The 56799-nt window shown below is 71.4% G+C and carries 55 protein-coding genes (2 of these 55 running past the window's edge); 30 read left to right on the forward strand and 25 right to left on the reverse strand.

The features are described from left to right. Positions 1-2381: the 5' portion of a hypothetical protein gene (locus C2L59_RS42295; protein WP_103355212.1), read on the reverse strand. The gene continues 1501 nt to the left of window position 1, outside the view; only the first 2381 of its 3882 coding nucleotides appear in the window; its start codon is at positions 2379-2381; the stop codon falls past the left edge of the window. Positions 2382-2937: 556 nt separating this feature from the next. Between C2L59_RS42295 and C2L59_RS49980 the strand changes: the two genes are divergently transcribed. Further along, a complete protein-coding gene (locus tag C2L59_RS49980; RefSeq protein ID WP_255410356.1) occupies positions 2938-3066 on the forward strand; it encodes a hypothetical protein in 129 nt (42 codons plus the stop codon). Between the two features lie 59 nt (positions 3067-3125). Here C2L59_RS49980 and C2L59_RS42300 read toward each other — a convergent pair whose 3' ends face one another. Further along, positions 3126-5300: a transglycosylase domain-containing protein gene (locus tag C2L59_RS42300; RefSeq protein WP_199199651.1), complete on the reverse strand. Its 2175-nt coding sequence runs from the start codon at positions 5298-5300 to the stop codon at positions 3126-3128. 345 nt (positions 5301-5645) lie between these two features. On the opposite strand from C2L59_RS42300, the gene C2L59_RS42305 reads away from it, so the two are divergent. Continuing rightward, positions 5646-5942 carry a WhiB family transcriptional regulator gene (locus tag C2L59_RS42305; RefSeq protein WP_103355214.1) on the forward strand — a complete coding sequence of 99 codons (297 nt, stop codon included), beginning with the start codon at positions 5646-5648 and terminating at the stop codon, positions 5940-5942. A 120-nt stretch (positions 5943-6062) separates the two neighbouring features. On the opposite strand, the gene C2L59_RS42310 is transcribed toward C2L59_RS42305, so the two are convergent. The 3 genes from C2L59_RS42310 to C2L59_RS42320 are packed head-to-tail and all read right to left on the reverse strand — an operon-like array spanning position 6063 to position 8458. Then, positions 6063-7184 (reverse strand): ArsA family ATPase, encoded by a 1122-nt coding sequence (locus tag C2L59_RS42310; RefSeq protein ID WP_103355215.1) that lies wholly within the window; start codon positions 7182-7184, stop codon positions 6063-6065. Further along, on the reverse strand, positions 7181-8188 hold the full coding sequence (locus C2L59_RS42315; RefSeq protein ID WP_103355216.1) for an ArsA-related P-loop ATPase: 1008 nt from the start codon (positions 8186-8188) through the stop codon (positions 7181-7183). The genes C2L59_RS42310 and C2L59_RS42315 overlap by 4 nt, the downstream gene beginning before the upstream one ends. 21 nt (positions 8189-8209) lie before the next feature. Continuing rightward, positions 8210-8458, reverse strand: a complete 249-nt coding sequence (locus C2L59_RS42320) for a hypothetical protein (protein WP_103355268.1) — start codon at positions 8456-8458, stop codon at positions 8210-8212. Between the two features lie 103 nt (positions 8459-8561). Between C2L59_RS42320 and C2L59_RS42325 the strand changes: the two genes are divergently transcribed. The 8 genes from C2L59_RS42325 (at position 8562) to C2L59_RS42360 (ending at position 13994) form a co-directional block, all read left to right on the forward strand. Beyond that, complete coding sequence (locus C2L59_RS42325; RefSeq protein WP_003068074.1) at positions 8562-8723, forward strand: DUF4177 domain-containing protein; 162 nt, start codon at positions 8562-8564, stop codon at positions 8721-8723. Between the two features lie 5 nt (positions 8724-8728). After that, positions 8729-9184, forward strand: coding sequence for a RidA family protein (locus C2L59_RS42330; protein ID WP_103355217.1), 456 nt, complete (start codon positions 8729-8731; stop codon positions 9182-9184). Further along, complete coding sequence (locus C2L59_RS42335) at positions 9184-9810, forward strand: hypothetical protein (RefSeq protein ID WP_003068077.1); 627 nt, start codon at positions 9184-9186, stop codon at positions 9808-9810. The genes C2L59_RS42330 and C2L59_RS42335 overlap by 1 nt, the downstream gene beginning before the upstream one ends. A 36-nt stretch (positions 9811-9846) precedes the next feature. Beyond that, complete coding sequence (locus C2L59_RS42340; protein WP_103355218.1) at positions 9847-10980, forward strand: hypothetical protein; 1134 nt, start codon at positions 9847-9849, stop codon at positions 10978-10980. Between the two features lie 109 nt (positions 10981-11089). Continuing rightward, on the forward strand, positions 11090-11908 hold the full coding sequence (locus C2L59_RS42345) for an NUDIX domain-containing protein (RefSeq protein WP_103355219.1): 819 nt from the start codon (positions 11090-11092) through the stop codon (positions 11906-11908). Then, positions 11905-12675 (forward strand): MBL fold metallo-hydrolase, encoded by a 771-nt coding sequence (locus C2L59_RS42350; protein WP_103355220.1) that lies wholly within the window; start codon positions 11905-11907, stop codon positions 12673-12675. Before C2L59_RS42345 ends, C2L59_RS42350 begins: the two co-directional genes overlap by 4 nt. Beyond that, a complete protein-coding gene (locus C2L59_RS42355) occupies positions 12672-12923 on the forward strand; it encodes a glutaredoxin domain-containing protein (RefSeq protein ID WP_103355221.1) in 252 nt (83 codons plus the stop codon). The genes C2L59_RS42350 and C2L59_RS42355 overlap by 4 nt, the downstream gene beginning before the upstream one ends. A gap of 108 nt (positions 12924-13031) precedes the next feature. After that, a complete protein-coding gene (locus C2L59_RS42360) occupies positions 13032-13994 on the forward strand; it encodes a hypothetical protein (RefSeq protein ID WP_103355222.1) in 963 nt (320 codons plus the stop codon). Here C2L59_RS42360 and C2L59_RS42365 read toward each other — a convergent pair. The 4 genes from C2L59_RS42365 to C2L59_RS42380 all read right to left on the reverse strand — a co-directional run bounded on the left by C2L59_RS42365 (position 13984) and on the right by C2L59_RS42380 (position 17869). Next, positions 13984-15045, reverse strand: a complete 1062-nt coding sequence (locus tag C2L59_RS42365) for a DNA polymerase III subunit beta (RefSeq protein ID WP_103355223.1) — start codon at positions 15043-15045, stop codon at positions 13984-13986. The two genes, C2L59_RS42360 and C2L59_RS42365, sit on opposite strands and share 11 nt — an antisense overlap. A gap of 73 nt (positions 15046-15118) precedes the next feature. After that, positions 15119-16375, reverse strand: a complete 1257-nt coding sequence (locus tag C2L59_RS42370; protein WP_103355224.1) for an MFS transporter — start codon at positions 16373-16375, stop codon at positions 15119-15121. A 418-nt stretch (positions 16376-16793) separates the two neighbouring features. Then, the gene (locus C2L59_RS42375) at positions 16794-17468 is read right to left on the reverse strand and encodes a Crp/Fnr family transcriptional regulator (protein WP_003081747.1); all 675 of its coding nucleotides are present in this window, start codon (positions 17466-17468) and stop codon (positions 16794-16796) included. Between the two features lie 149 nt (positions 17469-17617). After that, positions 17618-17869: a hypothetical protein gene (locus tag C2L59_RS42380; protein WP_013230551.1), complete on the reverse strand. Its 252-nt coding sequence runs from the start codon at positions 17867-17869 to the stop codon at positions 17618-17620. 226 nt (positions 17870-18095) lie between these two features. Here C2L59_RS42380 and nth point away from each other — a divergent pair, with 226 nt between their 5' ends. The 4 genes from nth to C2L59_RS42400 are packed head-to-tail and all read left to right on the forward strand — an operon-like array spanning position 18096 to position 21319. Further along, positions 18096-18779, forward strand: coding sequence for an endonuclease III (gene nth, locus C2L59_RS42385; RefSeq protein WP_103355225.1), 684 nt, complete (start codon positions 18096-18098; stop codon positions 18777-18779). Beyond that, positions 18776-19375 carry a TlpA disulfide reductase family protein gene (locus C2L59_RS42390; protein WP_103355226.1) on the forward strand — a complete coding sequence of 200 codons (600 nt, stop codon included), beginning with the start codon at positions 18776-18778 and terminating at the stop codon, positions 19373-19375. The genes nth and C2L59_RS42390 overlap by 4 nt, the downstream gene beginning before the upstream one ends. After that, positions 19372-20130: a CoA pyrophosphatase gene (locus tag C2L59_RS42395; RefSeq protein WP_233224001.1), complete on the forward strand. Its 759-nt coding sequence runs from the start codon at positions 19372-19374 to the stop codon at positions 20128-20130. The genes C2L59_RS42390 and C2L59_RS42395 overlap by 4 nt, the downstream gene beginning before the upstream one ends. Before the next feature lie 4 nt (positions 20131-20134). Further along, positions 20135-21319, forward strand: coding sequence for a MarP family serine protease (locus C2L59_RS42400; RefSeq protein ID WP_103355227.1), 1185 nt, complete (start codon positions 20135-20137; stop codon positions 21317-21319). On the opposite strand, the gene C2L59_RS42405 is transcribed toward C2L59_RS42400, so the two are convergent. Next, entirely contained in the window at positions 21316-22197 is an 882-nt protein-coding gene (locus C2L59_RS42405; protein WP_103355228.1) for a TetR/AcrR family transcriptional regulator, read from the reverse strand. The genes C2L59_RS42400 and C2L59_RS42405 overlap by 4 nt on opposite strands. A gap of 110 nt (positions 22198-22307) precedes the next feature. Here C2L59_RS42405 and C2L59_RS42410 point away from each other — a divergent pair, with 110 nt between their 5' ends. After that, positions 22308-23396, forward strand: coding sequence for an FAD-dependent monooxygenase (locus C2L59_RS42410; protein ID WP_103355229.1), 1089 nt, complete (start codon positions 22308-22310; stop codon positions 23394-23396). On the opposite strand, the gene C2L59_RS42415 is transcribed toward C2L59_RS42410, so the two are convergent. From C2L59_RS42415 to nhaA, 3 genes are all read right to left on the reverse strand, one after another. After that, complete coding sequence (locus C2L59_RS42415) at positions 23383-24306, reverse strand: alpha/beta fold hydrolase (RefSeq protein WP_103355230.1); 924 nt, start codon at positions 24304-24306, stop codon at positions 23383-23385. The genes C2L59_RS42410 and C2L59_RS42415 overlap by 14 nt on opposite strands. Before the next feature lie 7 nt (positions 24307-24313). After that, entirely contained in the window at positions 24314-24808 is a 495-nt protein-coding gene (locus tag C2L59_RS42420; RefSeq protein ID WP_103355231.1) for a phage holin family protein, read from the reverse strand. A 97-nt stretch (positions 24809-24905) separates the two neighbouring features. Then, complete coding sequence (nhaA, locus tag C2L59_RS42425; RefSeq protein WP_103355232.1) at positions 24906-26105, reverse strand: Na+/H+ antiporter NhaA; 1200 nt, start codon at positions 26103-26105, stop codon at positions 24906-24908. 187 nt (positions 26106-26292) lie between these two features. On the opposite strand from nhaA, the gene C2L59_RS42430 reads away from it, so the two are divergent. Beyond that, positions 26293-27750 carry a peptide MFS transporter gene (locus C2L59_RS42430; RefSeq protein WP_103355233.1) on the forward strand — a complete coding sequence of 486 codons (1458 nt, stop codon included), beginning with the start codon at positions 26293-26295 and terminating at the stop codon, positions 27748-27750. Here the strand turns inward: C2L59_RS42430 and C2L59_RS42435 are convergent. Further along, positions 27747-28475, reverse strand: coding sequence for a VIT family protein (locus C2L59_RS42435; protein WP_103355234.1), 729 nt, complete (start codon positions 28473-28475; stop codon positions 27747-27749). The genes C2L59_RS42430 and C2L59_RS42435 overlap by 4 nt on opposite strands. Before the next feature lie 117 nt (positions 28476-28592). Between C2L59_RS42435 and C2L59_RS42440 the strand changes: the two genes are divergently transcribed. Further along, positions 28593-28946 carry a cupin domain-containing protein gene (locus C2L59_RS42440; protein ID WP_103355235.1) on the forward strand — a complete coding sequence of 118 codons (354 nt, stop codon included), beginning with the start codon at positions 28593-28595 and terminating at the stop codon, positions 28944-28946. A gap of 56 nt (positions 28947-29002) precedes the next feature. Here C2L59_RS42440 and C2L59_RS42445 read toward each other — a convergent pair whose 3' ends face one another. The 3 genes from C2L59_RS42445 to C2L59_RS42455 form a co-directional block, all read right to left on the reverse strand. Further along, entirely contained in the window at positions 29003-29512 is a 510-nt protein-coding gene (locus tag C2L59_RS42445; RefSeq protein ID WP_103355236.1) for a DUF6319 family protein, read from the reverse strand. Positions 29513-29655: 143 nt separating this feature from the next. Next, positions 29656-31638 carry an acetate--CoA ligase gene (acs, locus tag C2L59_RS42450; protein WP_103355237.1) on the reverse strand — a complete coding sequence of 661 codons (1983 nt, stop codon included), beginning with the start codon at positions 31636-31638 and terminating at the stop codon, positions 29656-29658. Between the two features lie 100 nt (positions 31639-31738). Further along, positions 31739-32341 (reverse strand): GNAT family N-acetyltransferase, encoded by a 603-nt coding sequence (locus tag C2L59_RS42455; RefSeq protein WP_103355238.1) that lies wholly within the window; start codon positions 32339-32341, stop codon positions 31739-31741. A 113-nt stretch (positions 32342-32454) separates the two neighbouring features. Here C2L59_RS42455 and C2L59_RS42460 point away from each other — a divergent pair, with 113 nt between their 5' ends. Then, on the forward strand, positions 32455-32952 hold the full coding sequence (locus C2L59_RS42460) for a phosphoribosyltransferase (protein WP_103355239.1): 498 nt from the start codon (positions 32455-32457) through the stop codon (positions 32950-32952). Further along, a complete protein-coding gene (locus C2L59_RS42465) occupies positions 32945-33667 on the forward strand; it encodes an oxidoreductase (protein WP_103355240.1) in 723 nt (240 codons plus the stop codon). Before C2L59_RS42460 ends, C2L59_RS42465 begins: the two co-directional genes overlap by 8 nt. Here C2L59_RS42465 and C2L59_RS42470 read toward each other — a convergent pair. The 7 genes from C2L59_RS42470 to C2L59_RS42500 form a co-directional block, all read right to left on the reverse strand. Then, positions 33664-34755, reverse strand: a complete 1092-nt coding sequence (locus tag C2L59_RS42470; protein ID WP_103355269.1) for a HoxN/HupN/NixA family nickel/cobalt transporter — start codon at positions 34753-34755, stop codon at positions 33664-33666. The genes C2L59_RS42465 and C2L59_RS42470 overlap by 4 nt on opposite strands. Before the next feature lie 52 nt (positions 34756-34807). After that, positions 34808-35737 carry an N-acetylmuramic acid 6-phosphate etherase gene (locus C2L59_RS42475; RefSeq protein ID WP_103355241.1) on the reverse strand — a complete coding sequence of 310 codons (930 nt, stop codon included), beginning with the start codon at positions 35735-35737 and terminating at the stop codon, positions 34808-34810. Between the two features lie 23 nt (positions 35738-35760). Next, entirely contained in the window at positions 35761-36735 is a 975-nt protein-coding gene (locus tag C2L59_RS42480) for a MurR/RpiR family transcriptional regulator (RefSeq protein WP_233224002.1), read from the reverse strand. Positions 36736-36973: 238 nt separating this feature from the next. Next, positions 36974-38731 (reverse strand): serine hydrolase domain-containing protein, encoded by a 1758-nt coding sequence (locus C2L59_RS42485; protein WP_233224003.1) that lies wholly within the window; start codon positions 38729-38731, stop codon positions 36974-36976. An 11-nt stretch (positions 38732-38742) separates the two neighbouring features. Further along, complete coding sequence (locus C2L59_RS42490) at positions 38743-40008, reverse strand: exo-beta-N-acetylmuramidase NamZ domain-containing protein (RefSeq protein WP_103355243.1); 1266 nt, start codon at positions 40006-40008, stop codon at positions 38743-38745. Next, a complete protein-coding gene (locus tag C2L59_RS42495; protein WP_103355244.1) occupies positions 40005-41750 on the reverse strand; it encodes a glycoside hydrolase family 3 protein in 1746 nt (581 codons plus the stop codon). The genes C2L59_RS42490 and C2L59_RS42495 overlap by 4 nt, the downstream gene beginning before the upstream one ends. A gap of 900 nt (positions 41751-42650) precedes the next feature. Further along, on the reverse strand, positions 42651-43481 hold the full coding sequence (locus tag C2L59_RS42500) for an HAD family phosphatase (protein WP_103355245.1): 831 nt from the start codon (positions 43479-43481) through the stop codon (positions 42651-42653). Between the two features lie 615 nt (positions 43482-44096). Here C2L59_RS42500 and ssd point away from each other — a divergent pair. The 8 genes from ssd (at position 44097) to C2L59_RS42540 (ending at position 50404) form a co-directional block, all read left to right on the forward strand. Continuing rightward, entirely contained in the window at positions 44097-45170 is a 1074-nt protein-coding gene (ssd, locus tag C2L59_RS42505) for a septum site-determining protein Ssd (RefSeq protein WP_103355246.1), read from the forward strand. Between the two features lie 292 nt (positions 45171-45462). Continuing rightward, positions 45463-46614, forward strand: a complete 1152-nt coding sequence (locus C2L59_RS42510) for a TadA family conjugal transfer-associated ATPase (RefSeq protein ID WP_103355247.1) — start codon at positions 45463-45465, stop codon at positions 46612-46614. Between the two features lie 64 nt (positions 46615-46678). After that, positions 46679-47437 (forward strand): type II secretion system F family protein, encoded by a 759-nt coding sequence (locus tag C2L59_RS42515; protein ID WP_103355248.1) that lies wholly within the window; start codon positions 46679-46681, stop codon positions 47435-47437. A gap of 267 nt (positions 47438-47704) precedes the next feature. Beyond that, positions 47705-48427: a type II secretion system F family protein gene (locus tag C2L59_RS42520; protein WP_103355249.1), complete on the forward strand. Its 723-nt coding sequence runs from the start codon at positions 47705-47707 to the stop codon at positions 48425-48427. Between the two features lie 23 nt (positions 48428-48450). Next, on the forward strand, positions 48451-48627 hold the full coding sequence (locus C2L59_RS42525) for a DUF4244 domain-containing protein (RefSeq protein WP_103355250.1): 177 nt from the start codon (positions 48451-48453) through the stop codon (positions 48625-48627). A gap of 20 nt (positions 48628-48647) precedes the next feature. Beyond that, on the forward strand, positions 48648-48983 hold the full coding sequence (locus tag C2L59_RS42530) for a TadE family type IV pilus minor pilin (protein ID WP_103355251.1): 336 nt from the start codon (positions 48648-48650) through the stop codon (positions 48981-48983). Next, positions 48970-49338, forward strand: a complete 369-nt coding sequence (locus C2L59_RS42535; protein WP_103355252.1) for an Rv3654c family TadE-like protein — start codon at positions 48970-48972, stop codon at positions 49336-49338. The genes C2L59_RS42530 and C2L59_RS42535 overlap by 14 nt, the downstream gene beginning before the upstream one ends. A 448-nt stretch (positions 49339-49786) precedes the next feature. Beyond that, a complete protein-coding gene (locus C2L59_RS42540; protein WP_103355253.1) occupies positions 49787-50404 on the forward strand; it encodes a bifunctional DNA primase/polymerase in 618 nt (205 codons plus the stop codon). 85 nt (positions 50405-50489) lie between these two features. Here C2L59_RS42540 and C2L59_RS42545 read toward each other — a convergent pair whose 3' ends face one another. Beyond that, a complete protein-coding gene (locus tag C2L59_RS42545) occupies positions 50490-53228 on the reverse strand; it encodes a DEAD/DEAH box helicase (protein WP_370444830.1) in 2739 nt (912 codons plus the stop codon). Between the two features lie 276 nt (positions 53229-53504). On the opposite strand from C2L59_RS42545, the gene C2L59_RS42550 reads away from it, so the two are divergent. From C2L59_RS42550 to C2L59_RS42560, 3 genes are all read left to right on the forward strand, one after another. Further along, on the forward strand, positions 53505-55772 hold the full coding sequence (locus C2L59_RS42550) for a sodium-translocating pyrophosphatase (RefSeq protein WP_103355255.1): 2268 nt from the start codon (positions 53505-53507) through the stop codon (positions 55770-55772). Positions 55773-55919: 147 nt separating this feature from the next. Continuing rightward, a complete protein-coding gene (locus tag C2L59_RS42555; RefSeq protein ID WP_103355256.1) occupies positions 55920-56510 on the forward strand; it encodes a hypothetical protein in 591 nt (196 codons plus the stop codon). Between the two features lie 51 nt (positions 56511-56561). Then, on the forward strand, positions 56562-56799 hold the start of the coding sequence (locus C2L59_RS42560) for a hypothetical protein (RefSeq protein ID WP_103355257.1). It continues 413 nt past the right edge of the window; 238 of the gene's 651 nt are visible here — the first part of the coding sequence; the start codon lies at positions 56562-56564; its stop codon lies off the right edge, out of view.

The following is a 56799-nucleotide window of genomic DNA, read 5'->3' on the forward strand; positions in this document are numbered from 1 at the left end:
GCCTTGTAGAACTGCCCCGGCTGGGGCTCGGCTTCGCCCGGCGAGTGGATCACGGCTTCGGTGCCGAGCAGGGCCGCGCTGCGCTGCCACGCCGACGACGAGTGCCAGAAGCAGGCGAGGTCGTCACGGAGGCAGTGGCTGGCCACCGTGCCCGGGAAGTTGCCGGGCACGTGGGTCTGGGCCGGGTCGCACCCGTTCTGCGCGGGCGCGCAGAACGTCAGGAGGGCCGGCACGCTGGGCTTCCCGTTCGGGAACGCGGCCTTCACGAAGGTGGCGCCGTACTGGCCCGTCGACCAGTTGTAGCGGACCAGCGAGTTCTTCGCGAAGCCGATGACCCGCTCCGGGTAGGTCCAGTCCGCCGGGTGCTTGGCGTCGTTACAGTTGCCGTTCGCGTCCTGCTGTTCCTTCTTGCAGCTGGTCAGGTTGTCCAGGAAGCCTTTGCGGTCCTGGATCAGGTCCTGGTTGGCCGTGTTGTTGGACCAGCCGAGCCCGTAGACGTCCGGGTGGCTGTTGGGGTCGGTCGGGTCGTTCAGCTTGTGCCAGCCGCTGTTGTAGGCCCAGAGCGCGAACCACCAGTTTTCGATGTACCGCGGGTCGGCGTTGTTCGCGACCACCCCGAGGTCCTTCATCTGGTTCCACTTGTCGATCAGGATGTTCAGCCCGGCGGCGATGTTGGCCGCGTAGTCCACGGTGAGCGCCACCTGCTGGTCGTGGCTGTACACCGTGGTGCCGTCGCCGACGGTCATGCCGGTGGTGACCTGGGTCGCGCCGTAGCCGCAGTCGGCCCTGGCGAAGTTCACCGAGTCCACGCCGACGTTGCGGCCGTAGAAGCCGCCCTGCTCGAAGTTCCCGCTCTCGCCGTCGACGGCGTGCGGGCTCGCCTGCCACATGTTGGATTCCTGGGCCATGATGCCCAGCAGGACCTGGGCCGGCACCAGGCCGCCGCCGCGGAGGGCGTGCATCGGGAAGAGCCCCTGCGGCGAGTACGCGGGCAGGGTGGAACCGTTGTACCCGGCGGGCCGGGCCGCCGTGAGCGCCCCCTTGACGGCGAGGTCCGCGGCCCACTCGGCCATCTGCGGGGTTTCCTGCAGCGACTGGATGCGCGGGTCGTTGCGCGGGATCGCGCACTTGCGGTTCGGGTCGGTGGTGTCGTCGCCGGTACCGGACGGCTGGGCGCCGCCGGGGCCCGCGGTCTTCGCCACGGCGGGCGAGTCGGCGTTGCCCTGGTCCGGGTGCAGCGCGGCGGGCGTCACCTCGAACTCCGGCTCGGCGCCGGTCGCCGGCACCCGCGCGGCGATCCGCACCGGCGTGCCGCCGGCGGGCCGTGGCGCGGAGCCCGGCGCGGCCGGGTTGCCGGGCAGCGCGGAGTCGACGCCGAAGGCGCCGGTGGTGGAGAGTTCCGCGTCGGCGGGCACCTTCGCCGCCTGCCAGCCGGCGGGCGGCGACGGCAGCGTGGCGTCCGGCCCCTGCAGGAACACCCGGCCGGCCGAGCCGTGCACCTGCACCGAGCCCTGCGGTGCCTTGGTGACGAGTTCGTCGACGCCGCCGGCGTACCGGTGGACAGCCGTCTCGGTGGCCGTCTGCGTCTGGTAGCCGACCCCGCCCGAGGCGTCCACGGTCAGCCGGAACGCGCCGCCGGGCGTGTACGCCACCGGTTTCAGCGCGCCGTCCGCGCCGACGGACACGAGGTTGTCGCCCTTGGCCGCGACGACGCTCTGGCCGGCGGGGACGGCGGACGTCACCTGGCCGATGGTGTCCACAGTGGACGCTATGCGGCCGGCGGCGGCGTCCACGGTGAACAGCCGGGAGACGTACTGGCCCTTGCGGAAGAAGTTCTGGGTGAGCACCGCCCGCTCCCCGGTGCCGCACCCCGGGTTGTAGTAGGCGATGGACACGGGCTCCGGCAGTTTCGTGACCGCACCGGTGTCCAGGTCGACGACCGCGGCGAGGGCACCGCGGTGCGAGCGGTCCTCGTCGTTCACGAGCTGCCGCGGCGCGTAGACGACGACGGCCCGCTTCCCCGACGAGGTGACGCAGGTCCGGCCGATCCACCGGTCCGTTTCGGTGCCCGTTTCGGTGAGGGTGGCGGCGGTGCGCCAGGCGTAGCCGTCCTTGGCGTCGGCGACCAGGACGTGGAAGCCCGAGGCGTCCCCGTTGCTGGTCACGGCCCGGTCCGGGGAGCCGGCCCAGCCGGTGCCGAGCATGCGGGCGCGCTGGTCGGGCGGAACCGACGAGGCGGCCGGCTGCGCACCGGGTCGTGGCGCGGGTGGAGCGGGCGCGGCGGACGCGGGGCTCTGCCCGGCCGCGAGGGCGGAGAGCAGGGTGACGGCCGCCGCGAGGGGCTGCCACCGCGGGAAGCGGTTTCTTCGGACCTTGCGCATGGGCGCGTGCCTTCCGGGAATCGTGACGGCAGCGGCCATCACGGGAATGGGTCGTCGAACGCGGCCGCCGGAAAACGCGGCGGAAAATCGGAGGAAAATCGACGGAAATGTCCGAATTACTGTTCGACGGAAACAGGTGGGCGCGATGCGGAACCGAACGTGTGTGCGGCTCGCGGCCGAAGACGCGGCAGAGCCGTTCACCCCCTCCCCAGGGCTGGTGACCGCGGCGGCCTGATTGGCATCGCTGCAGCGTGTGACGCTAACAGGTCGCGTTCCCCATGATCAAGGGCTGACCGGGTGACTGGTCAACCACCCCGGCCGGGTCTTCGTGGACGTCTGACGTCACTCGAACGGCTGATTGAGGTCGTCTCGATGGCCGCGGTTGTCCTCCGTTCGGGAGGAGGGGCCGGCAGCCCGGAATAGGTGCCGGTCATCGAGCCGTCGGCTCATTCTCGATTCTCGTTCGCGGTTTCACTGGTTAATCGAGGTTTGATGCGCATAATTTCCGGAAAGGTGTCGGCCCTGGCCGCCGCTCCTGCGGCAGGACGGGACCCGGGTGAACCTGTTCTTCGGCACCTTCGGCGGCCGGACGCGCGGGTACGCCGAGCTGTGGAACGGCACCTGGAACGTGTTCCGGGCGGGCGGCTACCACAACGGCCGGCAGATCCTCACCGGCTGGTACTGAGCCGGAAAAGCCGGAAGGGGCCCGCGGAAACCGCGGGCCCCTTCCGGCTTTCGTGACGGCTACCGGGCGCCGCCGCCCATGTACTTCGGGTCCGGGCCCGGCAGTGGCAGCACCGGCTGGCTGGCGTCCATGATGTTCTTCATCGCGCCGAACCACGTCCGGGCCGGGGCCTTGCCACCGAAGATGTTCCCGCTCGGGCACACGCGGACGTTGCCCGGGCCGACGTCGCAGATGCCGCCCTGGCCGCCGCCGAACTTGAACGTCATCGCCGCGCCCGCCAGCTGGGGCGTGCCGCCGACGAACGCCGCCGAGACGTTGCCCTGCGTCGTCCCCGTCTTGCCGATGATCGGCCGGTCCCAGCCGACCTCACCGGCCGCCTTGGCGGAGGTGCCGCCCGGCTGGTCGTCCTTGCTCATCCCGACCGCCAGGGTGTTCGCCAGGCCTTCGGGCACCGCCTGCTCGCACGGCGCTTCCTTGATCGGCACCGGCTTCCCGTTGCGGTCGGTCACCCCGGCGATCGGCGTCGGCGGGCACCAGACGCCACCGGAGAGGATCGTCGCGGCGACGTTGCCCATCTCCAGGCCGCTCACCGGGCTGAACCCGAGGGTGAACGCGCCGAAGCCGGGGCTGTTGCCGACGGGACCGTAGGCCTCCGCCTGGCTCTTGCTCTTCTCCTTGACGTTCGGGTCGACCGGGCCACCGCCGGTGTTGCTGGCCATCGTCTCGCGCAGGCCGAGCCGCTTGGCCATGTCGATGGCCGGGCCGGTGCTGCCGAGCCGGTCCTCGAGTTCCACGAACGTCGTGTTCGGCGACGTCGCGAGGGCCGTCTGGAGCGTCGCGTTCGCGGCGGCCTTGCTGTAGTCAGCCGCGTTGCCGACGCAGTACCAGTAGGTGCGGGGCTTGCCCGTCGGTGTGGTGCTGCACCCGCCCTTTTCGGTCGTGAACACGTGCGAGGTGTAGGTCTCCGGCATGTCCACCGACGAATAGATCCCCGTGACCCCCTTGTCGAGGGCGGCCGCACTGGTGAAGATCTTGAACGTCGACCCCGCGCCACCGGTGTTGTAGACACCCGCGGGCAGCGCGTACGTCGTTTGGCCCGCGTCCTGGTTCTGCCCGTAGTCGCGGTTCGCCGCCAGGGCGACCACCTCGTGGCGTTCCTTCCCCGGCTTGATCAGCGACAACGTGTTGGCGATGTACGGCTGGGTCTTCTTGACCTGGTTCTCGGCCGAGACCTTCGCCTCGTGGTTGGCGCGCTCGTCCAGCGTGCTCTTGATCGTGTAGCCGCCGGAGTAGAGCTGGTCCTTCGTCATCCCGCTGCTCTTGAGCAGGTAGTCCTCGACGTACTGGCAGAAGAACCCGGCCTCCGGGCCGGCGCCGATGCAGTTGGCCGGCGGCTTCTTCGGGCCGTCCGGGACCACGCCCAGCGGTTCGGCCTTGAACCGGTCCGCGTCGGCCTTCGCCAGCTTCTTGTTGTCCACCATCCGGTCGAGCACCAGGTTGCGGCGCGCGGTGGCCTTGTCCGGGTGGTTCCACGGGTCGTTGTTGATCGGGTTGTTCACCAGGCCGGCCAGCAGCGCGGCCTGCGGCACGGTGAGCTTCTCCGGCGTCGTGTCGAAGTAGGCGTGCGCGGCCGCGCCGACGCCGAAGATCTGCCGGGAGAACTCGACGATGTTGAGGTAGTTGGCCAGGATCTGCTGCTTGCTCAGCTTCGTCTCGAGCTGGATCGCGATCCGCGCTTCCTTCAGCTTGCGGGAGATCGACTGCTCCTGGGCCTTCTTCTGGCCGATCGCGTCGTTCCGGTAGACGACGTTGATCAGGTAGTTCTTGGTGAGCTGCTGGGTCAGCGTCGAGGCGCCCTGGGTGTCGGCGCCGGTGCTGTTGCTGACGGCCGCGCGCAGCGTGCCCTGCCAGTCCACACCGTGGTGCTCGTAGAACCGCTTGTCCTCGACCGAGACGAGGGCCCACTTCATGGCCTCGTTGATCTGGTTCTCGGTGATCGGCAGCCGGTACTGGCTGTAGAGGGTCGCGATCGGCTTGCCGGTGCTGTCGGTGACCGTCGTCACCAGCGGCGGCGGGATGTCGGCGAGGTCGGAGGACGTCTTCTCCACCGTCTCGCTGGCCTGGTTCGACATGACACCGGCGGCCCCCACGACCGGGAAGAGCATGCCGGCGACGAGCACCCCCGCGAGCAGACAGAGGCCGATGAGCTTGAACAAACCATCCGCTTTTCGCACGAGGGCCAGGCTACCCGGACCGCGCCGGGCGCCGGTGACGCCGTGTCTCCGAGGGTGTGAAATCCGTGACAAAACAGACCCCCTTCGGTGACAACTGGTAACGGAAGGCATTCTGGGTCTCGACGGGGGGAACCGAGGGCCCCTACAGTCCGTCAACGTCTCACGAAGAAAAGCCGACGGATGGGTCAACGCGGGTGGGAGCTCGCCTGGTCCGAACGGCGGCACCGGCACCGGGGAGGTGCCCGGGTAACCGACGTGAGCTGAGGGAGACACGCTCGCGGGGGCAGGGCGGCGCAGGGCCTTTCCCCGCTGGTGCGTCGATCACCAGGGTAGGGAGCTGGGGGTATGGAAACCAACCAGTCGAGCTGGCGAATCAACGCGTCCTGCCGGGACGCCGATCCGGACGGCCTGTTCGTCCGGGGTGCGGAGCAGAACCGGGCCAAAGCGGTCTGCATGGGCTGCCCGGTCCGCACCGAATGCCTCGCCGAAGCACTCGACGGCCGGATCAACTTCGGTGTCTGGGGTGGCATGACCGAACGCGAGCGGCGGGCCCTGCTGCGCCGCCGCCCCGACGTGGAGAGCTGGGCCGACCTGCTGGAAGCGGCCAAGCGCACCGCGCTGGAGCGGGTCAAGGTCGGCTGAACGGCCGCGGGCGGCGCGGACCTGCTGCCGCGCCGCCCGCGCCGCTCAGCCACCACCACCGCGGCACTTTCACGTGAAAGTGCCGCTCCCAGGTGGTCACTTTCACGTGGAAGTGCCGCCTCAGCCGGCCAAGCGGGTGCCGATGTCGCGCAGGCCCGCCAGGTCGTGCACGTCGCCGGCCAGCGCGGGCACCCTCGCCAGCGCCACCTCGGGGTGCGCCCGGGTGAACCGCGCCAGCAGGCGCTCCTCGCGGGCCGCGAGCTCGACGCGGTCCGCGTGCAGCCGCAGCACCGCCTCGGCCAGCGGTGCGTTCGTGTCGCCCTCCTGCAGCGACTCCGCCGCCGCCAGCGCTTCGGACCTCGACAGCTTGGCGAGCACCGGGTGCGTCCGGTTCGCGATCAGCCCGGCCAGCGGCATCGACTCCGACGACAGCCGCTCGACGAAGTAGGACGCCTCACGCAGCGCGTCCGGCTCCGGCGCGGCCACCACCAGGAACGACGTCCCCGACGAGCGCAGCAGCTCCGCCGTCTTGCGGGCGCGCTCGCGGAAGCCGCCGAACATGCTGTCGAACGCCTGCATGAACGCCGACGCGTCGGTCAGCAGCTGGCCGCCGATGATCGTCGACACCGCCTTGGCGAACATCGAGAACCCGGCGTTGACCACCTTGCGCAGGCCCCAGCCGCCGGCCTTCGCCGGGGCCGTCAGCAGCCGGATCATCCGGCCGTCCAATGCGGACGACAGCCGCGTCGGCGCGTCGAGGAAGTCCAGCGCGGAGCGGCTCGGCGGGGTGTCGACAATGATCAGGTCCCAGTCGGCGGTCGCGGCGAGCTGGCCCAGCTTCTCCATCGCCATGTACTCCTGCGTGCCGGAGAACGACGTGGAAATGGTCTGGTAGAAGGGGTTCTGGAGCAGCTGCTCGGCGCGTTCCGGCCCGGCGTGCACGCGCACCATGTCGTCGAACGTGCGGCGCATGTCCAGCATCATCGCCCACAGCTCGCCCTTGGGCTCGAAGCCTTCGACCTGCACCTGCCGCGGGTGGTTGCCCAGCTCACGCAGGCCGAGCGCCTGCGCCAGCCGGCGGGCGGGGTCGATCGTCAGCACGACGGTCTGCCGCCCGCGCTCGGCCGCGCGCAGGGCCAGCGCCGCGGCGGTCGTCGTCTTGCCGACGCCGCCGGAGCCGCAGCAGACGATCACGCGGCTTTCCGGGTCGTCGAGCAGCGCGTCGATGTCGATGGTGGTCACAACCGCACCCCCTGGTCGGTCAGGGCTTCGGCCAGGTCGTAGAGGGCGGCGACGTCGACGCCTTCGGTGAGGTCCGGCAGCTCCAGGGTCGGCAGGTCGGCCTCGGCGAGCTGCTCCCGCGCCCGCTGCTCGGCCGCCACCCGCACGGCGTGCTCGACGGTCTCGTCGACCAGCGCGTCCAGGGTGTCCTGCGGCAGCTTCAGCCCGGCCGCCGCGAGCCCGGTCCGCACGCGCGAGGCGTCGACGCGCCCGTCCGCGGCCGCGGTGATCGAGCGGGCGGGCAGCCGCTCCGGCCGGACCCGGTTGACCAGCACCGCGCCCGGGCGCAGGTCGGCACCGTCCAGCTCGGCCACGGCCTCGACGGTCTCGCGCACCGGCATCTCCTCCAGCAGCGTCGCCAGGTGGATCACCGTCTCGCCGGAGTGCAGCAGCCGCACGACCCCTTCGGCCTGGCCGCGGATCGGGCCGGTCTTCGCGAGGTCGGTCAGGGCCTTGGTGACGTCGAGGAACTTGACGACCCGGCCGGTCGGCGGCGAGTCGACGACGACGGCGTCGTAGGTGTGCCGCCCGTCGGACTCGGTGCGGCCGACGCACTCCTTGATCTTCCCGGTGAGCAGGACGTCCCGCAGCCCCGGCGCGAGCGTGGTGGCGAACTCGATGGCCCCCATCCGCCGCAGCGTCCGCCCGGCGAAGCCCAGGTTGTAGAACATCTCGAAGTACTCGAGCAGCGCGGCTTCGACGTCGATGTGCAGCGCCCGCAGCTCGCCCCCGCCGGGGACGGACGCGATGCGCTGCTCGGCGTAGGGCAGCGGCTCGGTGTCGAAGAGCTGGGCGATGCCCTGGCGGCCTTCGACCTCGATGAGCAGCACGCGGCGGCCTTCGCGGGCGAGCGCGAGGCCGAGCGCGGCGGCGAGCGTCGTCTTGCCGGTCCCGCCCTTGCCGGTGACGAAGTGCAGCCGGGCGCGGGCAAGCTCGTCGGTCCAGCCGGCATGGGGAGTGGTCACTTCTTCACCCTAAATCAGCGCTCAGCTGGCCAGCAGCATGACGCTGACCGCAGCGGCGACCGCCGCGACCAGCACCCAGGCCGCGAGCCCGGGCAGCACGGTGAGGGTGAGCACACCGAGCACGACCATCAGCGTGAAGGTGATCACGCCGCCGACCGCGACCTGCCCGGAGCTCTGCGTCCGGTCCCGCACTTTCGCCATCACGACGAGCACCAGGGGCAGCCCGGCCGCCGCGAGCAGCGCCGTCGCGAGCACACGCCACGTTTCCACGCGGCCCACGCTAGCGTGAGATGAACCACACTCCGGCGCGTCGCGACGCGTTTCCCGGCGGCGGCCCCCGGTCCGCTTGCCCGCTTGGCTACGCTCGCGGGCTATGAGCGCCACCAAGTGGGAGTACGCCACCGTCCCTCTGCTGATCCACGCCACCAAGCAGATCCTCGACCAGTGGGGCGAGGACGGCTGGGAGCTGGTCACCGTGCTGCCGAACCCGAGCGGCGAGCAGCACGTCGCCTACCTCAAGCGTCCGAAGGGCTGATCCGGGTGAGCTGGAGCGAACGGCTGAAGGAACTCGGCATCGAGCTGCCGGGTGTGGCGGCTCCGCTGGCCGCGTACGTCCCCGCCGTGCAGAGCGGCAAGCACGTCTACACCTCCGGCCAGCTGCCTTTCGTCGACGGCGTGCTCGCCGCGACCGGCAAGGTCGGCGCGGAGATCAGCCCGGAAGAGGCGAAGGGCCACGCCCGCACGTCGGCGCTCAACGCGCTCGCGGCCGTGCACGGGCTGGTGGGCATTGACAACGTCACGCGGATCGTCAAGGTTGTCGGCTTCGTGGCTTCCGCGGAAGGCTTCACCGGCCAGCCCGCGGTCGTCAACGGCGCGTCCGAGCTGCTCGGCGAGGTCTTCGGCGACGCGGGCATCCACGCCCGCTCGGCCGTCGGCGTCGCGGAGCTGCCGATCGGCTCGCCGGTGGAGGTCGAACTGATCGTGGAGGTGCAGTGATGGACCCGGACATCGAGCAGTCCACGCACGAGCTGCTGCTCCGGCTGGCCGGGCGGCTGCCCGACCAGCTGCTGTGGCGGTTCCGCGACTGGCTCGGCGAGGGCGCCATGGGCACCCTCGCCCGGACCCTGCCGAGGTCTTTGCTTAAGCACAGGATTGACCTCGACCAGACGGAGTACCGCCTGCTCGTGGCCGGGCTGATCCCGCACGGCGCCGACTGGCACCAGGTCAGTTCGACCCTGGGGGTAGACGACGTCTCCGAGAACCGGTACACATTCACGTCGAGTGCGCCCGAATGGGTTAACTCGGTCGACTCCGTGTCCGTTCTGATCCACGCAACGTTGCGGGGTCGCCCGGACGTGGGGGAAGTGCGGCAGAGCTGGCGACACGTCGGTGTGGTCGGGCAGGGGACCGCCAAGCGCGTCCTGCTCATCACCGCGCAGGCCGGCTTGCCGAGGTTGACGGGCGAACTGCAGCGCGTGTTGCGGGTCCTGGGCGACGAAGAGCCCAGCGTCGAGGTCATCCCGCCGCGCTTCGACCTGCCGGGGTACCACCGGGCCGCGCTGGCCGACTCAGAGCTGGTCTGCGTGGGCGCGGTGACGGGGAACCGGCTAGTAGCCGCATAGCGCTCGCCCGCCAGCGAGCTGGGAGGGAGCAAGGCAATGGTGGAGGTCCACGACGGCCCGCCCATGGACGGGTTCTCGGTGCCCCTGCGCCTGCACAACCTGTTGCTGGCCCTGGCGGGCCGGATCGACGACAGCGCGCTCACCGAAGCGCGTGAGCTGATCGCCCGGGCCCACATCGACGAGGCGGTCGAGCTGACCACCGGCACGCTCATCGCGGGCCGGATCGCGGTCAGCTCCGCCGAGCAGCGCGAGCTCGCGCTCGTCCTCGAGATGAGCCGGTCGGACGCGACGCTGGCGAACGACCTGCTGGTCGACGAGGCCGAGCCGGTCAACACGCACCGGTTCACCGGCGAGAACGCGCCGGAGTTCGGCATCGCCGAGGCGCTCGACCGGACGCTGCAGGTGCTGCCGGACGTCCGGTCGGTGCACGCGGTGTGGCGCAACACGCCGGCCGGCAGCGTGCCGGGCGCGCTGCCGCAGCGCGTGGTGCTGGTCGAGCTGGGGCCGGAGGGCAACCCGCCCGCCGTTGCCTTCCGCGTCGACACGGCGCTGCGCCGGGCCGGCATCCACTCGGTCGTCGAGGTCAGCGGCCCGGGTGTCGCGCACTCCGAGTACCACCTGGCCGCTTCGGCGGCCGCGTCGCCGGCGTGGGTGACGGGGAGTACGTCGGCGCCCGCGTCGACCTACCGTCCCGAGCCGGCCAAGCCGCCGGCCCCGGTGAACCCGGAGCCGGTCGCGGAGTCGGGCAGCCGGCACAGCATGCGGTCGAGCAGCAGCACCACCACCACGGCGCCGGCCGAGCCGGTCGCCCCGGTGGTGCCGATCGTGTCGCCGCCGCCCGCCCCCGAGCCGCCCCGCAAGGCGCGGTCGGAGACGCGGGCGGAGCGCACCGCGGACCTCACCCCGGCCGAGGTGGCGCAGCTGCGGCAGGCGCTGGCCGAGGACCCGGAGAAGGGCCGCGAGATCGCCGCGGGCAAGCCGTCGATGCACGAGGTCGTCGAGCTGCCGGCGCTGGACCTGGACGACCCGAGCCTGAGCGAGCGCGACCGGGCCCTGCTGCGGGAGCTGCACGCCGAGCTGGCCGAGCGCGAGCGGGCCGAGGCGGCGAAGATGCGGCTCAACGGCGCGTCCCGCTCCGGCGGCGACCAGCGCGGCTGGACCGCTCCGTAGTCCTGGCTTACCCAAGGGCGGCACTTTCACGTGAAGGTGCCGCCCTTGTGCTGTCCGGCGTGCCACAACTGGGCGACGGGACGTCGGGTACCGGAGGTATGTTTCCCGGGTGGAGCAGCCAAAGGAGTTCGTCTTCGACATCCCGGTCGGCGCGGGGGTGGCCACCCGCGCGAACGCCGGCGGCCCGCCGGCGACGCCGAAGGACGCGGCCACCGTCATCCTGGTCCGGGACGGCGCCGACGGCGTCGAGGTCTTCCTCCAGCACCGGGTCAAGGGCATGCCGTTCGCAGGCGGGATGACCGTGTTCCCCGGCGGCGGGGTCGACCGGCGTGACGCCGACACCTCGGTGGCGTGGGCCGGGCCGGAGCCGTCGTGGTGGGCCTCGCGGTTCGGCTGCGACGAAGCGCTGGCGCGGGCGCTGACCTGCGCGGCGGTGCGCGAGACGTTCGAGGAGTCCGGCGTGCTGCTCGCGGGCAGCGCGGACGCGGTCGTCACCGGCGTCACGCCGTACGCGGCCGCCCGCCAGGCCCTGGAGACGCGCGAGGTGTCGCTGGCCGGCTTCCTCGCCGACGCCGGGCTCACCCTGCGGGCGGACCTGCTGCGCCCGTGGGCGCACTGGATCACGCCCGAGCAGGAGCCGCGCCGCTACGACACCCGCTTCTACGTCGCGAAGCTGCCCGAAGGCCAGGAGGCCGACGGGGCCACGTCGGAGGCGTCGAGCTCCGGCTGGCAGCGTCCCGAAGACGCCATCGCCGACGCGCGCGAAGGCCGCCGGATGCTGATGCCGCCGACCTGGCTGACGCTGAGCGAGCTGGCCGGGTTCGCCACCGCCGACGACGTGCTGGCCGCGCCGCGCGAGATCGTCCGGATCGCGCCGACGCTGGTCCGCGAGAACGACCAGGTCCGCGTCGTGCTGGAGAAGCGATGACCGCCCCCGCGTACGGCGTGCTGCGCCAGGTCTCCGGGACGGCGTCGGTGCTGCTGGAGAACAACCCGTCGTCGATGACGCTCGAAGGCACCAACAGCTGGGTGCTGCGGGCGGCGCCGGACGTGCCGGCCGTCGTCGTCGATCCGGGCTACCGCGACCTCGAGCACCTGGAGCTGCTGGCCGGGGCGGGCGCGGTGGAGCTGGTCCTGCTGACCCACTTCCACCCCGACCACGCCGAGGGCGCGCCCTGGTTCGCCGAGCGCGTCGGCGCGCCGGTGCGGGCGTTCGACCCCGCGCTGTGCGTCGGTGCCTCGTCCTTCGTGGACGGTGAAGTGATCTCGGCGGGCGGCCTGTCGATCCGGGTGCTGCACACCCCGGGGCACACCGGCGACTCGGTGTCGCTGGTGCTCGACGGCCAGGTGCTGACCGGCGACACCATCCTCGGCCGCGGCACCACGGTGCTGCACGACCTCGGCGACTACCTGCGGTCCCTGCGCAAGCTCATCGAGCTCCCGCCGGGCACGGTGGGGCTGCCCGGCCACGGTCCGGAGCTCCTCGACCTGCCCGCGACCGCCCGCGAGTACCTTGCCCACCGGGAACAGCGGCTCGACCAGGTGCGTTCGGCTTTGCAGACGCTCGGGGCGGACGCGACACCCCGCCAGGTCGTCGAGGTCGTGTACGCCGACGTCGACCGGGCGTTGTGGGCGCCTGCCGAGCTGAGCGTGCAGGCGCAGCTGGACTACCTGCGGTCTGAGGAGAACGGATGAGCAACGTCGAGGTCGAGTTCTACTGGCGCCCGGGCTGCGGCTTCTGCGCCGCCCTGGAGCGCCCGTTGTCGAAGAGCGGCTTCACCGTCCGCGCGATCAACATCTGGGAGGACCCGGCGGCGGCCGCACGGGTCCGCGAGGTGGCGAACGGCAACGAGACGGTGCCGACGGTGATCGTGGGCTCGAAGGCCATGGTGAACCCGTCGTTCGCCGAGGTCGAGGCGGCGGTCAAGGCCGCGTCGGCCTGATCGCGGGCCGGGTCCGGCCGGAGGCGGTGCGGGTCATCCGGGCGTTGCCGCGCTTCGGCTCGTGGGAGCAGGTGTAGCAGGAGCGGGCGGGCGGGCGACTCACAGCCTGTGGACGACGACCGCGCGATCGACTTCGTACTCAACGGCGAGCAGCACCGCCTGACCCGGGCCCAGGTGCTGCGCGCGGCCGGCCTGGGCGGCCCCGAGCCGATCCGTACGCACTGGGTCGCGATCGGCGAGCTGCGGTGGCCGCCGCGGCAGATCTTCGAGCGTGCTCTCGGCGTGCCGCGGACCGACTTCATCTCGCACTACGCGATCCGCCAGCTCCGGCGGCTCGGCTTCGCGACGAGCCCGCTGCCCCACGAGCCCGCCGTGCCGCCCGCCGCCGAACCGGCCGCCGAGCCGCCGCCGCTGGGGAACGACCTCGGGTCGGCGATCAAGTCGTTCATCGACCTGCACGACTTCTTCGGGCAGGAGGACCTCTCCAGCCGAGTGAGCCGGCTGGAGGACCGCCTGGAGGGCGCCGACCGCGAGACCGTCGAGGAGCGGGTGGCGCCCGAGGGCCTCACCGACGCCCTGCTCAAGGGCGCGCTGCTGGTGCGGACGCACGCCGGCCGCGTCAACGACCTCATCCACGCGGCGATGATCGTCCGGGCGCTGCCGAAGATCCTCGAACCAGGCGAACGCATCGTCCGGCGCCCGTCGCTGGCCTCGGGCAACGACGGCGGCCGCAAGTTCGACCTCGAGACCGACCGCCGCGTCGCCGAGTTCAAGGCCGCCCAGTGGAAGGGCCGCGACACGATGCGCAAGCGCCTGCTCGTCGCCGACCTGGTCGCCCTGGTCCTCGAACGCGGTGACCGCCGCGCCGAGCTGTACGTGCTCGGCACCCCGCCCATCGACTACCTGCGCACGAGCACGTCGACGGTCGACTGGGCCCTCGGCCGCTCGTCCCCGCACCTCCGGCAGGCCTACGAACAGCGCTTCGGGAGCGCCGCACTGACGGTCGGCCAGTTCACCGGCGGCCCGGCGGCCGACGTCGTCCTCCGCGACCTGCGGGAGATCATCGGCTGAGCATGGGCATCAGGTAATACGTCAGTTCCACCTCCCCGGCCTCGGCCGCCCGCAGGACGCACGCCCGCATCCCCGGCTGGATCGACAGCACCACCCGCTCGCCCGCGAACGCGCCCAAGGCGTCCAGCAGGTACCGGGCCTGGAACGACGGCGACGTCCGGCCGCCGCCGACCTCGGCCTTCAGCGTCTCCTCCGCCTCGCCCGTGTCCTGCCGCGCGCTGGCCAGGCGCACGTGGGCGTCGCCGACCTCCAGCGTCAGCACGCGCCTGTCCTCGGCGTACACGCCGACCCGGCGGACCGCGGCCGCCAGGGCGTCGGCGTCCAGGGTCACGGTGGTGTCGACCGAGCCCGAGGGGATCGAGTCCTCGGACAGGAAGCCGGCGTCGAGCACGGCGGTGCCGACCAGGCCACCCGGCCAGCTCACGCCGAACCGCCCCGGGCCGAGGTGCAGCCCGACGACGCCGCTCGCCTGGCGGGCCGCCTCCGCCAGGAGGGCCGCGGGCACCAGGACGTCCAGCGCGCCGGGGGCACGCAGCGGCAGCCGGGCCACGGCCATCCGGTAGCGGTCCGACGCGGTCAGCGTCAGCCGCTCGCCGTCCGTCTGCAGCCGGACGCCGGTGAACAGCGGGAGCGGATCGTCCTTCGCCGCCGTGCCCGCGACGATCCGCAGCGCCGAGGCGAACGCGGTGCCGTCCACTTCGGACACCCGGACCGGCGGCTCGGCGACGCCCCCGGCGCCGGGCAGCAACGGCAGCGCGAACCGGGCGTTGTCCAGCCGCAGCGCGAGGCGGCTGCCTTCGACGACCAGCCGCACGCGGTCGGCGTCGAGCACCTTCAACGTCTCGGCCAGCGGCGCCGCGGGCACGACGACCGAGCCGCCGGTGTGCGTGGTGGCCGGGCAGTCGAACCGGACGACGAGATCCGGATCGCTCCCGCCCACGCTCAGCCCGCCGGCATCGGCCAGCAGCCGCAGCCCGGAGCGGGCAGGCAGCAGCCGCGACGCGGCGGAGACGGCCGCGGAGAGCCGGTGGGCAGGCGCTGTGACGTCCATGCCCCCAAGCTAGCGGTGACCCCCGACAAAAACCGCTGACCTGCGAAAACGTAGGTCCGCGAGGGAGCAGCGTCTACGCGTTGACCAACGCGGGCGCGTCCGTGGTCTGCGGAGCCGGCCGGACCGTGCCGCGCAGCAGCCACACGACCAGCGCCAGCACCACCCCGGCCACGCTCGCGGTCAGGAAAGCCGCGCCCGGGCCGGCGTGCTCGACCACGTACCCGCTGACCGACTGGCCCATCGCCAGCCCCAGCGTCACCGCCGTGAGCACCCAGCCGAACGCCTCCGCCGCCGTCCCGGCCGGGGCGACCACCTCGATCGTCGTCGAGTGGGCCGTCGACTGGGGGGTGATCAGCGCCCCCGCCAGCAGCATCATCAGGGCCAGGCCCCACAGGGACGACGGCCACGCCAGCAGCGCCACCAGCGCGCCGAACCCGCCGAGCAGGACCGGCAGCCGCAGGCCCGGCTGCCTCGGCCACGGCCGCAGGCTGTACGCGACGCCGAACGCCACCGAGCTCAGCGACCACGCCGACAGCAGCAGACCGCCGACGGACGCCTGGCCCGCCTCGGTGGCCGCCGCCGGGACCGCGACCTCGACGAACCCGATCACCACGCCGAAGCCCAGTGCGGCGATCGCCAGCGTGCGCATGCCCGGGCTGGCCAGCGCGCCCAGCAGCGAGCCGGAAGCACCCGAAGCGGAACCCCACGCCCGCACCGCCGGGCTCAGCGCGAACAGCACCGCGCCGGTGAACTGCAGCGCGACGCCCAGCACCAGGCCGGTGCCCGCCCACGGCGCCATCACCAGCAGCCCGGCCAGGCCGGGGCCGAGGATGAAGAAGACCTCCATGCTGATCGCCTCGTACGAGAACGCCGCGTTGCGCGCGCCGCCCGGCGGGAGCAGCCGCGTCCACAGCGCCCGCGACGCCGACCCGACCATCGGTTCCGTCAGCCCGGTGGCCGCGCCCAGTGCGACGAGCGCCGCGGTCGCGGCGTGCGATTCGATGGCCGTCACGAGCGCGCTCATCGACAGCGCCAGCAGCAGGGAGACGATCAGCAGCGGCCGCGTCGGCCCGAACCGGTCGATCAGCCTGCCCTGCACCACCGCGCCCACCGACACCCCGACGAGCGAACCGGCCGAGACCAGCCCGGCGATGGCGAAGGAACCGGTCTCGCGCTGGACGTAGAGCAGGGCCGAAATGCCGATCATGGCGATCGGCAGGCGGGCGAGAACGGACGCGACGGCGGGCCACCGGGCCGCGCGGGTCGTCAGCGCGGTGCGGTAGTCGGCGAGGGACGTGCGGCTTTCGTGGTTCGAGACAGACTGGGACACACGAGCAGTATGCCGCAGAGTGGTACGTCAGTACCAGTTATTTACCGGTCAGGTGCGTCACCGCCGGACGGGAAGTAGATCTTGAGACCGGCGCTGGAGGTCTCGATCGGGTAACACTCCCGATATTCTCCGTGAACTCCTGCAACGAAACGGCCCAGACGGCGTCCTTGAGAGTGAATGGCCTTGAATTCGTGGGTATGGGCCGTGATGGTTGAACGACAGCACAGAAAAACCCAGCTCCCTCCGGCACACGGGTCGGGGCCTGGCCCGGAGGGCGGGGAGCGCGGATCGTCGGGGGATGGTCCGCGCAAACAACGAAGAGCCGGTGCGCCACGTCGGGGGTGGCGCCCGGCTCTTTGTTATGGGACAACAAGAAGGCCCTCTCGGCGAACCGAGAGGGCCTTCTTGTCGTGAAGACTCAGCGAGCGCGGCGGGCCAGGCGCTCCGGGTCCAGGATCAGCACGCTCTTGCCCTCGAGCCGCAGCCAGCCGCGGTGGGCGAAGTCGGCGAGCGCCTTGTTGACGGTCTCGCGCGAGGCGCCGACGTACTGGGCGATCTCTTCCTGCGTCAGGTCGTGCGTGACCCGCAGCAGGCCCGCCTCCTGGCTGCCGAACCGCTGCGCGAGCTGCAGCAGCGCGCGCGCCACGCGGCCCGGGACGTCGGTGAAGATCAGTTCCGCGACCATGTTGTTCGTCCGGCGCAGGCGGCGCGCGACCACGCGCAGCAGCTGCTCGGCGATCTCCGGGCGGGTCGAGATCCACTGGCGCAGGGCCGGGCGGTCCATGGTGACCGCGCGGACCTCGGTGACCGTGGTCGCGCTCGACGTCCGGGGGCCGGGGTCGAAGATGGACAGCTCGCCGAACATGTCGGACGGGCCGAAGATGCCCAGCAGGTTCTCGCGGCCGTCCGGGGACTTGCGGCCGATCTTCACCTTGCCGGACTGGATGATGTACAGCTTGTCGCCGGGTTCGCCCTCGTTGAAGATGACGTGGCCGCGGGGGAACTCCACGGATTCCAAGGTCTGGGCCAGCGCCTCCGCCGCTGCCGGCTCAACACCCTGGAAAATGCCCGCACGGGCCAGGGTTTCGTCCACCTCGGGTGCCTCCTCGTCGAGAAACGTGCGCGCTCCCCCGGGGCTGGCGGAGCGTGACGCCGATCACTTGCGCGTCAGTCTAGGGCGTACTCCCGAGATCGCCCGTCGGACGCGCGGTCCGCCGAAACGATCTCGTTCGAACGTGGAGCCTAACTCCGCACGCGACGCGCGCGTAGCCTGGCTGCCCGTCCGCCCAGCCTACGGAGCCGGAACAGCTCCAGCGCGCGGCCGATGCCGTGCCCGTAGAGCGCCCTGACCTCGTTGGGTTGCGCCTGCTCGAGGAACTCTTCGACCTCGTTCTCCTGCACCGCGACGTGCTTGAGCCGGCTCTCCACGCGTTCCATGAACAGCGCGAAGAACATGATCACCAGGGGGACCAGGATGACGAACCAGACGGTCATGGCCGGACCCCAAAAGACTCAGTGGGAAGCATCTACTCCAGATCCTCGCTCATGGCGGCCGGAAACTGCGCCGAGGTGGTGCTCTGGCGTGTCGGTCGTCCACCGGTGCAGTCACCGGCTCGTCCGACGGCGCCCGTAGGCTATCGGGGTGCCACCTGCCACCACGAACGCCCCCCGTGAGGGCGCTGGTGAAAGCCGATTGGCTCTGGTGAGACGCGCCAGGCGGATGAAGCGTTGCCTGGACGACGTGTATCCCGGTGCCCACTGCGAGCTCGACTTCACCACGCCGCTGGAACTGCTGGTCGCGGTCGTGCTGTCCGCACAGACCACCGACGTCCGGGTGAACCTCGTCACCCCCGCGCTGTTCAAGCGCTACCGGACCGCCGCCGACTACGCCGGCGCTGACCGCACCGAGCTGGAGGAGTACCTCCGGAGCACCGGCTTCTACCGGGCCAAGGCGAACTCCGTCATGGGCCTGGGCGCGGCCCTGGTCGAGCGCTTCGACGGCGAGGTGCCGGGCAACCTCGACGACCTCGTCACGCTGCCGGGCGTCGGCCGCAAGACGGCGAACGTCGTGCTCGGGAACGCCTTCGACGTCCCCGGCATCACCGTCGACACCCACTTCGGCCGGCTCGTCCGCCGCTGGGGCTGGACGGCGGAGGAGGACCCGGTCAAGGTCGAGCACGCGATCGGCGAGCTGATCCCCCGCAAGGAGTGGACCATGCTCTCGCACCGGGTGATCTTCCACGGCCGCCGCGTCTGCCACGCCAAGAAGCCGGCCTGCGGCGCCTGCCCGCTGGCCAAGGACTGCCCGTCGTACGGCACCGGCCCGACCGGCTTCGACGAAGCCGCGAAGCTGGTCAAAGGCGAGGAAAAGGACCACATCCTGGCGCTGGCGGCGCCCCGGTGACAAGAGTCACCAAGTGGGCGCTGGCCGCGGCGGTGCTGGCGGTGGCGCTGCTCGTCGCGCTGCTGCCCCGCGGGGGAGATGGCACCGCCGCGCAGCCGGCCGGCGACCTCGGGCCCGCGCGGTCCGCGGCGGCGCTCCAGCCGTGCCCGGAAGCGGGCGCGGCGCAGCCGGTGAAGCAGCTCGAAGGCGTCACGGCGGACTGCCTCGGCGACGGCGTGCGCGTGGACGTCGGGAAGGCCGTCGCCGGTGCTCCGGTGCTGGTCAACGTGTGGGCGTCGTGGTGCGAGCCGTGCCGGACCGAACTACCCGTGCTCCAGGAGTACGCGAAGCAGCCGGGGGCCGTGCGCGTGCTCGGCGTCCAGGTGCAGAGCCCGGCGAAGGACGGCCTGGACCTGCTGGCGAAGCTGGGCGTGCACCTGCCGTCGGTGTACGACGGCGACGGGCAGACCGGGCCGGTCCGGGCCGCGCTGAAGGTGCCTTCGTCACTCCCGGCGTCCTACGTGGTCACCGCGGCCGGCGAGGTGCGGTTCATCGCGAATCCACGCACGTTCGGGAACACTGACCAGGTGCGCGCGGCAGTCGAGGGGGCATCGTGATCGGACCACTGGTCGAACCCGAATCGGTGCCCGAATGGCTCCGGCCGCTGGTCAAGGTGAGCGGCGAGGTCGATTCGAAGACGTTCACCCGGTTCAGCCCGCCCGACAACGCCTACCCGCGGCCCGCCGCCGTCCTGATCCTCTTCGGCGAGCGTGAGGCCGACGGCGAGCCGGACATCCTGCTGCAGCGCCGCGCCGACACGCTCGGCTCGCACGCCGGCCAGGTCTCGTTCCCCGGCGGCGGCGCCGAAGAGGGCGACGGCGGCCCGATCGGCACCGCGCTGCGCGAGGCCGAGGAAGAGACCGGCGTGGTCCCCTCCGGCGTCCGGCCGATCGCGGTGCTGCCGGAACTGTTCGTCCCGGTGTCCGGCTTCGCCGTGACGCCGGTGCTGGCGCACTGGGCCGAACCGTCGCCGGTGCACGCGGTCGACCCGGCCGAGACGGCGTCCGTCGCGCGGGTGGCCGTCGCCGACCTGGTCGACCCGGCCAACCGGTTCACCGTGAAGAAGCGGGGTGCGCCCTGGAAGGGGCCGGCCTTCGAGGTCGGCGGCCTGTTCGTCTGGGGGTTCACCGCCGGGTTGCTGTCGGTCCTGCTCAACCTGGGCGGCTGGGAACGCGAGTGGGACCCGGGCGACGTCCGGGACCTCGACGAGGCGCTGGCCGCGTTCCAGGCGCGGTGTCTCACCGAGGCTCCGCCTCAGGCCGGGGGCTCCGCCACCCGGACCCCCGAAAAGCGTGTAGCGGGCGGGGAGTGACGCGGTGAACTGGGTCGATGTGCTGGTGCTGCTGCTGGCCGTGCTGGCGGCGGTGTCCGGCGCGTACCAGGGCGTGATCATCGCGCTGCCGTCGCTCGTCGGCGTCGTGCTCGGCGCGGTCGCCGGGATCAAGCTCGCGCCGGTGGTGGTCGCGTTCTTCGACGACCCCGTCTGGAAGGTCGCCTTCGCGGTGGCGACGGTGGTGTTCCTGGTCGCCTTCGGTGAGGCGATCGGCGTCTACGTCGGCCGGCGGCTGCGGCAGAAGATCAACCCGGACAAGCTCTCCGGCATCGACAAGACGCTCGGCGCGGTCGTGCAGGCCCTGGTCGTGTTCGTGGTGGCCTGGCTGATCGCGACGCCGCTGACGACCGTGTCCGGCCTGCCCGGGCTGGCCAAGGCGATCAACGGCTCGGTGGTGCTCGGCAAGGTCAACGACGCCATGCCGGAGGCCGCCCAGGGTTTCCCGAGCCAGCTGCGCAAGCTGCTCGACGCGTCCGGCTTCCCGTCGATCGTCGACCCGTTCCAGAAGGCGCCGACGGCGGACACCTCGCCGCCGGACCCCGCGCTGCAGCGCAGCGGGACCGTTCAGGCGCTGCACGGCAGCGTGGTCAAGATCCGCGGTACGGCCAGCTCGTGCTCGCGGTCGCTGGAAGGCAGCGGGTTCGTGATCGCGCCCCAGCGGGTGATGACGAACGCGCACGTCGTGGCGGGCACCGACACCGTCGGCATCGAGACGACGCAGGGCGACTACCCGGCCCGCGTCGTCTACTTCGACCCCGAGGTCGACATCGCCGTGCTCGCGGTGCCGCGGCTGCGGGCCCCGGCGCTTCCGTTCGCCCCGGAAACGGCGACGGCGGGCGACAGCGCGATCGTGCTGGGCTACCCGCTCGACGGCCCGTACCGGGCGACGCCGGCCCGCGTGCGCGGCCGGATCAACCTCCGCGGCCCGGACATCTACGAGGCCAACACCGTGCAGCGGGACGTCTTCACGGTCCGCGCGGAGATCCGCAGCGGCAACTCGGGCGGCCCGATGGTGACCCCGGACGGCAAGGTGATCGGCGTGGTGTTCGGCGCGGCGGTGGAGGACCCGGAGACGGGCTTCACCCTGACGGCCGAGCAGGTCCGCGCCGAGGTCGACGCGGCCCCGTCCCAGACGACGAACGTGTCCACCGGCTCCTGCGCGGCCTAACGCCCGAACCGCAGCGCCAGCCCGTCGAGCAGGGCGCGCATGCCCAGCTCGAAGATGTCGTCCAGCACCAGGTCGTAGCCCGTTTCCGTGAGGTCCGCGAGCATCCTGGTGAACGTCGGGTGCCCGGCCGTCATCGCCGCCACGGCCGGTCCCTGGTGGTCCATCCAGTCGTCCTCGGTCAGGCCGGACGACGCCAGCGCGCTCTGCTCGCGCTCGAGGTGGACCGCCATGCCCTGGATGTGGCCGAAGACCAGGACGTGCAGGTCGCACAGCGTCGCCGCGTCGACGCCCAGCTCGGACAGCGCGGACAGGGCCCACTCGCCGTGCACGGCCAGGTTCCGCAGCGGCAGCGGCCGCGTGATCGGTCCCAGCTGGGCCAGCCACGGGTGCCGGCGGAAGAGCGACCACAGCGTCCGGCCGCCGAGCAGCAGACGTGCGCGCCAGTCGCCGGACGGCTCGGCGGGGTAGCCGCGCTCGCCGAACGCGGCGTCGGCCATCAGCAGCACGAGCTCGTCTTTGCCCCGCACGTACCGGTACGGCGCCATCGCCGCGACGCCGAGGCGGGCCGCCACACCGCGCATCGACAACGCGCCGAGGCCCTCGGTGTCGGCGATGGCGATGGCGGTCCGCACGAGCCGATCGCGGGTCAGGCCGCGCTGGGGGCCGCGGCGGTCGCGGTCGGCGACGACCGTGCCGGACCGCGGCTCGGCGCGGACGAGCCCTTCGCGGCCCAGCTGGGCCAGCGCCTTCGCCGCGGTCGCCATCGCGACGCCGTGGTCGGCCGCGAGCCGGCGCGTCGAGGGGACGCGGGCGCCGGGCGGGAGCTCGCCGCGCGCGATCCGCTCCCGCAGGTCGTCGGCGATGGCCACGTACTTCACTGGGGGCTCCTGATCTAGTACAGACAGCCATCTGTGCTAGTACAGAAATGGCAGGTGAACTGCTGGTTCTCCACAGTGGAGCGTACAAGCGTACGACTCTGGAGGAAACCATGCGGAACGTTCTCATCTCGGGTGCCGGTGTCGCCGGCGGCGCACTGGCCCGGTTCCTGGCGCGGCAGGGCTTCGCCGTGACGGTGGTGGACCGGGCCCCCGCCCCGCGCACCGGCGGCCAGGCGATCGACGTGCGCGGGGTCGCCCTCGACGTCGTCGACGAGCTCGGCCTCGGCGAGCCGATGCGGGCGTTGCGCACCCGGATGCGCGGGATGTCCGTGGTGGACGGGACCGGCCACGAGCTCTTCCGCTCCGAGGACTTCACCTACAGCAGCGGGCGCCTCGACAGCGCCGACTTCGAGGTGCTCCGCGACGACGTCGTCGCGCTGCTGCAGGACGCACCCGGCGTCGAGTACGTCTTCGGCGACTCGATCACGGCGTTGACCGAAGAGGCACACGGGGTGCGCGTCGAGTTCGAGCGCGGCGGCTTCCGGACGTTCGACCTGGTCGTCGGCGCGGACGGCCTGCACTCGGTCGTGCGGCGGCTGGCCTTCGGGCCGGAGGAGGAGTTCACCCGCCACCTCGGGCAGTACCTGGCGATCTTCCCGACGGCCAACTTCCTGGGCCTGGAGGACTGGCAGACCTGGTTCCGCCACGAGCACACCGGCGGTGTGGTGTACCCGGTGCGGGACAACACCGAGCTGCGCGTGACCCTCGGGTTCGGTTCGGACCCGCTGCCCCGGCTGACCGTCCCGGAGCAGAAGGCGCTGATCATCGAGCGGCTCTCCGGTGTCGGCTGGGAGGTGCCGAAGCTGCTCGAAGCGATGGCCGCCGCGGACGTCTTCTACTTCGACGCGATGGCGCAGATCCACCTGGACCGCTGGTCGGCCGGCCGGGTCGTGCTGGTCGGCGACGCCGGCTACTGCGCCTCGGCGCTGTCCGGCCAGGGGACGAGCCTCGCGCTGGTCGGCGCGTACGTCCTCGCGCAGGAGCTCGGCCGCGCCGGTCACGAAGACGCCTTCGCGGCTTACGAAACGCGGATGCGGCCGTTCGTCGCGCTGAACCAGGCCCTGGCCACGGAGAACCCCGAAGGACCGGCGTCGGAGGAGTCGGTGGAGCGGGCGAAGAACGCGATCAGTCTCGCTTGAGGAAGTCCACCAGGGCCGCCGACGTGCGGTCCGGGACCTCGAGGTGGGGGAAGTGCCCGACGCCGGAGAAGATCTCCGGTTCGGCGTGCGGGCCGGCCCAGCGCGTCGACGACGCCGCCGTTTCGGGGAGGATGCAGGTGTCGTCGGCGCCGTGCAGCTGCAGCGTCGGCGCCGCGATCCGGCCGCCGACGGCGTCGGTGAAGCGGCGCCCTTCGCCGCGGAACTGGGCGCGGAACGCCCACCGGTAGTACTCGAGCGCGCTGTGCGCGACCCCGGGCACGAGCATCGCCTGCCGGAACGCTTCGACGTGGGCGTCGAAGTCCGGGGCGGACCGCCAGCGGCGGCCGGCCCAGCCGCCGAAGAGGTCCTCGACGGCTTGGGCGTCGTCTTTCACGAGCCACTTCTCCGGGGCCATCGGCACCTGGAAGCGGAAGAGGTGCCCGGCCGCGCGGCCCTGCCCGCGCCACGGGCGGACCGACGAGCGCAACGCGAGCGGGTGCGCGGCGCCGATCGCCGTCACCGAGGACACGAGCCGCGGGTGCAGGGCCGCGACCGTCCAAGCGAGCAGGCCGCCCCACGCGTGCCCGACGAGGTGCGCGCGCCGCGCCCCGAGCGACTTGATCAGGCCGCCGACGTCACCCGCGAGCGTCCAGGCGTCGTAGCCGCGGGGTGGTTTGTCCGAGTCGCCGTAGCCGCGCAGGTCGACGGCGACCGCGCGGAAACCGGCCTCGGCCAGCGCCGGCAGCTGGTGGTGCCAGGTCCACCAGAACTCGGCGAACCCGTGCAGCAGCACCACGACCGGCCCGTCGCCGAGCTCGGCGACGTGCAGGCGGATGCCGTTCGCGGACACGTCGCGGTGGACCCACGGGCCGTCGAGCCGGACGATCGACGGGTCGGGGGACGCGTGCAACGACGACTCAGTCGCGCGTGGTCGTCAAGTCGCCTTCGGGCGCGCGCTGCGGCTTGAGCGCGGCGGCCGTCTCCTTGACGCTGGCGATGGTCCGCTCCGGTGCCTTGAACTTCTTCACCTTGCGGTAACCGAGGAACCCGGCCGCGCCCGCGACGAGCAGCATCAGGACGAACACGATGCCGAACGCGATCCAGCGGTAGCGCAGCCACTGGGCCAGCCCCTCGGCCGCGAAGAAGAACAGGAAGAACGTGCTGTACAGGAAGACCGTCAGCGCGATCAGGAAGAAGATGGCGCCCTTGAGGCCCTTCTTCACCTCGCCGACCAGCTCGGACTTCGCGAGCTCCATCTCGGCCCTGACCAGGGTGGAGATGTGCTGGGTCGCGTCGCCGACCAGGCGGCCGATCGACTGGTCGCCGGGGATGTCGGAAGCGGAGGACAGCGGGAGGTAAGGCACGGCCCCCACGCCGTCGGGGCCGGTGCGCTCGTGTTTGGGGCTGCTCACCGGGTCATCGTGCCATGTGACGTGAAACCGGGCGCGGCGGCGTCACGGCGAGTCGCATTCGGGGGTCCAGGGGGCTCGCCCCGGCCGGGGTCCGGGGCTAGGCCCCGGAAGGTGGAGCGTCGGACATTTCCGCGTGAACCTTGCTACGGCGGAGTAGCAACGCCGCCGCCAGCAGGGACGCCGCCGCGGACGCGATCAGCACCGCGGCCTTCGCCAGTTCGCTCGCGTCACCCGGCAGCGCCAGCTCCGCGATCAGCAGGCTCACCGTGAACCCGACCCCGCCGAGCACCGACAACGCGGCGATGTCGCGCCAGCCCGTCCCGCGTGGCTTCTCCGCCAGCCGCAGCTTCACGGCGAGCACGCTGGCCCCGAGGATGCCGACGACCTTGCCGCCGACCAGGCCGGCGAACACCGCGAGCGGCAACGCCGTCGTGAAGACCTTGCCGAGCGCGCCGGCGTTGACCGAGATCCCGGCCGCGAACAGCGCGAACACCGGCACGGCGACGGCCGCCGACCACGGCTGGAGCCGGTGTTCGAGCCGCAGGGCGGGGGCCTCGGCCTCGCCTTCGTCGGGGCGGACGCGGGTGAGCAGGCCCAGCGCGACGCCGGCGACGGTCGCGTGGATGCCGGCCGAGTGCACCGCCACCCAGGTGATCAGCGCCAGGGGCACGTACAGCCAGGGCGTCCGGACCCGCCGGTGCTGCAGGAACGCGTACAGGGCGAGCGCCACGACGGCGACGGCCACCGCGACCAGGTCGAAGCCCGTCGTGAACAGCACGGCGATGACGACGATGGCGCCGAGGTCGTCCACCACGGCCAGGGAGAGCAGGAAGACCCGCGCGCTCGAGGGCAGGTTCGACGCGGTCAGCGCCAGCACGCCGAGGGCGAACGCGATGTCCGTGGCGACCGGGATCGCCCAGGCCCGTTCGATCCCCGGCGTCCCCCAGCCGACGGCGAGCGCGACGAGCGCGGGCACGACCATGCCGCCGAGCGCGGCCACGACCGGCAGCACGGCCTGCTTGACGCGGGACAGCTCGCCGATGACGAGCTCGCGCTTGAGCTCCAGCCCGGCGACGAAGAAGAACAGGGCGAGCAGGCCGTCCTTGGCCCAGTCGCCGACGGTCAGGTTCAGGTGGAGGAATTCCGGGCCGAGCCGGAAGCCGCGCAGCGCGTGGTAGCTGTCCCGCAGCGGCGAGTTGGCCCAGAGCAGCGCCACCGCGGTCGCGGCCAGCAGGATGAGCCCGCCGGTCGTCTCGGTGCGCAGGTAGCGGGCGAACTCGGTGAAGGGGCGGGACACAGGAGCTCCTCGGGGTCGCTGATCACTGTTGCCGACCAGGCTTCCCGGCGCACCTTGACGTGATTTTAGTCCATTTGGTCACCGACCGTTATGGCCGTTGCCACACCGGGTGTCGGTGGTGGGTCACCAGCTGGGCTCTTAACATGCCAAGGGACAACGAAGTCCCTCGACAAGGAAGACGACAGTTGTGAGCACCTCTACCGAGGTCCAGCAGGACACGAGGTTCTTCGGGCACCCACGAGGGCTGGCGAACCTTTTCGGCGTGGAGATGTGGGAGCGCTTCTCCTACTACGGGATGCTCGGCATCCTCCCGATCTACCTCTACTACCGGGTCGACCAGGGCGGTCTCGGCCTCGCGCAGGAGTCCGCGCTCGGCATCGTCGGCGCGTACGGCGGCCTGGTGTACCTGTCCGCCGTCGTCGGCGCGTGGGTGGCCGACCGGCTCCTCGGCTCCGAGCGGACGCTCTTCTACAGCGCCGTGCTGATCATGATCGGCCACCTCAGCCTGGCCCTGCTGCCCGGCCTGGCCGGCATCGGCGTCGGGCTCGTGTGCGTCGCGGTCGGCAGCGGCGGGCTGAAGTCCAACGCGACGGCGATCGTCGGCACGCTCTACGCCGAAGGCGACGAGCGGCGCGACGCCGGCTTCACGATCTTCTACATGGGCATCAACCTCGGTGGCTTCGTCGGCCCGCTGCTGACCGGGCTGGCGCAGACCGAGGTCGGCTTCCACCTCGGGTTCGGCCTGGCGGCGATCGGCATGGCGCTCGGCCTGACGCAGTACACGTTCGGCCGCAAGAACCTCGGTGACAAGGCCAAGGAGGTGCCGAACCCGCTGCCGGCGTCCCAGCGCGTGCTGGCGATCGGCGGTGCTGTCGTTCTGGTGGCCGCGGTCGTGGCCCTGGTGCTCACCGGCGTCGTCAATCCGGGCAACCTCGCCGACGTCGTCGTGTGGGTGGTCGGCGTGATCTCGGTGAGCTATTTCGTGGTCATCCTGACCAGCAGCCGGATCACCGGCGTCGAGCGCAGCCGGGTGTTCTCCTTCATCCCGATGTTCATCGCCAGCGCGGTGTTCTTCTCGCTGTACCAGCAGCAGTTCACGGTCGTCGCCGCCTACACCGACCAGCGGCTGAACCGGAGCCTGTTCGGCTGGGAGATGCCGGTGTCCTGGGTCAACTCGATCAACCCGGTGTTCATCATCGCCTTCGCGCCGGTCCTCGCGGCGTTGTGGACGAAGCTCGGCGAGCGGCAGCCGTCGACGCCGATGAAGTTCGTCCTCGGCACGGTGCTGATGGGCGCGGCGTTCCTGCTGTTCCTGCCGATGGTGGGCAGCGGTCAGAACGCGAGCCCGATCCTGGCGATGGTGGGCATCCTGTTCGTGTTCACGATCGCCGAGCTGTGCCTCTCACCGGTGGGGCTGTCGCTGTCGACGAAGCTCGCGCCCGAGGCGTTCCGGACGCAGATGGTGGCACTGAACTTCCTGTCCATCTCCTTCGGCACCGCGATGTCCGGCAAGCTCGCCGAGTACTACTCCGTCGACGACGAAGCGCCGTACTTCAGCACAGTCGGCGGGGTCGCCATCGGCGTCGGCGTGCTGCTGTTCCTGGGCATCCCGTTCATCCGCAAGCTGATGAAGGGCGTGCACTAACCCACGGTGACCCCGAAGATCACCCCGACGAAGTAGGTCACCACCATCGTGAGGGCGCCGACGCCGACGTTGCGGACGATCGCGCGCCCCACGTTCGCGTCGCCGAGCCTCGCGCTGATCAACCCGGTCAGCGTGAGGCCGACGACGACCGCCGCGGCGCACGCCCACACCCGCAGGGAGACGCCGGCCCAGGCGATGGAGAGGATCGGCAGCAGCGCCCCGACCGAGAACGCGAGCAGCGACGCCCAAGCGGCCTGCCACGGGCTGGTGAGGTTGTCCGGGTCGATGCCGAGTTCGGCTTCGGCGTGCGCCTGCAGCGCGTCCTTTTCGGTCAGTTCACGAGCGACCCGGCTCGCGAGTTCCGGCGACAGGCCCTTGTCTTCGTAGATCTGCGCGAGCTCGCGCTCCTCGGCCTCAGGCATGGTCTTGAGCTCCTGCTTTTCCAGCCTGAGCAGGGCCTGTTCGGTGTCGCGCTGGGTGCTGACGGAGACATATTCCCCACCGGCCATGGAAAAGGCCCCGGCGACGAGCCCGGCGATGCCGGCGGTCAGGATCGTGGTGTTGTCCGTGGTCGCCCCGGCCACCCCGACGACGATCCCGGCAACGGACACGATCCCGTCGTTGGCCCCGAGCACGCCGGCCCGCAGCCAGTTCAGCTTCCCGCCCAGCCCCTGGTGCGGTTCGTGGGCGTGTTCCACGGCGTCACCGTCGATCGTTTCGGTCACCGGACCAGTGAAACACGGAAGCGGAATGGTGGCGAGACCTGGGGTTTTGTCAGGCGTGCCTAAATAACGCCTGCCTTACCTAAGTGGTCCTGTGTGGACTCTCAGCCGTTCCGGGCGATGATGGGCGGCATGGAAGAGCAGGTGTGGCAGCCACTGGTCACGGTGGAGGGCTTGCCGCTACAGGGCGGCGAAGGCCGCTTCCGGCTGTTGGAGCGCGCGGCGAGCGGCCTGGCGTACTTGATCCACTACCCGGCGGGAGTCTCGTCACCCCCACACGCGCACGACCACGACTCGATCGTCTACGTGCTGTCGGGCCGCCTGCGCGGTGCGGTGGACGGCGTGGACCGGGAGCTGGAGCCGGGCGACTCGGTGGTGCACCCGCGCGGAGTGGCGCACCACGTCGAGGCGTTGACGGACGCGATGTGGGTGGAGTTCAAGTCCCCGCTACCGGGCCGCCCGCCGATCGCCTGAAAAGCGGAAACGCCCGGCCCCGCCAACGCGGGTCCGGGCGCTTCCCGGGAAAAAGCTCAGGCGTCCAGCTCGGCCAGGGCTTGCTTGGCCTTCTCGAGCTCGGCCTCCAGCGCGGCGACCTTCGCGGCCTGCGCCTCGCGGGCCTGGTTGATCACCTCGTCGATCGGGCCGGACAGGTCGCTGTGCAGCTCCTTCGCCGCGCGCGACACGGCCGCCGCCGGGATCTCGAGGCCCTTGGCGACCCACTTCGAACCGTTCTTCAGCTCGGCCTGCCACTCGCCGTCGGCGGTGCCGGTGACCGTCAGGATCAGCTCGACCGTGCGGGTCTTCTTCGCCGTCGACGCCGTCGCCGCGCCCTTCGGGCGGCCGCGCTTCGGCTTGGGGGCTTCCTCCTCGGCGGCCGGAGCCTCCGGGGAAGAGGCCGGCGACGCGGACTCGGTGACGGCCGCCTCGTCGGTGGAGACCTCGGAAGCCTCGGAAGCCTCCGAAGCCGGAGCAGCCGGAGCCGGAGCGGAAACCGGGGCCTCGGCCGTTTCCTCGTCGTGCGTCAGGACATCCACGGTCATCGTCGTGTCGTCTCCTTGCCCGGGAAGTGGGTGTGGTTCGCGGCATAGCGTAGAACATGCGTTCGACTCGTGCCACACGGGGTGTCATGACAGAGCCCTCCCGGCGCGAAGCCGGAAGGGCTCTGACTCTCGGAGACGCTAGCTCACTCCTCGGACTTGCCCGACTTCAGGCCCGACGAGATCAGGTCCATCACCGACGAGTCGGCCAGCGTGGTGACGTCGCCGACCTGCCGGTTCTCCGCCACATCCCGCAGCAGGCGGCGCATGATCTTGCCCGAACGCGTCTTCGGCAGCTCCGGCACGACCATGATCTGCCGCGGCTTCGCGATCGGCCCGATCTCCTTCGCGACGTGGTTGCGCAGCGCCTGGATGGCCTCCTCGCCGCCGTCGACGGCGTTGCCGCGCAGGATCACGAACGCCACGATGCCCTGGCCGGTCGTCGGGTCGGTCGCGCCGACGACCGCGGCCTCGGCCACCGTCGGGTGCGAAACCAGCGCCGACTCGACCTCCGTCGTCGAGATGCGGTGGCCGGACACGTTCATCACGTCGTCGACGCGGCCCAGCAGCCAGACGTCGCCGTCGCTGTCGTACTTCGCGCCGTCGCCGGCGAAGTAGAAGCCCTGCTCCTTGAAGCGCGACCAGTACGTGTCCTTGAAGCGCTCTTCGTCGCCCCAGACGCCCCGCAGCATCGACGGCCACGGCTTGTCGAGCACCAGGTACCCGCCACCGCCGGGCCCGACCTCCGCACCCTGGTCGTCGACGATCTTCGCGGAGATGCCCGGCAGCGCCTTCTGCGCCGAGCCCGGCTTCGCGGCGGTGACGCCCGGCAGCGGCGAGATCATGATCGCGCCGGTCTCGGTCTGCCACCACGTGTCGACGACCGGGGCCTGGCCCGCGCCGATGTTCTCGCGGTACCAGATCCACGCCTCGGGGTTGATCGGCTCGCCGACCGAACCCAGCACGCGCAGCGACGACAGGTCGTACTTCTCGGGGATTTCCGCGCCCCACTTCATGAACGTGCGGATCAGCGTCGGCGCGGTGTAGTAGATGGAGACCTTGTACTTCTGGACGATCTCCCAGTGCCGCCCCTCGTGCGGGGTGTTCGGCGTGCCTTCGTAGACGACCTGCGTGACGCGGTTCGCGAGCGGGCCGTAAACGATGTAGCTGTGGCCGGTGATCCAGCCGATGTCCGCGGTGCACCAGTAAACGTCTTCGCCGGCCTTGTGGTCGAAGACGTTGTGATGCGTGTACGCGGTCTGCGTCAGGTAGCCGCCCGACGTGTGGAGGATGCCCTTCGGCTTCCCGGTCGTCCCGGACGTGTACAGGATGAACAGCGGGTGCTCGCTGTCGAACGCTTCCGGAGTGTGCTCTTCGGACTGTCCGTCGACGAGCTCGTGCCACCAGACGTCCCGCGAGTCCGTCCACGGCACTTCGCCCTCGAGCTTGTCGCCCGTGCGCTTGACGACGATGACCTTCTCGACGGTTGCGGCGCCTTCGAGCGCTTCGTCGACGTTGGTTTTCATCGGCGCGGCCTTGCCGCGGCGGAACTGACCGTCGGAGGTGATGACGACCTTCGCGGCGGCGTCGTCGACGCGGGCCCGCAGCGCCGTCGGGGAGAAGCCGCCGAAGACGACGTTGTGCAGCGCGCCGATCCGCGCGCACGCGAGCATCGCGAAGATGGCCTCGGGCACCATCTGCAGCTGGATCGCCACGACGTCGCCCGCGGTGACGCCCAGCGACGCGAGTGCGTTGGCGGCCTTGGAAACCTCGGTCTTCAGCTCGGCGTAGGTGATGTCCCGGGTGTCACCCGGCTCGCCGACCCAGTGGATCGCGACCTGCTCGCCGTGCCCGGACTCGACGTGCCGGTCGACGCAGTTGTAGGCGACGTTCAGCTTGCCGCCGACGAACCACTTCGCGAAGGGCGCATTGGTCCAGTCCAGTACCGTGGTCCACTTCGTGTCCCACGTGAGCCGCTCGGCCTGCTTCGCCCAGAACGCTTCGCGATCGGCATCCGCTTCGGCGTAGAGATCGGCCTTCGCATTGGCCTGAGCAGCGAAATCATCGCCGGGCGGGAAGGTGCGGCTCTCGGTGAGCAGGTTGTCCAGGGCGGGGGACTGCTCGGTCATGGTTGCAAGGCCTCCTGTAGTGCGCCGACATGACGGCTAGCGGCACGCTAGCGACGTTAGTCCGCCTTGTAAAAGGTTGCACCCACGTTGCCCGGCCGGTTCACCGAGCCAGGCGAGTTCCGGTGACTAAGCGTTCGCTCAGCCGCGCCTTCGCCGCCGGCCACTCCGGCCGGAGCATCGAGTAGGTGGCCGTGTCGCGCGACGAGCCGTCCGGCCGGATCCGGTGCGCGCGCAGGATGCCTTCGCGAAGCGCGCCAAGCCGTTCGATGGCGCGTTGCGAGCGAAGGTTCCGGATGTCGGTCTCCCACGCGACCCGTTGCGCGCCAAGGGTTTCGAACGCGTGCGTGAGCAACAGCAGTTTCGACTCGGTGTTCAGCCCGGTGCGCTGCCAGTCCGCGCCGATCCAGGTGTGCCCGATGGACAGGATCCGGTGCTTCGCCACGACCTGGTAGTACGACGTCGTGCCGGCGACGCGGCCGGAGGCGACGTCGATCTGCGCCCACGGCCGCCGGTCGGGGTCGGCCAGTACCTGCTCGACCATCCGCTCGGCGGCGGGGAGGTCGGCGGGCTGCCGCAGGCTGAGCCACGCCCAGATGCCCGGGTCGGTGCCGGCTTCGAACAGGCCCTTGGCGTGCTCGCGGGTCAGCGGTTCCAGGCGGACGTGCTCGCCGGCCAGGATCGGGTGCGTGTTCCAGTCGCTCACGTGATCACCGTAAAGGGCATATTGGCTGCTCAGGATAGCCAGTTTCGGAGCATTTCCAGAAGCCACTCGCGCGTTGCCTATGCTCGGCGGACCACGACGGAAGGGCAGGCTCGATGGCCGAAGAGCGGGAAGAGCTGAGCTGGGAGCTGTTCGGCACGGCGAGCCGTGAACTGGCTCACACCATCGCCGGCGACGGCTTCGCGCCGGACCTCATCCTCTCCATCGCGCGCGGCGGCCTGTTCGTCGCCGGCGCCCTCGGTTACGCGCTCGACGTCAAGAACCTGCACGTGATGAACGTGGAGTTCTACACCGGCGTCGACCAGCGCCTCGACCTGCCGGTGATGCTGCCGCCGGTGCCCAACGCCGTCGACCTGACGAGCAAGAAGGTGCTGATCGCCGACGACGTCGCCGACACCGGCGCCACGCTGAAGCTGGTCCGCGACTTCTGCCTCGGGCACGTCGCCGAGGTCCGCTCGGCCGTCGTCTACGAGAAGCCGCACTCGACGGTCAAGTGCGAGTACGTCTGGCGGCACACCGACCGCTGGATCAACTTCCCGTGGTCGGTCCAGCCGCCCGTGGTCTCCCGCGAAGGCCAGGTCCTCGATGCCTGATCCGCTGAAGCCCCTCCTCGACCTCGAAGGCGTCGCGGCGGCGGCGAAATCCGCCCAGGACGCCGTGTTCGCGGTCCACCGCCTCCCGGCGAACCTGCGCGGCGGCGCGGCGACGGCGGCGGAGGCGTCGGTGCGGGCCGCCCGCGCGTCCGCCGGCATCGAGGGCGCGAACCCGGAACTGCCCGCCGACGGCGCGGTCGGCGACCCGGTCCTGGCCGGCGCCCTGCGCGTCGCGGAGACCCTGGAAACGCTGCTGCCGACGTGGCGCCGCGCGCCGCTGCAGGCGTTGGCGCGGCTGCACGTCCTCGCCGCGGCGGACCTCGTCGGCGACGCGGATGCGTTGGGCCGCCCGCATTCCGGCGGCGGCCGCCTGGAGCTGCTGGCCCAGCTGGTCACCGGCGCGACGTCGGTGCCGGGGCCGGTCCTGACGGCCGTGGTGCACGGGGAACTGCTGGCGCTCAAGCCGTTCGGCAGCGCCGACGGCGTCGTCGCGCGTGCGGCGGCCCGGCTGACGATGGTCGCGACGGGCCTCGACCCGAAGTCGCTGAGCGTGCCCGAGGTGGCGTTCTTCCGCCGTGTCCCGCAGTACCTCGAAACGGCCGAAGGCTTCGCGAGCGGGACGCCGGAAGGCGTACGCGCGTGGCTGCTCTTCTGCTGCGAAGCGTTCGAAGCCGGTGCGCGCGAGGCGAAGAGCATCTCGGACGCGGCGTCTTAACCGGACAGCTTCGCCGACCACTTCTCTTCGATCCGCCCGAACCGCCACACCGCCAGCGCGACGACCCACGTCAGCACGAATAGCCCGACGATCCCGAACCCGACGTAGTCCAGGTTCACCGAAGCGATCGCGGCCAGCGGTCCCGACGTGATGCCGAGCTTCTCGGCGAGGATCGACACGAGCTCGATGGTCCCGATGAGCAGCGCCACCGCGACCGACAGCGCGGTCACCGTGATGTTGTAGAAGATCTTGCGCACCGGCTTCGCGAACGCCCAGCCGTAGGCGAAGTTCATGAAGCAGCCGTCCACGGTGTCGAACAGGGTCATCCCGGCGGCGAACAGGACCGGCAGCACGAGGATCGCGTACCACGGCAGCGCGAACGTCGCCGCGCCCGCGGCCAGCACGAGCAGCCCGATCTCGGTCGCGGTGTCGAAGCCCAGCCCGAACAGCAGCCCGACGGGGTAGATGTGCCACGGCTTGCGCACGGCCTTCGTCGCGCCGCGCAGCAGCCGGTTCAGCACGCCGCGGTTGTCCAGCTGGCGTTCGAGCGCGGCCTCGTCGAAGTCGCCGCGGCGCATCCGCCGGAACACCCGCAGGATCCCGACCAGCACGACCAGGTTCAGGATCGCGATCACGTATAGAAACACCCCGGACACCGACGTCCCGATCACCCCGGTGGCCTGGTGCAGTGACGAGGCGTCGTCCTCGACCTGCCCGGCCAGCGCGCGGACGCCGAGCGACAGCAGCAGGCACAGGACGAAGACGATCGTCGAGTGCCCGAGCGAGAACCAGAACCCGACCGACAGCGGCCGCCGGCCGTCCGCCATCAGCTTGCGCGTGGTGTTGTCGATCGCGGCGATGTGGTCCGCGTCGAAGGCGTGCCGCATGCCCAGCGTGAACGCGGTGACGCCGAGCCCGATCCCGAACACGCCGGACGTGCCCAGCGCGTAGTGCCGGGGTGCGACGAAGGCCGCCAGCACCACCCAGCCCACGACGTTGAGCAGCAGGATGAACCCGGCCATCCCGCCGACCGACACCCACTCGCGACGCGACAGCCCACGCCGCGAGTCCTCCGTCGTGCCCGCCATCGCCACCCGCCCTTCCTCATCTGAGAGGTTAGGCAGATGAACAGGTGAGGGTCTAGCTCGCGCGCACCCTGAGAGTGTCGAGAGCCTTCCGCACGTGCCCGCCGGACGTGTGCAGGGCCTTCGACGCGCTCGTCACGTCCTCGCCGGACAGCAGGTGCACCAGCGCCACCTTGAGGTCGCCCCCGGCCTCGGTGAGCGCGTCCGAGCAGTCCGCCATCGTCATGCCGGTGGCTTCCTGCAGGATCCGGATGGTCCGGCCGCGCAGCTTCGCGTTGGTGGCCCGCATGCTGACCATCAGGTTCGAGTAGGTCCGGCCCAGCTTGATCATCGTCGCGGTGGAGAACGACGTCAGGATCATCTTCTGGGCCGTGCCCGCCTTCATCCGGGTCGAGCCGGCGATCGCCTCCGGGCCGGTGTCGACGGCGATGAGCACGTCCACCCCAGCCGGCTTCGCGGCCTTCGCGTTGCCCGAGACCAGCCCGGTCCGGGCGCCCTGGCGCGAGGCCGCGGCCAGCGCACCCAGCACGTACGGCGTCCGGCCCGACGCCGTCAGCCCCAGTACGAAGTCGCCGGGCTGGACCATCGCCGCCATCTCGGCCGCGCCCGCCGCCGAGTCGTCCTCGGCGTTCTCGACGGCGTGGCGCAGCGCGCGCTCGCCGCCGGCGTGGTGCGCGATGAACCAGTCGCCCGGCACGTTGAACGTCGGCACCAGCTCGGCCGCGTCCAGCGTGGCCAGCCGCCCGGACGTGCCCGCGCCGACGTAGTGCACCCGGCCGCCCGCCCGCAGGGCGTCGACCGCGTGGTCCACGGCGCGCGCCACCTGGGGCAGCACCGCGGCGACGGCACCGGGGACCGTGCGGTCCTCGGCGTTGATCGCGCCCAGGATCCCTGCGGTGGACATCAGGTCGATGTCCTTGGTGCGGGGATTGCGGGTTTCGGTCGGCGAATCGACGTGCACCGCCTGCATGGGGACGGTCATCATGCGCCTCACTTTTTCTCCGGGCATTACTTGCCGGTTTCCCGCGGACGGCGACGACCGTCCGGCCTGACCCCCAAGCGGTGCGAGCCGACGGCGTCCCTGGTCGCGTCCAGGGCGCTGACCGACGCGTCCATGTGCCGCTGCGCGACGCCGATGAACAGGCAGTCGATGACGGTGAGCTGGGCGATCCGGCTCGCCGTGGCTCCCGAGCGGAACGTGGTTTCCCGGGCCGCGGTCGTCAAAACATGATCGGCGACCTCGGTGATCGGGGAGCGCGGGAAGTTCGTCACGGCGATGGTGACCGCGCCGTGCTCGCGCGCCACGCGCAGCGCCTCGACGGTGTCGGTGGTCGCGCCGGTGTGCGAGACGCCGATCGCGACGTCACCGGGGCTCAGCACCGCGGCCGAGGTCAGCATGATGTGCGTGTCCGACCACGCGAAGCACACGCGGCCGATGCGGTGCAGCTTCTGCTGCAGGTCGGCGGCGACGAACGCGCTGGCGCCCACGCCGTAGACGTCCACCCGGCCGGCGCTCGCGACGACCTCGATCACCCGCTCCAGGGTGGCGACGTCGAGCTGGTCGGCCGTCTCCTCGACCGCGCGCGCATCGGCGAAGCTGACCTTGCCGATCACGGCGGCCAGGTCGTCCTCCGGGCCGATCTCGCCGCCCAGGTTGCGCGTGGTGCGGGCCTCGGTGCGCGCGGTGTCCGCGGCCAGCGCGATGCGCAGCTGCGGGTACCCGCCGACGCCGACGGCCTTGCAGAACCGCGTCACCGTGGTCTCGCTCGTGTTGGCGGCCAAGGCCACCTCGGTGATGCTGCGTCGCGCGACCGACGCGGGGTCTTCCAGCACCACCTTGGCCACGCGCTGCTCGGCGCGGGCCAGGCCGGGGAGCAGCGACCGGATCCGCACCAGCGGGCTGGAGTCGGCGTCACGCACGGTCGTCTGGACCGATACGGGCTCGGACTGTGCCGGGCCGATCACGGATTCGGTATCACTCACCGTCGGAAAGTTACTAACCGTTGGCATTTGCGACAAGGCTACCCACACCCTTCGGTACGATCGCAACCCGTCCGTGTCTGCGGATCTGGATTTGCGATTAATCGTTGACCAGAAAGTCGCCAACAGGGTCAACCTTGTTAACGAGGTCAAGCTAACGACTTGGCAACTTAGTGTCGCGGTGCAAGCGGCAAGCGGACGGTAAATTCCGGCTTGTGGTCGACGTTCGGCGACGAACCGGTCACCGAGAGCTCAACTGCCAACCCTCCGCGACGAAAATCGCGGGGTCGCGTTCACCGTCGAGGAGTGATCGGCCGCTCTCGGTGACTTTCACACCGTCCACGGAAACTCCCCGGCCCGTGTAACTCGGATCGGTGCTGTAACGCCAGCGGAGGCTGACCGACGCGCCCTGCGGCAGCGTGCCCACCGCCCGCCACCAGGCGCGGTGCCCGTGTCCGGAGAGCGACGTCACCGTTCCGGAGGGTGCCCCCGGTCCGGAAACCGACAACGTGACCGGTTGCCAGTTAACGCCGTCGGTGCTGGCCTGCAGCTGAAGTGGATCACCCGGACCTTCGGTATCCACGAAGGCAGCGAACGAGACGCGGGCCTGATCACTCTGTGTGGTAAACGGGCGGGTGCTCAGCGTAGCGACGCCGGCGTTACCCAGGGTGCTCGTCCAGGCGTCCTTCCCGGCGACCGGCCGCACGGCCATCGCCCGGGCCAGCGACGTCGCCCACACCTGGCGGGCGGTGTTGATCGAGCCCCAGTTCCGGGTCGGGTGCACGCGGTTGGTCAGCAGGATCGCGAACGACCGGGACTCCGGGTCGATGACCAGCGTCGTCCCGGTGAAGCCGGTGTGCCCGGCGGTGACCGGCGACGCGAGCGCGCCCATGTACCAGGGCTGGTCGAGCTCGAAGCCGAGGCCGTGCGCGTCGTCCGGGAACTGCTGGTTGTAGTTCGTCAGCAGCTGACGCACGGTTTCCTGGCGCAGGATCCGGTGTCCGCGGTAGCTGCCGCCGTTCAGGATCGCCTGCGCGAGGTTCGCCATGTCGCTCGCGGTGCTGAACACGCCGGCGTGCCCGGCGACGCCGCCCAGTGACCAGGCGTTCTCGTCGTGCACGCTGCCGCGCACCATCCCGCGTGGCGGGTTCGCCTCGAACTCCGTCGCGGCGATCCGGGCCAGCTTCGCGGCGGGCGGGTTGTAGCCGGTGTCCACCATGCCCAGCGGCGCGGTGATCCGGTCGTGCACGACCTTGTCCAGCGGCTGCCCGGTCAGTTTCTCGACGATGAAGCCGAGCGTGAGCAGGTTGATGTCCGAGTAGAGGTACGTCGTGCCCGGCTTGTTCTTCAGCGGGCTGTCGAGCACGGCCTGGCGCCGCGACGGGATGTCCGGGTAGCCCGCCCACAGCGACGGGATCGGGTCGGCGTCGAACCCGGAGACGTGCGTGAGCAGCATCTTGACCGTGATCGCGGCCTTGTCGCCGGTGGCGAACTCCGGGAAGAAGCGGCTGACCGGGGTGTCGATGGTGAGCTGCCCGCGCTCGACCAGCTGCATCACCGCGATCGAGGTGAACAGCTTCGAGATCGACGCCATGTCGAAGATCGTGTCGTTGCGCATCGGGACCTGCTGGTCGGCGGGCAGTTCGGTGCCCTTGGCGTCGGCGTACCGCAGCGCCCCGCCGACGGCGTACCGGTCGACGACCACGCCGTCGTGCGCGAGCAGGCCGACCGCGCCGGAGAAGTGCGGGTGCCCGGAGGCGTCCGGCTTCGTCCAGCTCGCCAGGAAGTCCTCGGCCGCCTTGATCGGCGCCGGGTCCAGGTTGACCTGCTGTGGCCGGCCGTCACGCAGCGTCGTCCACGGCGGGGCGAACCCCTGCTGCGGCCGGTCGAACCGCCCGGCCGCCGGATCGTGGCTGGTGATGGCGCCGGCTCCCGAAGTCAAGGTGGTCAGCGCGACCAGCACTCCGGTGGCCGCGACGAGGACCTTCCTAGCACGCATGAGTCTCCCCCTCAGCGGTAAAGCAGGTAGCGGCGACGTTTCCGGTCGAACTCGGCCAGCTCGGCCCGCCAGGCGCCGGTGACCTCGTCGACGCCCGCGCCGGCGTCGACCATGGTCCGGAGCCGGTCGGACCCGGAGAGCTTGTCGATGTAGTTGTCGGGGCGCCAGGCGAAGACGTCCGGGTGCAGCGCCTTCGCCGTGACGAGCATGGCGACCGCGGTCCGGATCGCGTCGAAGGCCCGCGGGTCGTCCACGCTGACCTGCACACCCCCGCACGTCTGGTTGACGAACTTGCTGAACGTCGGGACGAAGTAGGTCTCGCGAAACTTCGCGCCGGGCAGCCGCTCGGCTTCGAGCTTCTCGCGCCAGCGCCAGTCGAGCCCGGGTGCGCCGATGATTTCGAACGGCCGGGTCGTGCCGCGGCCCTCGGAGAACACCGTGCCCTCGAACATCCCGGTGCCCGGGTAGACGAGCGCCGTGTCCGGCGTCGGCATGTTCGGGCTCGGCAGCACCCAGTTCAGCCCGGTCCGGTCGAACAGCGTGTCCCGCGGCCAGCCGCGGACCTGGACGACGTCGAGCTGGGGTTTTTCGGCCGCCAGGAATTCTCCGGCGAAGAACCGGGCGAGCTCGCCGACCGTCATGCCGTGTTGCTGCGCGATCGGCTGCCGCCCGATGCCGGAGGCGAACTTCGGGTCGAGCACCGGCCCGGCCGCGCGGCCGCCGAGCGGGTTCGGCCGGTCGAGCACGACGAGGGCGGCGCCGACCTTCGCGGCGGCCGCCATCGCGGTGTAGAGCGACCAGATGTAGGTGTAGAAGCGCGCGCCGACGTCGGCGATGTCGAACACGACCGTGTCGACGCCCGCCTTGGTGAACAGCGAAGCGAGCTTCGTCGCGTCGACGCCGTACGCGTCGTACACCGGAACGCCCGTCCTCGGGTCGGTGTAGTCGCCCTCGGAGCCGCCGGCCTGCGCGCTGCCGCGGAAGCCGTGCTCGGGCCCGAAGGCCGCGACCGGCCGGACGCCGGCCGCGACCATCGAGTCGACGATGTGGTCGCCGTCGAGCAGGACGCCGGTCGGGTTGGACAGGACGCCGAGCTTGCGGCCCTTGAACGCCCGCCAGCCCTGTGCGGCCAGCTGCTCCGCGCCGGTGAGGACGCGGCCCGGGTGCGTCGCCGCTTCCGGCTGTCCGGGCTGTGCCCCGGCCACGGCCGAGCCGCCCGCCAGCGTGGGGACAGCGAGCGCGCTCGCGCCGAGGAAGTGGCGCCGGTTGAGGTTCACCAGGTCAGCCCGTGGCCGAACGGGTACTTGACGGTCTGCAGGTCGGCCCCCGCCGGGATGTCGACCGGCAGCTTCCCGACCGGTTTCGTCTCGCCGAGGAGCACCTTGGCCAGCGCCTCCAGGGTCGGCGTGATGTAGCCGTAGGTGGCCAGCCAGGTCTTGACGGTGGTCGGGTACCCGGCGTCGTACGGGATCTGCGCGGCGACCGCGACGACCGGCTTGCCAGTGGCCTGGAGGGCGTCGAGCAGCTTGGTCTGCCGGGGGAAGGCGCCGACGTTGTTGGTCAGCACGACGACCAGGCCGGCGTTCCCGGCGTTCGCGACGGCCTGCGCGATCTGGGCGTCCGTCGGGGCCTGGCCGGTCTGGTAGGCCGTCGCGGCCGTGCCGTGGGCGGTCAGCTTCTGCGCGAGGGACGCCGTCGTGGAGACACCCCAGCCGGTGACGAGCGCGGTCGCGGGCTTCTGCGCCAGTGGCAGGAGACCGGCGTCGTTCGCGATGGCCGTGATGCCGCGGTCGGCGATGTCCTGCGCGGTCTTGAGGCTCGCCGGGGTGCCGACGGTCTTCATGACCCGGTCCGGGTCGGTGAACGGCGAGAACAGGATGCCGCGCTCGAACTTCAGCTTCAGCACGCGCAGCACGCTCTGGTCGATCCGCCACATCGGGATGTCGCCGGACTTCACCGCGGCGAGGACCGCGTTGATGGCGACGTCGAGGTGCACCGGCATGAGCAGCTGGTCGACGCCGGCCTTCAGCGCGAGGACCGGGATTTCGGCGTCGCTGTGCAGCTCGCGCACGCCCTGCATCTCGAGCGAGTCGGTGATGACGACGCCGTTGTAGTGGAGCTCGTTGCGCAGCTTCCCGGTGACGATCGGCTTTGACAGCGTCGCCGGTTCCAGCGACGGGTCGAGGCTGGGGAACTGGATGTGCGCGGTCATGATCGAGTCGATGCCGGCCTTGATGGCGGCCTTGAACGGCGGCACGTCGATGTCGCGCCACGCCTGCTCGGTGCGGTCGATCCGCGGCAGGCCGGTGTGGCTGTCGGTGGCGGCGTCACCGTGCCCGGGGAAGTGCTTGGCCGTCGCCGCGACGGTCCTGGTCGGCAGGTCGGCGTCCTGGTAGCCCTTGACCTCGGCGGCGACGAACTGGCTCGCGAGGCCGGGCTGCCCGGCGAACGAGCGCACCCCGATGACCGGATTGGCCGGGTTGGAGTTGACGTCGGAATCGGGCGCGAAGTCCTGGTTGATGCCGACGGCCCGCAGTTCGTGCCCGAGGATGGTGGCGGCCTTGGTGGCGCGGCCGGTGTCCCGCCCGGCCGAGATGGCCATCGAGTTCGGGAACTCGGTGGCGGGCGCGCCCATCCGGGTCACGGTGCCGCCCTCCTGGTCGGCCCCGATCTGCAGCGGGATGTGCGCGCCGCTGGTGACGGCGGCCTTCTGGAGGCCGTTGGACAGCTTCGCGACCTGCACGGGATCGTCGAAGTTGTCGCGGGTGTCGTTGTTGAAGTAGATGACCCCGCCGAGGTGGTACTTCTCGATCACCTGCGCCGGGGTGTCGACGCCGAAGTCGGTCCGGTTCTTCGGGTTGACCTCGTCGGCGGTCTTGCCGTTCACCCAGGTGACGAACAGCTGCCCGACCTTTTGTTCGAGCGACAGCCCCCGCAGCGCCTGCGCCGCCACGGCATCCGCGTTCACCGTCGGTGCGCTCGCCGCGGCCGCAACACCCACACCGGTGAAGGCGAGCACCCCCGCAACGGGCAGGGCGAGCGCATGGAACCTCCGATTTCGGGTCGTCACGACCAGCCTCCCAGAAAGTAGCGGGCGCCGGTCGGGACGTCAGAAGTCCACTCGGAGGCGCCAGTATCGGGAAGCTACTCACGGAATCCGGCGCTGTCCATCGACCGACCGCACGAACGGTCCAGTCGTACCCGGATCGGTAGGAAACCGCCCCCACGCTGCGGCCGAACGAGTGACCCGCCCACTTCCGCCCTCCATCACGCGAGTGACGTCCCCAGTCACGCGAGTCCCGTCCCCAGTCACGCGAGTCCCGTCCCCAGTCACGCGAGTCCCGCCCCGGCGCACGCGTGTCGTCCCTCCAGTCACGCGAGTCCCGTCCCCAGTCACGCGAGTCCCGTCCCGGCGCACGCGTGTCGTCCCTCCAGTCACGGCTGATGCCCGCTGATCACGCGAGATGCCCGATGGCGCACGCAGTATCCCGCGCCGACCCACCCCCGAAATGGACGAGGCGGCGCCCGTGGCCAATGGCCACGGGCGCCGCCTGCAAAGCGCGAACCTCTCGGGCGACCAAGCGTGCAACTCTGGTCGTACCTACATGGACTCGGCGTGTGGCGTCCCACTACGCAGTCCCTAGACGACGAGCCTCCCGCGGCGCGCTGCGCGTGGGTACCCGGAGTCCGCGCACGGAGGTTTGCCGGGGTGGAACAGGCTTCTCTTCTACCTGTTCCCTGGCCGACCGAACGTCCGCACCTACTTTCTACGCCGTGAGCCGGGTCACTTCAAGTGCGCGGACGGGTGCACCGGTACAGAGGCTGGATCGGGTGACACCGGCACCCTCCGCGACGGACAATTCGGGGCTGGGCCAAGCAAAGTGGAGGCCGTACGGCCGTGTGGGTGGTAGCCGCTCGGCTACCGGGACCGTCGGCGACGGTTGAGGCCGTACCAGGTCGCGCCGGCGGCCACCGCGCCCACGCCGAGCGCCACGATTCCCGCCGATCGGGTGGGGATCCGGGTGCGCAGCGACATCGGCCGCTCGAAGGCCAGGATCGGCCAGCCGCGGTCCAGGGCCTCGCGCCGCAGGAGCTTGTCCGGATTGACCGCGTGCGGGTGCCCGACGACCTCGAGCAGCGGGATGTCGGTGCTCGAATCCGTATACGCGAAGCACTCGGCGAGGTCGTAGCCGTGGGTGACGGCGAGCTGCTTCGCCGCGACGGCCTTGTTGGCGCCGTAGCAGTAGAAGTCGACTTCGCCGGAGTAGCGGCCGTCGACGATCTGCATCCGCGTGGCGACGCTCCGGTTCGCGCCGAGCATTTCCGCGACCGGCGCGACGACCTCCTCGCCGGTCGCCGACAGCACGATCACGTCGTGCCCGTCCGCGCGGTGGCGCGCGATCAGCTCCGCCGCCTCCGCGTACACGAGCGGGTCGACGACGTCGTGCAGCGTCTCGCGGACGATCGCGGAAACCTGCGCGACGTCCCAGCCGGCGCACAGCGCGGAAACTTCGGCGCGCAGGCGTTCGGTCTTGTTCTCGTCGGCGCCCGCGAGGGAGAACACCAGCTGCGCGTACGCACTGCGCAATGCGGCCCGCCGGTTGATCAATCCTTCTTTCAGCAGAGGTTTGCTGAACGCCAGCGCGCTCGACGAAGCAATGATCGTCTTGTCCAGGTCGAAGAACGCGGCCACCGCGTGCTCCGGGCCCGGCTTCCGGATGCGCGACGGCGCGCTGCTCGGTTCGGCCACCTCCCCAGGATAGGAGCTTGATCGATGCGCGTCCCGTTGATCCACCACGCGCGCGTCGCGGCGGCGGAAAATCCATGACAGGCAGGCACTTCGGGCGCGCTGTGCCGTTACCGAACTGTGTGCCTCGCCCGGTGCGCGAACCGGCGCTCGGCGGAGTTACAGTGAGGGAGCCCGGTGTCCAACCGGGCCGGTTCAGTCCGACCCCCCGGGGCTGAACCCCTGGCGGCCCCCGTCCCTCCCCCCTGGCGGGGGCCGCCCTCTTACCTTCCGTTTGCCTTCACCGGTTCCGTTTCCACGGCCGGATTCCCGGCTCACGCGATCTTCTTGCCTTCTCCTTACCTTCGGCGATTTCCGTCGCCGGCCGGACGCCGTTCGTGGTCGAAGCCGGATGCGGATATCCGGTGCCGTTTCCGCCGCAGGTGCGTCGCGGGCGGGCGCGATCCTGCCACAGCCCACCGACAGGACCGGCCCGCGAGCGCCTCCCCGGCCCGAAGTTGTCCACAACACCCCGGTTGTCCACAGCCGGCCCCCCACCCCGTTGCGCCGCCCCACCCCCGCCCACGACGGTGGAAACCGGGCCACCCACGGCCCGCACCGACGACGGGGGAGGAACGCATGACGGGGGAACGACCGCTGGTGGTCGCGGCGGACGAAACCGTGCTCGACGAGATACTGCGCGTGGCGGCGGTAGCCGGCTGCGACCTCGACCGCGCACCGGACCTGACCGCGGCCCGCGGGCACTGGGCCCGGGCGCCACTGGTGGTGCTCGACGAAGAAACCGCGCGGCTGGCTCCCGTGTTGCCCCGACGTGGCGGGGTCGTCCTGGTCTGCAAGGGCAGCCCGGGCCCGGCGACGTGGGAACACGCTTTCCGCTGCGGCATCGAGCGCGTGGTCTCCCTGCCGGACGACGAGGCGGAGCTCGCCGGCGCGTTCGCCGACGTCGTCGAGACACCGGCGGAGGAAGCCGGATTGGTCCTCGGCGTGGTCGGCGGCCGGGGCGGCGCGGGCGCATCCGTCTTCGCCGCGGCGCTGGCCCTGGCGGCCGACCGCGACCCGGGTGGCGCCCTCCTGGTGGACTGCGACCCCCTCGGCGGCGGCTTGGATGTGTTGCTGGGTCTGGAAAAGACGCCCGGACCCCGCTGGCCGGACGTCCGGTTAAGCGGCCGTGTCTCGGTGTCATCGCTGGCGGCGGTGCTGCCCCGCCGGAAGCATCGCGGCGGCAGCCTCCCGGTGCTCGCGTGCGGCAAGGAGGGCGAAGGCCCGGCGGTCGAGTCGCTGTCGGCGGTCGTGTCCGCGGGCCGCCGCTCGGGCCGCACGGTGGTGTGCGACCTGCCCCGCACCCTCGGCGGCGCGGCCACGGAGGCGGTCGCGGTGGCCGACCTGGTGGTCCTGGTGGTGCCGACGGAGGTCCGCGCGTGCATGGCGGCGAAGCAGGTCCTGCACCACCTGTCGAACCTGACAGCCCGCCTCGGCGTGGTCGCATGTGGACGGTCAAGGGCAGCCACCTCCGCAGCCCGCACGGCAGCTCTGCTCGGCCCACCCCTCCTGGCGGCAATGCCCCCAGAGCGCGGCCTGACAGCCGACGTGGAGCGCGGCGAGTTTCCGGCCAAACCATCGGGCCCCCTCGCCAGAGCAGCGGCCGAAGTCCTGACGGTCGCCCGCCGCGAAGCCCGGACGGCAACCCGATGACCGCGCCCGCCAACCTCCGCCCGCCAAGCCGCCCGGTCACCGTGGGCGAGCTCCTGCTCCCAACGGTCCTGCACCTGACAACGCGAGGCCCCCAGAGCGCAGCGAACTTCTCGACGTTGCTGGCGTCTGCACCCGGCGCCGCCGGGCAGCTCGCTTCCGACCCAGTGTCGCCGGCCGAACCGCCCGACGCCGACGGCAGCGGCCCGACAAACCCCAAGCAGGCGTCACCCCGAGCGGCTCGCCGGCTCGGCACCCGCGTCACGGCATCCGCCGCCCCCAAGGCGGTGACCCCATGACAACCGACTTCGTGGACCGCGTCCGCAACCGCCTCGCCGGCGACCGCCGCCAGGCCGACCCGGTCGCCGTCGCCACCGCGGTCCGCGCCGAAGCCGGCGGCGTCCTCGGCCACGACGCCGCGCTCGACGCGGCCCGCCAGGCCCGCGACGAGTTCGTCGGCGCCGGCCCGCTGGCCCCGCTCCTCGACGACCCGTCGACCACCGACGTGCTCGTCACCGGCCCGGACGAGGTCTGGACGGACGGCCCGGCCGGCCTCACCCGCACCGAAATCCGCTTCGACGGCGAAGAATCCGTCCGCCGGCTGGCCCAGCGCCTCGCCCTCGCGGCGGGACGGCGCCTCGACGACGCCCAGCCGTACGTGGACGGCTGGCTCCCCGGCTCGGGCCCGCACGGCCGCATCCGCCTGCACGCCATCCTCTCGCCGATCGCGGCCGGCGGCACGTGCTTGTCCCTCCGCATCCTGCGCCCCGCGACGCACGACCTCACCACCCTCGGCGACCTGGGCGCCTTCGACGCCGACGGCGCGAAGCTCCTCCGCACCGTCGTGTCGCGCCGGATGGCGTTCCTCGTCACCGGCGGCACGGGCGCGGGGAAGACCACCCTCCTGGCGGCCTTGCTCGGCGCGGTCGACCCGGGCGAGCGGATCGTCTGCGTCGAAGACGCCGGCGAGCTCCGGCCCGCGCACCCGCAGTTCGTCAGCCTGGTCGCCCGTCCGGCCAATGTGGAGGGTGCGGGTGCGGTTGGCCTGCCCGAGCTCGTGCGCCAAGCGCTGCGCATGCGCCCGGACAGGCTGGTGGTCGGCGAGGTCCGCGGCGCCGAGGTCGGCGCCCTGCTCGCGGCGCTCAACACGGGCCACGACGGCGGCGCGTGCACGGTCCACGCCAATTCCCCGGCCGAGGTACCGGCCCGCATCGAGGCACTGGCCGCCCTCGGCGGCCTCAGCCGCGATGCGGTGCACAGCCAGCTCGTCGCGGCAATCCGCGTAGTACTGCACATGCGCCGCGAGCCAGGCGGCCGCCGACGCCTCGCCGAGGTGGGCGTCCTCCGCACCGAACGCGGCCGCGCCCGCGTGGTGCCGGTGTGGCGCGCGGGCCGCTGGACGGTCGACCGCCATCTCTTCGCAGCCCCGGGGGCGATCGCGTGCTGAGCCTCCTCCTGGTGCGCATCTCCTTGCTGTTCAACGTCTTCCCGCACACGAGAAGGAGGCGGCGATGATCACCCCCTGGGTCCCGCTGTGCGCCGGAGCGGCCCTCGCCTGCTGGCCCGCGGCGCCCACCCGGCTCCAGGCCGCCCTCGAGCAACCGGCAACGATCCGGATCCCGGACGTCTGGCGCACAGTCCGCTGGCTCCTCCCAGCAGCACTGGCCGGCTTGCTGGCCGGAGCCGGCGGAGCAATCGCGGCCGGCGTGCTGACCCTGGCGTGGAGCCAGGAGTGGCGAGCCCACCGCCGAGCCACGGCAACCATGAAAACGGCGGCGCACACAGCAACAGCGTTGCGGACAATGGTGGCCGAGCTCCGAGCCGGAGCCCACCCGGTAACGGCAGCAGAAGCAGCGGCAGAGGCAGTCCCCTCACTGGCGGCCGACCTCCAAGCATTGGCAACGGCGGCCCGCCTCGACACCGAGCTGAGCACACCGGCCCTCCCACAGCTGACGGCGGCCTGGACCCTGGGCAAGCGCCACGGCCTCCCGATGGCCGAGGTCCTGGACGCAACCCGCCGAGACACCGAAGCAGCCCTGACCTTCGCCCGCCGAACCCAAGCAAAACTGGCAGGCCCCCAAGCAAGCGCGGCGGTCCTCACCGCGCTACCGGCCTTGTGTGTGCTGCTGGGCCAGGTGATGGGCGCGGCGCCGCTCCCAGTGCTGACGGACAGCACCGCCGGCCAGGTACTGCTGGTCACGGGCAGCCTGCTCCTCTGGGCAGGAACGGCCTGGTGCCGATCCTTGACCGCACGGGCCCGCCTCCGATGAGCGCGACCGCATCCCTCCTCCGGCGGGGAACGACCCGGGAGCCAGCCTCCGACCGAGTGGGCGCAGTGTCGCCGAACGCGGCCGCACCTTTGCTTCGGCGGGGAGCCTGCCGGGAATCAGGACTCGATCGAGCGAGCGCCGAGCTGCCGAGCGCGGCTGCATTCCTGCTCCGGCCGGAGGGCGCCCGGGCCTCAGCCTTCGACCGAGCGGCTCGGATGCCACCGAGCGCGGCCACACCTCAGCTCGGCCGGGGCAGGTGAGCGCCCGATGAACCCGGCCGCACTCCTCCTCTTCTCCGGCGCCCTCCTCATCTGGCCCGACAACACCGTCCCCCGACGCCTCACCTGGCTGACCGGCCACCCGGAACCCCACCCCACCCGCAGATGGCACCGCGCCATCCCGCACATCGCGACCACCCTGGGCGGCGCCTCGGCAGCGGTCCTGATCGGCGGGATCACCGGCGCCGTCATGGGCGCAATCCTCACCGCGACCGGCTGGTGGGCGATCCGCCGAACCCGCCGCCCGCGACCACCGGCCATGGACATCGCCGCCCGGCTGCGGCTGGCCGGAACGCTCGATCTCCTCGCCGCGTGCCTGCGCGCCGGGCTACCGGTGCCGTCGGCGCTCGATGCCGTGGCCGGCACCGCGCCCGACCCCGCAGGGGCGGCCCTGACCTCGGCCGCCGGGCTCCTCGCCCTCGGCTCGCGCCCGGACGAGGCGTGGGCACCGGTGCGGGCGATCCCCGGCCTCGGCGAGCTGGCGGCCGCGGCGATCCGGACGTCCCGCTCGGGCGCAGCGTTCGCCGCGGCGGCCGCCGACCTCGCCGGACGGATCCGCGACGAGCTCGCCACCGAAGCAGAGGAACGAGCCGAGCGGGCCGGGGTGGCGCTGGCCCTGCCGGTCGGCCTGTGTTTCCTGCCCGCCTTCTTCTGCCTGGGCGTGCTGCCGGTCGTCCTCGGCCTGGCCGGACGGCTCGGCCCGCTCATCTGATCACCAGACCGAAGGGAACCCTCATGCGCACGTTCCGCCGCCGGCCCCGTCCGGACGACGGCTCCACGACCGTCGAGTACGCCATCGTCACCGTCGCTGTCGCGGCCTTCGCCGCTGTCCTCTACGCCCTGCTCACCGGAGACTCCGTCGTCTCGTGGCTGACGAACCTCGTCATGAAGGCGTTGTCGGTGCCGTCATGAGACGCCGGGACGAAGGCTCGGTGACCGTCGAGGCCGCGCTCGGCATGGCCGGCATGACGGTGATGACCGTGCTGCTGCTCGCGAGCCTCGTGGCGATGGTCGGCCAGCTGCGCTGCACCGACGCGGCCGGCGAGGCCGCGCGGCTGCTGGCGAGGGGCCGACCTCAAGAAGCGGCAGCGGCGGTCGACCAGATCGCCCCTTCCGGTGCGAACCTCACGTACGAGCAGGTCGGCGACAGGTTCACGGTCAGGGTGACGGCCCTTCCCGCCGGCGACCTCCTCCCGGCGGTGCACCTGAAGGCCACGGCATACGCGGTGGCCGAACCGAAGACGGAGGTGGCGAATGCCCCGGGCTGACCGACGACCGGGTTGCGGATCCGACAGCGGAGCGGCGACGATCTGGACAGCGCTGTCCGTGACGGCTCTGGCCGGAGTGACAGTGCTGGCCTTCTCGCTGGCGGCCGCCGTCACCGCTCGCCACCGAGCCGAGTCGGCGGCCGACCTAGCGGCCCTCGCGGCGGCGTCGCACGCGGCGGACGGCCCGGCCGACGCCTGCGAACGCGCCAGGTGGGTGACGACCCGGATGGGGATCACGCTCCTGACCTGCCGGTGGCAGCAGCTGGACGCACTGGTGGAGGTCGAGGCACCGGGCCCCGATCTCCTCGGCGTGCCCCGCTTGTCGGCTCGTGCTCGCGCCGGGCCGGCCGGCTGACGACCGCCGCCGTTCGTGGCGTGGCCGGTGTCACCGGTCGGCGACGCCGACCGGTCGGTATGCGGCGACGACCGGCGGTTCTGCCGGGCCGGGCGATGAGCGGCCGATTGTCACGGGCAGCGGTCGTTGGTGCACGGCGAGCGGTCGAATCGGCTGCTCACCTGGGCCGAAGGGCGGTGCTCCAGCCGCTGACCGCGCCTCCGGAAGGCGACCTGTCCTGGGCTTTTGCGCGACGAACGGTCCGTGTGAGGTCACCGTTTACCGCCCAGCCGCGGCCGGGGTGTTCGGTCGGGCCGTACGGATCACTGGGCGTTCATCGCCCCGTAACCACCGGTTGTCGCGCGGGGGTTCCGGGCAATGTGCAACTTGCCGTTAAGTGAGATGTGCGACACCACGGCAGGGTTTGACGGAAGTCGCGGCGAATCGGAACTTGAAGGCAGGAAAGACAATGTTGGACGCGAATTGGCCGGACAGCTGGCGCGGCGCCTTCCGCATCGAACTGCGGGCGGAGGCGATCGGTCTCGCCTGGCGCGGCTGGCCGGTGCTCCCGGGCGTCAACCCCGCTCCGCTCACCGACGGCGACGACCTCACCTGGCGCCGTCCCGTTCCGGCCAGTGACGCCTGGCGCGAGCAGCTGGGCACCCACGCCCACGAGGTTGCCACCTGGTTCTCCGACCGCACGCACAGCCTGCTCGTCGCCACCGGCACCGTGCTCGACGCCATCGAGGTCGACGACGAACTCGGCAAGCGCGCCTGCCGCCTCCTCCGCGCCCTCGGCCACCCCGCGCCGATCATCGCGCTGCCGAACGGCCGCTGGCTGTTCCTCACCACCGTCGCCGACAGCATTCCGGCCGAGCTGGCCGAGCGCGCCGCCATCCAGTGGCACGGCAAGGACAGCTACATCCCGCTGCCGCCTTCGCCGTTCCAGCACGGTGTCGTGCACTGGCGCGTGAAGCCCGAGGTGTGCGGCTGGCAGCTGCCGGACGCCGCCGAGGTGCACGACGTCCTCGTGCGCGCCCTGGCCGGCGAGCACGCCCCGCAGCTGGTCCAGACCAGCGCGGCCTGAACCACCCCGCGCCACCGCTACCGGCCGGTCCCAGCCCGGCCGAGGCGGAGCAGGACACAACTCCATGAACCACCATGTGGCCGTCCTAGGCGCCGTGTAGACGCAACGCCCCGAGCACGGTGTCCAGAACAGCCACTGCCCCCGCCTTGTCCAGCGGATCGTTGCCGTTCCCGCACTTCGGCGACTGGACGCAGGACGGGCACCCCGTCGGGCACTCGCAGGAGACGATCGCCTCCCGCGTTGCGGCCAGCCAGGGGACAATCGCGGCATAACCGCGTTCGGCAAATCCCGCACCCCCGGGATGGCCGTCATGCACGAACACCGTCGCCTCCCCGGTGTCTTCGTGCCACGCGGTACTCACCCCGCCGATGTCCCACCGGTCGCACGTAGCGAACAGCGGTAGCAGGCCGATCGCCGCGTGCTCGGCGGCATGCAGGGCACCGGGGACCCGTGCCGGAACCAATCCGGCACCCCCCGGTGCCCTGCCACCCTCGTGAGCGGGCCCCCGACCGCTCGCCTGGGTCTCCTGCCCGGTCCCCACCGGCCCCGCACCTTCGGTCCCCACCCGATGGCCCCCGGTCCCCGCCTCGCCATCGCCCGAAACGCCGGAGCCACTCGCGGCCGGGTTGCCACCCGCAGCTGCGGAGCTCCCGGCCGAAGCCGCGAAGTCGCCCCCGTCGCTGGACTCGCTCACGGCTGCGGCGTAAGCCGAGCCGCTGGCTGCAGCCGAGGAGTGGCTCGCAGCCTGAGGTGAGTCATCAGCCGCGGTGCTGCCGGCAGCCGAGCTGCTGGCCGCAGCCGAGGCGTCGGCCGTCCGTGCACCCCCACGCCAGCCCCGCCCGGCATCAGCCGCCGGCCCCAGCAGTTCCGCCGAGACCGTGTACCAAACCGCTCGCGTCCGCAGGCTCTGCTCCGGCAGGTCCAGCGGCGTGTGGTCCAGCACCTCCCCGGACGGCCGCCTCCGCAAATACCCCACCACCTGCGACGTCACCGCCACCTCGCCGAGGCACACGCTCACCCCGCCGTAGTCCTGCTTCTCCTGGGTGCTCAACACCGAGATGTCCACGACCTCGCGCGGCGTCGTCGTCCAGTCCGGGTTCTCCGCGTGCACCAGCGCCAGCCCCGTCTCCAGGTCCAGCTCGTCGACGACGTACGACGACCCCTGGTGCAGGTACACCGCTCCCGGGTGCACCGCGTAGCAGGCCGAGCCCGGGTCGACCGTGCCCAGCATCCGGCTCGAGTCCGACTCGACCACCGCGATCTGCTCGCCGCCCGTTCCGCGGATGCCGACTTCGGCGTGCGGGCGATCCCGCGAAGTCCAGTACCAGCCGCTCGACCTGCGTCGCAGCAGTTTCTGCTCGGCCAGCTCGGCCAGCACCTCCAGGGCCGCCGGGCCGCCGAACGCCTCCAGCTCTGGCACCGTCAGCGGCAGCTCGGCCACCGCGCACGCCAGCTGCGGCGCCAGCACGTACGGGTTCGTGGGATCCAGCACCGCCGTCTCGACGGGCCGGGAAAGCAGCGCCGCCGGGTGGTGCACCAGGTACGTGTCCAGCGGGTCGTCCCGCGCGACGAACACCACCAGCGCCGAGTCGCCCGACCGGCCCGCTCGCCCGGCCTGCTGCCAGAACGACGCGAGCGTGCCCGGGTAGCCCGCCAGCACCACCGCGTCCAGCCCCGCGATGTCGACACCCAGCTCCAGGGCGTTCGTCGTCGCGACCCCCAACAGCCGCCCCGACAACAACGCCGCCTCGAGCGCCCGACGCTCCTCCGGCAGATAGCCAGACCTATACGCCGCAACGGTTTCCGACAGCACCGGGTCCACTTCGGACAGAATACGACGCGCCCCCAGTGCGGCCAGCTCCGCGCCCCGCCGCGACCGGATGAACGCCAGCGACCGCGCCCCCTCCAGCACCAGGTCGGCGAGGATCCGCGACGTCTCCGCGCCGGCCGGCCGGCGGACCGGCGCGCCGTTCTCCCCGGTCAGCTCGTCCAGCAGCGGCGGCTCCCACAACGCCACCGTCCGGGCGCCGCGCGGCGACGCGTCCTCCGTCACCGCGACGCACGAGACGCCCGTCAACCGCGAAGCGAACGAAGCGGGCGAAGCCGTCGTCGCCGAAGCGAGCACGAACACCGGCGAAGCGCCGTAGTGCTCCGCCACCCGCCGAAGCCGGCGAAGCAGCAACGCGACGTGGGAGCCGAAGACGCCGCGATAGCTGTGGCACTCGTCCACGACCACGTACCGGAGGCGCCGGAAGAACGTGGCCCACCGGCCGTGCGCCGACAGGATGCCGCGATGCAGCATGTCCGGGTTCGTGAACACCCAGTTCGCGTGCGCGCGCACCCAGTCGCGCTCCGCCATCGGCGTGTCCCCGTCGAACGCCGCCGCCCGTACCCCGGATACGTCCAAAGAGGACACGGACCGCAGCTGGTCCGCGCCCAGCGCCTTGGTCGGCGACAGGTACAGCGCGTTCGCCTTCTCGCCCGCGGCCAGCCGGGACAGCACCGGCAGCTGGTACGCCAGCGACTTGCCCGACGCCGTCCCGGTCGAGATCACGACGTGCCGGCCCTCGTACGCGTGCGAAGCCGCTTCGGCCTGGTGAGCCCAAGGCGCCGAAACGCCGCAGTCACGCAGCGCAGCGATAACCGCCGGATCCGCCCACGACGGCCACTCTGCGTAGCGCGCAGCGCGGCCCGGCAGGTTCGCGACGTGCGTAACCGGGTGCTCGCGCGACGGGATGCCGGCGGTCACCCGCCTCAGCAGCCGCTGCCCACGTGATTCGTCCACCCGCCGAGCTTGGCACAGGGGTACGACAGTTCCGCCCATCCCCAGCTGCGGCAACGGATCGGCGAAAGGGTGATCGATCAAGTGAGGAGGCTCACAAGGTAACGGAATGTACCGTCCCCGGGACGGCGTGAAGACGCTGGTTGCGATACCAATACACTCCCGCAATCCACACCCTCTGTGGTGAGCGTCATGTGAGACGTGCATTGCTGCCCGGCTAGCGTGTCGCTCGGTACAGGGTCCATGCCAGCGCCGGCCGTGTCGAACCCCTCGGCTTGCCGTCGACGTTGGCGCTCGGCGACGTCTCATGGAGGACGAATGTCACGGCAGTTCCTCGCGGAGGGCGGCGGAAATCTCGCCCTCTCCGGAGGTGGCTACACGATTGTCGGTGTAGTCGCCGTGGTCGCGCTTGCCGCACTCGTCATCGGCTACGTCCTGCTCAAGGAGGTGCTGGCCGCAGGCCAGGGCACCGCCAAGATGCAGGACATCGCCAAGGCGGTGCAGGAAGGCGCGGCCGCGTACCTCAAGCGGCAGCGGAACACCCTCGCCATCTTCGGCGCGATCGTGTTCCTCCTGCTCTTCATCCTTCCCGCGGACGACTGGAACGAGAAGATCGGCCGTTCGATCTTCTTCCTGGTCGGCGCGGGATTCTCGTTCGCGATCGGCTACCTCGGCATGTGGCTGGCGACGCAGGCGAACCTGCGCGTCGCGGCCGCGTCGCGTGAGGAGGGCGGGCGCGAGACGGCGATGCGCGTCGCGTTCCGCACCGGTGGCGTGGTCGGCATGATCACCGTCGGCCTCGGCCTGTTCGGTGCCGCGGTCGTCGTGCTGGTCTACACCGGCCAGGCGCCCAAGGTGCTCGAGGGCTTCGGCTTCGGCGCCGCCCTGATCGCGATGTTCATGCGTGTCGGCGGCGGTATCTTCACCAAGGCCGCCGACGTCGGCGCGGACCTGGTCGGCAAGGTCGAGCAGGGCATCCCGGAGGACGACCCGCGCAACGCCGCCACCATCGCGGACAACGTGGGCGACAACGTCGGCGACTGCGCCGGCATGGCCGCGGACCTCTTCGAGTCCTACGCCGTCATGCTGGTCGCCGCGCTGATCCTGGGCAGCACCGCCTTCGGCGTGCACGGCCTCATCTTCCCGCTGATCGTGCCGGCCATCGGCGTGATCACCGCCGTCATCGGTGTCTACATCACCAAGGCGCGTGCGGGTGAGGGCGGTCTCGTCACGATCAACCGCTCGTTCTACATCTCCGCGGTCATCTCCGCCGTGCTGTCGGCGATCGCGGCGTTCGTGTACCTGCCGAGCAGCTTCCGCGACTTCGGTGCGGAATTCGCCGGCAAGACGGGCAACCCGGCGGTCATCGCGACCATCGCGGTGATCATCGGCATCGTGCTCGCGGCGGTCATCCTCAAGCTGACCGGGTTCTACACGGGCACCGAGTACAAGCCCGTCAAGGACGTCGGCCAGACGTCGGAAACCGGTGCGGCGACGGTCATCCTGTCCGGCATCTCGATCGGTTTCGAGTCCGCTGTGTACACCGCTCTCGTGATCGGTGCCGCCGTGTTCGGTGCGTACCTGCTCGGTGGCGGCGTCGCGCTGTTCGCCGTCGCGCTGGCCGGCACGGGCCTGCTGACCACCGTCGGCGTCATCGTCGCGATGGACACCTTCGGCCCGGTTTCGGACAACGCGCAGGGCATCGCCGAGATGTCCGGTGACGTCGACGAGAAGGCCGCGCAGATCCTCACCGAGCTGGACGCGGTCGGCAACACCACGAAGGCCATCACCAAGGGCATCGCGATCGCCACCGCGGTTCTCGCCGCCACGGCGCTGTTCGGTTCCTACTCGGACGCGATCACGAAGGCGATGGGCGTCGGCGGTGACTTCATCGCCAACATCGTCGGTCCGGCGACCCTGGTCGGCGTGATCATCGGTGCGGCCGTCGTGTTCATGTTCTCCGGTCTCGCGGTCAACGCGGTGTCCCGGGCCGCCGGCGCGGTCGTCTACGAAGTGCGCCGCCAGTTCCGCGAGATCCCGGGGATCATGGAGGGCACCACCCGTCCCGAGTACGGCCGGGTCGTCGACATCGTCACGCGCGACTCGCTGCGTGAGCTGACGACGCCGGGTCTGCTGGCGGTGTTCGCCCCGATCGCGGTCGGGTTCGGCCTGGGCACCAGTGCGCTCGCCGGTTACCTGGCCGGTGCGATCGCCTGCGGCACGCTGATGGCGATCTTCCTCGCGAACTCCGGTGGCGCGTGGGACAACGCCAAGAAGCTGGTCGAGGACGGCAACCACGGCGGCAAGGGTTCGGCCGCGCACGAAGCCACCATCATCGGTGACACCGTGGGCGACCCGTTCAAGGACACCGCCGGCCCGGCGATCAACCCGCTGATCAAGGTGATGAACCTGGTTTCGGTGCTGATCGCGCCCGCCATCGTGCAGCTGACGGTCGGCGACAGCGCCAACACCGCCGTGCGCATCGTCATCTCACTGGTCGCGGTCGCCGTGATCGTGGCGGCGATCGTGGTGTCGAAGCGCCGGGGGACGGTCCTGACGGACACCCCGTCCGAGATCACGGCCTGACGAAGAAACATGTTCCGGGCCCGGCACGCTGCTGCATCGCGTGCCGGGCCCGGGCATGCCGTCCCAGAAAGGCCCGGCGACTTGCGAAGCAGCACCGAGTCGGTACCGTCTGGGCTGCCGGGGCGAGGTCGGGCGGGAGGTACGCGGGTGCGGCAGCGGTCGACCGTCTTCGCCGCGCTGACCACGACGATCGCCTTCTGCCTCGCCGGGTGCGGGCAGCCGTCCGCGGTGCAGCCACCGCCACGGGACCAGGATCTGCCGGTCACGACCGTGGTGCCCCAGGCCGATCCGGCCGCCAGGTGGGCGGACAGCTACTGCGACGCCGTGACGCACCTGGTCCGCACGCTGGCGGCGCTCCCCGCCGTCGATCCGAGCACGCCGCAGAAGGCGTCCCGGACCTCCAGCGACCTGCTTTCCTCCGTCGTCGGCGGGCTCGACCAGAGCCTGGCCGGGCTGAACGCGCTCGGCGCGCCGCCGGTGCCGTCGGCGGACGCCGGCCGCAAGGACGTCATCCGGCAGTTCGCCGAAATCCGCGCCCAGGCCGAGAACGCGCGGCAACGCATCGAGGCGGTTCGCGGCAACGCGCCGGCGACGAAGGCCGCCCTCGGCGAGGCCAAGGCGGCGCTCGACCGCATCGACGCGCTCGACTACCTCAAGGGCCTCAAGGACGTTCCGGCCCTGGTGGCGGCGGAACAGCGGGCTCCCTCCTGCCGCCGGCTGGATCAACCGGCCGGCTGAACATCGTCGTGACGCTCGCCACGAATCGAACTTGTGTTCTAGTATAGCGCGGTGGATCGGACGATCTCGCTCTTCTCCGCCGAGGCCAGCGGGCCGGGCCTGGGCGACCTGGCCGGCCTGTTGTGCTGCCACGGCCAGATCACCGGCTTCGGGCGCACCGCCGCCCGGCTGTCGGTGGTCGTCGAGGAGCCGTGGCGCGCCCACGTCCTGGCGCGCGAGTTCCGCTGCCGCGGCGCGGACGCCCAGGTGTCGAAGGCCGACTGCGGCCGCCCGCAGGTGCGGACGTCGT

This window comes from Amycolatopsis sp. CA-128772 (assembly GCF_002904295.1).
Taxonomy (GTDB): Bacteria; Actinomycetota; Actinomycetes; order Mycobacteriales; family Pseudonocardiaceae; genus Amycolatopsis.

Coding starts and splice junctions, on each gene's coding strand:
- C2L59_RS42355 (WP_103355221.1), top strand. CDS start 12,672: ATGAGCAACGTCGAGGTCGAGTTCTACTGGCGCCCGGGCTGCGGCTTC.
- C2L59_RS42340 (WP_103355218.1), top strand. CDS start 9,847: ATGGTGGAGGTCCACGACGGCCCGCCCATGGACGGGTTCTCGGTGCCC.
- C2L59_RS42520 (WP_103355249.1), top strand. CDS start 47,705: ATGAACCCGGCCGCACTCCTCCTCTTCTCCGGCGCCCTCCTCATCTGG.
- ssd (WP_103355246.1), top strand. CDS start 44,097: ATGACGGGGGAACGACCGCTGGTGGTCGCGGCGGACGAAACCGTGCTC.
- C2L59_RS42440 (WP_103355235.1), top strand. CDS start 28,593: ATGATGGGCGGCATGGAAGAGCAGGTGTGGCAGCCACTGGTCACGGTG.
- C2L59_RS42510 (WP_103355247.1), top strand. CDS start 45,463: ATGACAACCGACTTCGTGGACCGCGTCCGCAACCGCCTCGCCGGCGAC.
- C2L59_RS42410 (WP_103355229.1), top strand. CDS start 22,308: ATGCGGAACGTTCTCATCTCGGGTGCCGGTGTCGCCGGCGGCGCACTG.
- C2L59_RS42445 (WP_103355236.1), bottom strand. CDS start 29,512: ATGACCGTGGATGTCCTGACGCACGACGAGGAAACGGCCGAGGCCCCG.
- C2L59_RS42545 (WP_370444830.1), bottom strand. CDS start 53,228: ATGGGCGGAACTGTCGTACCCCTGTGCCAAGCTCGGCGGGTGGACGAA.
- C2L59_RS42470 (WP_103355269.1), bottom strand. CDS start 34,755: ATGGCGGGCACGACGGAGGACTCGCGGCGTGGGCTGTCGCGTCGCGAG.
- C2L59_RS42460 (WP_103355239.1), top strand. CDS start 32,455: ATGGCCGAAGAGCGGGAAGAGCTGAGCTGGGAGCTGTTCGGCACGGCG.
- C2L59_RS42365 (WP_103355223.1), bottom strand. CDS start 15,045: ATGGACGTCACAGCGCCTGCCCACCGGCTCTCCGCGGCCGTCTCCGCC.
- C2L59_RS42535 (WP_103355252.1), top strand. CDS start 48,970: ATGCCCCGGGCTGACCGACGACCGGGTTGCGGATCCGACAGCGGAGCG.
- C2L59_RS42485 (WP_233224003.1), bottom strand. CDS start 38,731: ATGCGTGCTAGGAAGGTCCTCGTCGCGGCCACCGGAGTGCTGGTCGCG.
- C2L59_RS42550 (WP_103355255.1), top strand. CDS start 53,505: ATGTCACGGCAGTTCCTCGCGGAGGGCGGCGGAAATCTCGCCCTCTCC.
- C2L59_RS42540 (WP_103355253.1), top strand. CDS start 49,787: ATGTTGGACGCGAATTGGCCGGACAGCTGGCGCGGCGCCTTCCGCATC.
- C2L59_RS42465 (WP_103355240.1), top strand. CDS start 32,945: ATGCCTGATCCGCTGAAGCCCCTCCTCGACCTCGAAGGCGTCGCGGCG.
- C2L59_RS42325 (WP_003068074.1), top strand. CDS start 8,562: ATGAGCGCCACCAAGTGGGAGTACGCCACCGTCCCTCTGCTGATCCAC.
- C2L59_RS42305 (WP_103355214.1), top strand. CDS start 5,646: ATGGAAACCAACCAGTCGAGCTGGCGAATCAACGCGTCCTGCCGGGAC.
- C2L59_RS42515 (WP_103355248.1), top strand. CDS start 46,679: ATGATCACCCCCTGGGTCCCGCTGTGCGCCGGAGCGGCCCTCGCCTGC.
- acs (WP_103355237.1), bottom strand. CDS start 31,638: ATGACCGAGCAGTCCCCCGCCCTGGACAACCTGCTCACCGAGAGCCGC.
- C2L59_RS42350 (WP_103355220.1), top strand. CDS start 11,905: ATGACCGCCCCCGCGTACGGCGTGCTGCGCCAGGTCTCCGGGACGGCG.
- C2L59_RS42525 (WP_103355250.1), top strand. CDS start 48,451: ATGCGCACGTTCCGCCGCCGGCCCCGTCCGGACGACGGCTCCACGACC.
- nth (WP_103355225.1), top strand. CDS start 18,096: ATGAAGCGTTGCCTGGACGACGTGTATCCCGGTGCCCACTGCGAGCTC.
- C2L59_RS42335 (WP_003068077.1), top strand. CDS start 9,184: ATGGACCCGGACATCGAGCAGTCCACGCACGAGCTGCTGCTCCGGCTG.
- C2L59_RS42380 (WP_013230551.1), bottom strand. CDS start 17,869: ATGACCGTCTGGTTCGTCATCCTGGTCCCCCTGGTGATCATGTTCTTC.
- C2L59_RS42475 (WP_103355241.1), bottom strand. CDS start 35,737: ATGATGACCGTCCCCATGCAGGCGGTGCACGTCGATTCGCCGACCGAA.